Genomic DNA, 55,331 nt, shown 5'->3' on the forward strand with positions numbered 1-55,331 from the left:
CCACTGCCGCTCGCCCGGATGGCCCGCCCGGCCCGCGTGCAGGGTGTGCAGCGACGCCACGGTCTCGGCGAGCGGCGAGATCACGAACCGCCCGCCCGCGAGCGTGTCCGCCCCCAGCCGCCACCACCCCATGCCCGTACCGTCCCCTCGCCGTCGTACCGATGCCCCCGCGGGCCCGTGTTCCCGCGGGCCCGTGCCCCGCGGGCCGGGGGCTCCCTCGCCGGTGAGCCTGGCCGTCCGGCCCGCCCGCCGCACGGCTTTCGCGGTCCCGCGAAACATTACCGACGCCCGTCCGGGGCTCCCCAGAATGCCCGGCATGCCGCTCTCCGCTCCCGAGGCGCCCGCCGGGCCCCGCTACCGCGACCTGTTCCGCACCCCCGAGTTCACGCCCCTCTTCCTCGCCGGCTCCGCCCAGACCGCCGCCCAGACCGTCGCCGGGCTGGGGCTCGCGACGCTCGTGTTCCGGGCCACCGGCTCCCCGCTGCTGACCGCGCTCGCGATGTTCGGGCCGTCGCTCGCCCAGCTGCTCGGCGCCACCACCCTGCTCTCCGCCGCCGACCGGCTGCCGCCGCGCACCGCGCTCACCGTCGTCGCCGTCGTCTTCGCGGCGGGGACCGCCGTCCAGGCCGTGCCCGGCGTGCCGCTCGGCGCCGCCTTCGGGCTCCTCGCCGTCCTCGGGGTCGTCGGGTCGCTCGGTGGGGGAGTGCGGTACGGGCTCCTCGGCGAGATCCTGCCGCGCGAGCGCTACCTGCTCGGCCGCTCGGTGCTGAACATGGCGGTCGGCGTCTGCCAGATCGCCGGGTTCGCCACCGGCGGCGTCCTCCTCGCCGTGCTCTCCCCGCGCGGCACCCTCCTCGCCGGCGCGGCCCTCTACCTCCTCGCCGGCCTCCTCTGCCGCTTCGGGCTCACCGCCCGCGCGCCCCGCGCCACCGGGCGGGTCTCCGCCGCCACGACCTGGCGGACCAACGCGCTGCTGCTCGCCGACCGGCCCCGCCGTCTGCTCTATCTGGCGCTGTGGGTGCCCAACGGGCTGATCGTCGGCTGCGAGGCCCTCTTCGTGTCCTACGCCCCCGACCGCGCGGGCCTGCTCTTCGCCTGCGCCGCCGTCGGCATGCTCGCCGGCGACACCGTCGTGGGACGGTTCGTGCCGGCCCGGCTGCGCGCACGGCTCGCCGGGCCCCTCCAGGCGCTGCTGGCGGCCCCGTACCTGCTCTTCGCGCTCGGTACGGGGCTGCCCGCGACGGCGGCCGGCGCGGCCGTCGCGGTCTCCGCGGTCGGCTACGGCGCGAGCCTGCTGTACCAGGAGCGGCTGCTCGCGCTCGTCCCCGAGGAGTCGAGCGGGCACGCGCTGGGCCTGCACGGCTCCGGGATGCTCGCCTGCCAGGGGATCGCCGCAGCCCTGGCGGGGGGGCTCGCGCAGCTCACCTCACCGGCGACGGCGATGGCGCTCCTCGCGGTGGGCTCGCTCGCCGTCACCGGCGCCCTCACCGCGGGGCTGTCGAGCGCTGCACGACGGTCTCCTCGCACGGCCCGTCGGCGAACAGCTTGAGCGCCTCCATCTCGTCCTTGTCCACCGTGAGCCCCCAGCGCAGCTTGGTGCCGACCCACTCGCCGACGTAGCGGCAGTAGGCGGCGTTCCCGTCGGGCACCCACGCGGCCGGGTCCTGCCCGGCCTTGGCCTTCTGGCTGCGGGCGGTGACGGCGACCAGGCCGGCGGCGGCGCCCTGGTCGTTGGCGAACGCCGCCCGCCGGGCCGCCGTCCAGCCGGACGCGCCCGAGGCCCACGCCTCCGCCAGGGGGACGAGGTGGTCGACGCGGAGCAGCGTCGGGTCGGTGACGCTCTGGCCGTCGTAGTACGAGGTCCACCGGCCACCGGTCAGCGCGCAGCCGGCGCCGACGGAGGGCGCCTCGACGGCCTCCGCGAGCAGCACCTCTCCGAGGGTGTCGCAGTCGTCGGTGGTGTCGAGGCCCTTGTCCCAGTGCGGGAAGGCCGACTCCTCGTACCCCTGCGGCTCCTCGGTGGCCTCGGTCAGTTCGGCGAGGGCGTCCGGGAAGAGCTGGACGCCGGCGGAGGCGGCGGGGACGGGGGCGGCGAGCGGGGACAGGACGAGGGCGAGCGGGACGAGCCCGCGCATCAGGTTCTTGATCACGTACCGGTGGATAGCGCCGGTCACGGGGCGCGCGGGGGCCGAATCGCGGTGCGCTCCGCCGAGCGGGTGCGGATGTTCACCGCAGAAACGATGCGGTGCCCGGCGTACCGGACGGGTGACGGGACGACGAGAAGAGCGCGGAACCAGGGACCGTAAACCTGGTTCCGCGCTCTCGTCTGGTGACCGCCCGACGGCGCGAGGCTGGCGCGACAGGACGTTCGCACCGCCGGGCGGAGTCTGAGCTCCCCTGTGCGGGGAGGGCGTTGGGACCGCGGTGGCTCCGGCGGACGCTTCGGCCGTCCCTTCCTTCAGGTCTGGAAGGGGGGCCTGGCGTCCTGGCCACCGCACTGGCTCGGAGCCACCGCGGTCCTCACGCTGTCCATGAACACCGGCCACCCCTCATCCGGGCCGGTGTTCCGGACGGCGTACGGCATTGACCTCCCGTCAGATGCCGTACGCGGTCTGGGAATCCGAGACGACTAGTCCTCGCGCAGGGCGCGGACCGCCTCCTCGACGCGCTTGCCGTACTCGGCGTCGGCCGCGGCGAAGTGGGCGAGGTTCTTCTCGATGACGTCCTCGCGGGACACCTGGGAGAGACCGCCGGCGATGTTGGCGATCAGACGGCTCTTCTCCTCCTCCGACATCAGGCGGTAGAGCTCGCCGGCCTGGAAGAAGTCGTCGTCCTTGGTGTGCTGCGGGGCCGCGTGGGTGCCGGTCCAGCCGTGGATCGCGAGCGGCGCGGAGAGCGGCGTCTCGGTCTGGGCGGGGCCCTGGTACGAGTTGGGCTCGTAGTTCTTGTCGTACCGCGAGCCGTTCCGGGTGGCCATGGCGCCGTCCCGGCCGTAGTTCTCGGCGACGGTCGCCTTGGGGGCGTTCACCGCGAGCTGGGTGTGGTTGACGCCGAGGCGGTAGCGGTGGGCGTCCGCGTAGGCGAAGAGACGGCCCTGGAGCATCTTGTCCGGCGACGGGCCGATGCCCGGGACGAAGTTGTTCGGGGAGAACGCGGCCTGCTCGACCTCGGCGAAGACGTTGTCCGGGTTGCGGTCGAGGACCATCCGGCCGACGCGCTGGAGCGGGTAGTCGGCGTGCGGCCACACCTTGGTGAGGTCGAACGGGTTGAAGCGGTACTCCGCGGCCTCGGCGGCCGGCATGACCTGCACGTACAGGGTCCAGGACGGGCTCACGCCGCGCTCGATGGCCTGGAGCAGGTCCGTCTGGTGCGAGTTGGCGTCCTTGCCGACGAGCTCGGCGGCCTGGTCGGCGGAGAGGGAGCGGATGCCCTGGTTCGTCTTGAAGTGGTACTTGACGAAGAAGGCTTCGCCCGCCTCGTTGGTCCACTGGTAGGTGTGGGAGCCGTAGCCGTTCATGTGACGGTACGAGGCCGGGATGCCGCGGTCGCCCATGAGCCAGGTGATCTGGTGGGTGGCCTCGGGGGCGTGGGCCCAGAAGTCCCAGACGTTGTCCGCCTCCTGCTTGCCCGTGAAGGGGTCGCGCTTCTGGGAGTGGATGAAGTCGGGGAACTTGATCGGGTCCTTGATGAAGAACACCGGGGTGTTGTTGCCGACGAGGTCGTAGTTGCCCTCTTCGGTGTAGAACTTCACCGCGAAGCCGCGCGGGTCGCGGACCGCGTCCGCGCCGCCGAGCGAGTCGGCCACGGTGGAGAAGCGGATGAAGAGCTCCGTCCTCCGGCCCACCTCGGAGAGGAAGTCGGCCTTGGTGAAGCCGGTGACGTCGTCGGTCACCTCGAAGTAGCCGTACGCGCCGGAGCCGCGGGCGTGCACCACGCGCTCCGGGATCCGCTCACGGTTGAAGCGCGCGAGCTTCTCCAGCAGGTGCTGGTCCTGGAGGAGGAGGGGGCCACCGACGCCGGCGGTGGCGGAGTTCTGGTTGTCGGCGACGGGGGCGCCGGACTCGGTCGTAAGCACGCGCTTCGACATGGTGGCCTTTCCGTACGGATGCTGCTGACTGCGGTGGAGCGTAAGTTCGCTCGAAACACGGCGTCAACAGTTTGTTGAAAATGACGTGTGGTGTTCCGGTCGGCGGCGGCGCCTGGGCGCGACAGGACAGGTGTCAGCACCGCCGCCGACCGGAAATCTGGGGCCCCGCCGAGACGGGGCGCCGGGTCAGACCTGCGCGCCGGAGAGACGCTCGACGGCGCGGAGCAGGGCCGAGTGGTCCAGGCCGCCGTCACCCTGCGCGCGCAGCGAGGCGACGAGCTGGGCGACCACGGCGCCGACCGGGAGGGCCGCGCCGACGTTGCGGGCGGCGTCGGTCACGATGCCCATGTCCTTGTGGTGCAGGTCGATCCGGAAGCCGGGCTTGAAGTCCCGGTTCAGGAAGTTGTCCTTCTTGCGGGTCAGCACGGTCGAGCCGGCCAGACCGCCGTTGAGGACGTCGAGGGCGGCCTGGAGGTTCACGCCGGACTTCTCCAGGAAGACCACGGCCTCGGCACACGCCTGGATGTTCACGGCGACGATGAGCTGGTTGGCCGCCTTGACCGTCTGGCCGGAGCCGTGCGGGCCGCAGAGCACGATGGTCTTGCCGAGGGCCTCCAGGATCGGGAGGGCCTCGTCGAAGTCGGCCTGCTCGCCGCCGACCATGATGGAGAGCACGGCCTCGATGGCGCCGGCCTCGCCGCCGGAGACGGGGGCGTCGATGACGCGGATGCCCTTCTCCTTGGCGTTCTTCGCCAGGTCCACGGAGGTCTGCGGGGTGATCGAGGACATGTCCACGATCAGCGCGCCCTGCCTGGCGTTCTCCAGGATGCCCTCGGGGCCGTAGGAGATGGCCTCGACCTGCGGGGAGGCCGGCACCATCGTGATGATGACGTCGGCGTCCTTCACGGCCTCGGCGATCGAGGAGGCGGCGCTGCCGCCGGCCTTCGCGAGCCGGTCCAGCTTGTCCTGCTCCAGCGTGAAGCCGGTGACCGAGTAGCCGGCCTTGAGGAGGTTCTCGGACATGGGGGAGCCCATGATGCCGAGACCGATCCACGCGATCTTGGGGAGATTGCTCATGGTGAGGGTGCCTCTCAAAACAAGGTGGTACGGGGAGGTGGCCTGCGTCAGCGGGCCGGGCGGGCCTCTGCGGGCAGCCACTCGAAGGAGGCGGCGGCGTCGGGGGCCTTGTACTCCAGGCCGACCCAGCCGTCGTAACCGGCCTTCGTCAGCTGGTCGAGCAGCTCGGCGAGGGGGAGCTCGCCGGTGCCCGGGGCGCCGCGGCCCGGCATGTCGGCGATCTGGACGTGACCGGTCCTGTCCGCGTAGTCCGCGATGACCTGGGAGACGTCCTCGCCGTTCATGGCCAGGTGGTAGATGTCGAGGAGGAACTTGGCGTTGCCGAGCCCGGTGGCCTCGTTCACCTTGTCGACGACCTCGATCGCGGAGGGGGCGCTCACCAGCGGGTAGAGCGGCGACTCCGGCTTGTTGAGGGTCTCGATCAGCAGGATCGCGCCGACGCGGTCGGCGGCGCGGGCCGCCAGGACCAGGTTCTCCAGGGCGAGGGCGTCCTGGACCTCCGGGTCGACGCCCTCGGCGCGGTTGCCGTAGAGCGCGTTGAGCGCCTTGCAGCCGACCGAGGCGGCGAAGTCCGCGGCGATGTCGATGTTGGCCCGGAAGCGGTCGGACTCCTCGCCCGGGACCGAGACCGCGCCGCGGTCCGGGCCGGGGAGCTGTCCGGCGTAGAAGTTCAGGCCCACCAGCTGGGTGCCGGCGTCCTCAAGGGCCTTCTTGAGGGCGTCGAGCTCGCTCTGCTCGGGGGTGGCGGTGTCGATCCAGGGCCACCACAGCTCGACCGCGGTGAAGCCGGCCGCGGCGGCGGCCGCGGGGCGCTCCAGGAGCGGGAGTTCCGTGAAGAGGATCGACAGGTTCACATCGAAGCGCTGGTCCGTGTATCCCATGAGGGGCGGCGCTCCTTCCGTATTGCGGAAGTCGTTTTCTGTCTGACGGAATGTTGCAAGTCCGTGGCGGTGCTTGTCAAGGGCCGTCGCCGACTCCGGGGCTCCCCAGCTGCCCGAACGGCCCGTAGCGTGGGGGCATGGTGCGTTTGAGAGTGGAGTTCACGACCGAGCCGTTCGACCTCGACGAGGCGCCGGCGCACGCGGTCGTGGCCCGAGAGGTCATCCAGTCGGCCGAACTGGACGCCGTCGATGTCGGCCCCTTCGGCAACACGGCGGAAGGCGGCGCCGACGCCGTCCTCACCGCCGTCGACGAGCTGCTGCGCAAGGCGCTCGACGCCGGAGCCACCCGGGTCTCGCTCCAGGTCAACGTGATCGGCGAGGGCGGGGAGGACCAGAAGTGAGCGAGCACCCCTTGGCGGCGGCGGTGAAGCCGCTGGTGGACGCGATGGGCGCGGAAGTGCTGGAGCCGGCCCAGGCCGCGGCCGACGACGTCGTCCTCTCCTGGGAGGGCGAGGACGTCCTCGCCGTCCGGCTGCCGCAGCTCTCGGACTCCCTGGACCACATCCTCGCGGCGATGGAACGGCGGCACGGGGTGCCGCTGTCGGAGCTCGACCGCAAGACCAAGCAGGAGGTCGTCCGCGTCCTGGAGGCCCGCGGCGCCTTCTCGGTGCGGCATGGCGTGGAGACGGTGGCGGGTGCACTGGGTGTCAGCCGCTTCACCGTCTACAACTACCTGAACCGGGAGACCGCCCTGAACAGGGAAAAGGGCGCCGGGAACGCCTAGTTGATCAAGAATGACCACAAGCCGTCGTCCGCATGTCGGGACGACGGCTTTTGTGTCACCGAGTTTTCAACAAAGTGTTGACGTCGTGTTGCCGAGGGCGTTAGCTATCCGCAGCCCGTCCGACGCACAGCGAAAAACAGCCACGGAGGCTTCCCGTGACTTCAGGTACGACACCGGGCCTCACCCGGTTCAACACCTCGGCGGACAGCGAGGCTCTCGCCGCGCTCCACGAGGTGTGCTCCAGTTCGGCGTGGGGGAGCGAGCTCCTCGCCCAGCGCCCGTACTCCACCGCCGAAGCCCTCTTCTTCGCCAGTGACGCCGCCATGGCCGAGCTGACCGCGGAGGACCTGGCCGAGGCGATGGCGGGCCACCCGCCGATCGGTCGTCCGAAGGAAGGGGATGCCACCTCCACCCGCGAACAGAGCGGGATGGCCGGCTCCTCCGCCGAGCTCAAGGCCGAGATGCTCGAACTGAACCTGGCCTACCAGGAACGTTTCGGCCATGTCTTCCTCATCTGCGCCACCGGCAGGACCGGCGAGCAGATGCGCGACGCGGTCAAGGACCGGATCGGCAACTCGCCCGAGCAGGAGCGCGAGATCGTCCGCGCCGAACTGGGCAAGATCAACCGCATCCGGCTCACCCGTCTCGTAGAGGAAGAGAGCGCCGCATGAGCACCGACACCACGGCCTCGGTGTCCACCCACATCCTGGACACCAGCATCGGACGCCCCGCGGAGGGCGTGGCGATCACCCTCGCCGCCCGCGCCGGCTCCGACGCCGCCTGGGTCGCGCTCGGCGGCTCGGCCACCGACGCCGACGGACGGTGCAAGGACCTGCCGGCCCTGCCGGTCGGCACCACCCACGTACGCCTCGACTTCGAGACCGAGGCGTACTTCCTGAGCAAGCAGAACCAGCAAGCCGAGGCGCAGCAGGACGCCCCCGCGAATCGGGACAGCGGTCCGGCCGGTGCTTTCTTCCCGGAGGTGGCGATCACGTTCGCCGTCACGCCGGGCGAGCACTACCACGTACCGCTGCTGCTCAACCCGTTCGGCTACTCCGTTTACCGAGGGAGCTAGCAGACATGCCCACGATTCTCGGCCAGAACCAGTACGGCAAAGCAGAGAACCGCGTCGTCAAGATCACGCGGGACGGCGCCACCCACCACATCAAGGACCTGAACGTCTCCGTCGCCCTCTCCGGCGACCTCAGCGACGTCCACCTCACCGGCTCCAACGCCCACTGCCTCCCCACCGACACGACGAAGAACACCGTCTTCGCGTTCGCCAAGGAGTACGGCATCGAGTCCGCCGAGCAGTTCGGCATCCACCTCGCCCGCCACTTCGTGACGAGCCAGGAGCCGATCAAGCGGGCCCGGATCCGGATCGAGGAGTACGCCTGGGAGCGCATCGCCTCCTCCGACGCCAACTCCAAGTTCATCGGCGCCGACGAGGTCAACCACTCCTTCGCCCGCAAGGGCCAGGAGACCCGGGTCACCCAGATCACCTACGACGGCGCGAAGTGGGAGGTCATCTCCGGCCTCAAGGACCTCGTCGTCATGAACTCCACCAACTCGGAGTTCTGGGGCTACATCAAGGACCAGTACACCACCCTCCAGGAGGCGTACGACCGCATCCTGGCCACCCAGGTGTCCGGCCGCTGGCGGTTCAACTGGACCGACGACGACCAGCGCATGCCCAACTGGGAGCGGTCCTACGAGCAGACCAAGAAGCACATGCTCGAAGCCTTCTCGGAGACCTACTCGTACTCCCTCCAGCAGACGCTGTACCAGATGGCCACGCGGATCATCAACCACCGCGCGGAGATCGACGAGGTGCGCTTCTCGCTCCCCAACAAGCACCACTTCCTGGTCGACCTCGAGCCCTTCGGGCTGAAGAACGACAACGAGGTCTACTACGCCGCGGACCGCATGTACGGCCTCATCGAGGCCACGGTCCTGCGTGACGGCGCCGAGGCGCTGATCCCGGTCGACATGACCAATCTCTGAGCGGCACCACATCTCTGAGCGGCACTGAGTGATCCGGTCCCCGCCCGCCCGCAGTCGGGCGGGGACCGGCACCAGACCGGAGGGAACCCAGCATGGCACTGCCCGCAAAGGGGCCGGCGTCCGCCGAAGGCCCGTGTTCCACCCCGTCGTCCACCGCGGCCCCGTCCCAGGCCGCCTGCCATCCGGTGGACGAGAAGCTCCCCGCCTCGCGGCTCGTCCCCGCGGCACTCCAGCACATCGCCGCCATGTACGCCGGCGTCGTCACCCCTCCGCTCATCATCGGCCAGGCCGTCGGCCTGGACGCGGCCGGGATGACCCGGCTCATCGCCGCCGGCCTCCTGATCGCCGGCTGCGCCACGATCCTCCAGACCCTCGGCGTCCGGAAGTTCGCCGGCAACCGGCTCCCGTTCGTCAACGCGGCCTCCTCCGCGGGCATCGCCCCCATGCTGGCCATCGCCGAGACCAGCGCCCCCGGACACCAGCTCCCCGCCATCTACGGCGCGGTCATGGTCGCCGGCGTCTTCTGCCTCGCCGTCGGCCCCTTCTTCGGCCGGCTGCTGCGCTTCTTCCCGCCGCTCGTCACCGGCGTCGTCATCACCCTGATCGGCGTCACCCTGATGCCGGTGCCCGTCAGCTGGGCCCAGGGCGGCGACAGGACGGCCGCCGACTTCGGCGCCATGAAGTACCTCGCGCTCGCCGGGTTCACCCTCGTCGTCGTGCTGATCTTCCAGCGCTTCGGCCGCGGCTTCGTCAAGCAGATCGCCCTGCTCCTCGGCCTGCTCATCGGCACCCTCGCCGCGATCCCGTTCGGGATGGCCGACTTCAGCGCCCTGCGCGAGGCGCCCGTCGCGGCCCTGCCCACCCCCTTCGCCTTCGGCGCCCCCGAGTTCCAGCCCGCCGCGATCCTCTCCCTGTGCATCGTGATGCTGGTCCTCATGACCGAGTCCAGCGCCGGCATGCTCGCCCTCGGCGAGATCTGCGAGCGGCCCAGCGACGGGAGGACGATCACCCGGGGCCTGCGCACCGACGGCATCGCCACCCTGCTCGGCCCCGTCTTCGGCGGCTTCCCGACCTCCGCCTTCGCGCAGAACGTCGGCGTCGTCTCGCTCACCCGGGTCCGCTCCCGCTACGTGGTCGCCGTCGCCGGCGGCGCTCTCCTGGTGCTCGGCGCCTTCCCGGTCCTCGGCGCGGTCGTCTCCATGGTCCCGATGCCCGTCCTCGGCGGCGCCGGCATCGTCCTCTTCGGCTCCATCGCGGTCAGCGGCATCCGGACCCTCTCCGAGGCCGGGCTCGACGACAGCTCCAACATCATCCTGGTGGCCGTCGCACTCGGGGCGGGCATCATCCCGCTCGCCGCGCCCACCTTCTACGCCGGCTTCCCCGCCTGGGCGCAGACCGTGCTCGGCTCCGGCATCAGCGCCGGCGCGCTCGTCGCCGTCCTGCTGAACCTGTTCTTCCATCATCTCGGCACCCGGAGCCGTCAGACGGCCCCGGCACTCAAATCCTCCTAGGGTCCTGCCGTGCCCACCCCACCCATGAGGAATGAAGGAAGCACCGCCATGGCAGCACCTTCGGCAGCCCAGCGCATCGTCATCGAGAACGCGGCGATCGCCACCGTCGACGCGCACGACACCGAGTACGCCTCCGGCCACCTCGTCGTCGCCGACAACAGGATCGAGTCCCTCGGCGCCGGCAAGGCCCCCGAGAACCTGGAGAACGTGGTCCGGCGGATCGACGCCACCGGTCACCTGATCACGCCGGGCCTGGTCAACACCCACCACCACTTCTACCAGTGGATCACCCGGGGTCTCGCCACCGACCACAACCTCTTCAACTGGCTGGTCGCGCTCTACCCGACCTGGGCCCGCATCGACGAGCAGATGGTGCGCGTCGCCGCCCAGGGTTCGCTGGCCATGATGGCCCGCGGCGGTGTCACCACCGCCATGGACCACCACTACGTCTTCCCGCAGGGTTCCGGCGACCTCTCCGGCGCCATCATCGGCGCCGCCTCCGAGATGGGCGTCCGCTTCACCCTGGCCCGCGGCTCCATGGACCGCAGCGAGAAGGACGGCGGCCTGCCGCCGGACTTCGCCGTCGAGACCACCGAGGGCGCGCTCGCCGCGACCGAGGAGACGGTCAAGAAGTTCCACGACGCCTCCTTCGACTCGATGACGCAGGTCGCCGTCGCCCCCTGCTCGCCCTTCTCCATCTCCACCGAGCTGCTCCGCGAGGGCGCCGCCCTCGGCCGCCGCCTCGGTGTGCGCATGCACACCCACGGCTCGGAGACCGTGGAGGAGGAGAAGTTCTGCCACGAGCTCTTCGGCATGGGCCCGACCGACTACTTCGAGTCGACCGGCTTCCTCGGCGAGGACGTGTGGATGGCGCACTGCGTCCACATGAACGACTCCGACATCGCCGCCTTCGCCCGCACGAAGACCGGCGTCGCCCACTGCCCGTCGTCCAACGCGCGCCTCGCCGCCGGCATCGCCCGCGTCCCCGACATGCTGAAGGCCGGCGTCCCGGTCGGCCTCGGCGTCGACGGCACCGCCTCCAACGAGTCCGGCGAGCTCCACACCGAGCTGCGCAACGCGCTGCTCATCAACCGCCTCGGCGCCCACCGCGAGGCCGCGCTCAACGCCCGCCAGGCCCTGCGCCTCGGCACCTACGGAGGCGCGCAGGTCCTGGGCCGCGCCGACAACATCGGCTCCCTGGAGGCGGGCAAGCTCGCCGACTTCGTCCTCTGGAAGATCGACGGCCTCGGCCACTCGTCGATCGCCGACCCGGTCACCGCCATCGTCTTCGGCGCGGCGGCCCCGGTCACCGCCTCCTTCGTCAACGGCAAGCAGATCGTCGAGAACAACCGCCTGCTCACCGTCGACGAGGACACCATCGCGCGCGACGCGCGCACGGAGGCCCAGCGCCTGGCCCGCATCGCGGCCCAGGGCTGACCCTCCCCCCGGAGTCCGGTCGGGGGGGACGGCCCCCGACCGGTCGCCGCGGACCCGAACGGGACCCGCGGCAGCCCGACCGGAGGGCGCCGTACGCAGAAGTCGTACGGCGCCCCCCGGGACGGTGACCCGTGCCCGCACCCCCACACCGGGCACCCCGTCGCCAGCGCCGCACCCCTTCCTCCGGCGCGTCGCACCACCCCGCACCGAGCCGCACCTCCTGCACTTCGCACCGCATCGCACCACCTCCCAGACACCCGCGTCACCGCCGACGTGTAACCGACCGGAGGAACCGCCGTGGCCGACGAGCCCCAGGTTCGCAATGCACAAGACGCAGGCACCGCCCCGGAAGACCGGACCAAGCATCCGGTCGACGAGACCCTGCCCCCACTGAAGATGTTCACCAGCGGCCTCCAGCACGTGGCCGCCATGTACGCGGGCGTGGTGGCCCCGCCGCTGATCGTCGGAGCGGCCGTCGGCCTCTCCGGGACCGAACTCACCTTCCTCACCGGCGCCAGCCTCTTCACGGCCGGCCTCGCCACCTTCCTCCAGACGCTCGGCGTCTGGAAGATCGGCGCCAAGCTCCCCTTCGTCAACGGCGTCACCTTCGCCGGCGTCGCCCCGATGCTCGCCATCGTCGACACGACGGAGGACAAGGCCGACGCGCTGCCGGTCATCTTCGGAGCGATCATCGTCGCCGGACTCCTCGGCTTCCTGGCCGCGCCCTGGTTCTCCCGGCTGGTGCGGTTCTTCCCGCCGGTGGTCACCGGCACCGTCATCACCCTCATCGGCGTCTCGCTGCTGCCGGTCGCCTTCGGCTGGGCCCAGGGGCCCAACCCCGCGGCGGAGGACTACGGTTCGGGCAAGTTCCTCGCCCTGGCCGCGATCACGCTCGCGGTGGTCCTGCTGCTCCGCCGCTTCACCCGCGGCTTCCTGAAGCAGATCGCCGTCCTCGTCGGCCTGGTCCTCGGCACCCTGATCGCCATACCCTTCGGCGTCACCGACTTCACCCCGGTGACCGAGGCGGACCTCGTCGGCTTCCCGAGCCCCTTCCACTTCGGCGCCCCGCAGTTCGCCCTCGCCGCGATCATCTCCATGTGCGTCGTCATGCTGGTCTCGATGACCGAGTCCACCGCCGACATGCTGGCGCTCGGCGAGATCGTCGAGCGGCCCGCCGACGAGAAGACCATCGCGGCCGGCCTGCGCGCCGACACCCTCGGCTCGGCGATCAGCCCGTTCTTCAACGGCTTCATGTGCAGCGCCTTCGCCCAGAACGTCGGCCTGGTCGCCATGACCCGGATCCGCAGCCGCTTCGTCGTCGCCTGCGGCGGCGGCATCCTGGTCCTGATGGGCCTCTCGCCGGTCATGGCCTCGCTGATCTCGGTGGTGCCCCGTCCGGTCCTCGGCGGCGCGGGCGTCGTCCTCTTCGGCTCGGTCGCGGCCAGCGGCATCCAGACCCTGGTGAAGGCCGGCCTGGAGAAGGACAACAACGTCCTCATCGTGGCGGTCTCGCTGGCGGTCGGCATCATCCCGATCACCAAGCCGGACTTCTACCACGCCTTCCCGGAGACCGCGCAGATCATCCTGGACTCCGGCATCTCCACCGGCTGCGTCGCGGCCGTCCTGCTCAACGTGGTCTTCAACCACTTCGGCGGACGCCGGGACGACGACGAGGTGACGGCCCCGATGGAGCCGGGCGAGGACATCTCCGGCACCCGCGGCGCCAAGACGGCCCACGCCCACTAGAGCGCGCCACACCCGCCACACCTGCCACACCCGCCCCACCTGTCCCGCCCGCCCCGGACCCCGCGCACACCGCGGGGCCCGGGGCGGCGGCGTGCCCGGCGGCCTCACGCCGACTCCAGGGCGATCCGCCGGGCGCACTCCCCGGCCAGCGCCGGGTACACGGCGGCGATCGCCTCGTACAGCCTGCGCCGCAGCAGCCGCTCGGCCTCCCGGCGGCCGGTGTCGCCGTAGAGCCCGTCCAGCAGCGTCTCGTACCGGGCGAGGGCCTGCCGCAGATAGCCCACCTGCCACCGGACGAGCGAGCCGGCCGGTGCCGGGCCGCCCCGCCCGGGCCGGCCGCGGGCGGCCAGCAGGTGCCGGTGGCGGACGGCCCGCCGCTCCAGCTCGGCCGCCGGAAGGCGCGGCACCTCGATCGGCTCGGCCCGGATCGCCGCGAGCACGGCGGACCTCCGGGTCCCGGCGAGCACGCCGAGGGTCGCGCTCCGGCGGACCTCGGCGAGGGCCGCGGAGGCCGCCGCGAACTCCGGCGTCCGCTCCACCGCCTCCACCCGCGCCAGCAGGTACAGCCGCACCGGCGCCGGCGCGTACCGGCGCGGGTCGCGCCCCTGCACGTCCGGCAGCCCGAGCAGCTCCCGCACCATCGCGTCGGTCCAGCCGCGCCGCCGCACCCCGGCCGGCGACACGTACAGCGAACGGTCCGTCATGATCCCCCCAAGAATCGGCTACGGAGAGTAACGGTTCCAGTGAAGCGCGCCCCACTGACAACGCCCTCTTGCGAATCCCTCCCTCCGCATGCGATATAGGTCTGGACCTTTCCGACGGACGGAGGCCGGCCCGTGCAACGCCCGCTCGCCGCAAGCCTGTTGACCGCGCTCGCCCTCGGCGCCTGCTCATGCGCGGGCCCCCCGCCGAAGGACACCACGCCGCCCGCGGCCCCCACCGGCCTCACCGCCACCTCCGGCAGCGCCACCACCGTCCACGTCATGTGGCAGGCGGCCGCCGACGACCGCGCCGTCACCGCCTACCAGGTCCTCCAGGACGGCCGCCCGGTCAAGGAACTCCCCGGCACCACCCTCATGACCGACGTCACCGGCCTCGCCCCCGGCACCCGCCACACCTTCGCCGTCATCGCCCGCGACGCCGCCGGCAACACCTCGCCCGCCACCCCCGCCGTCCCCGCCACCACCCTCCGCGCCACCGCCGAGGACCGCGAACCCCCCACCGCCCCCCGCACCCTGCGCGCCACCCCCGACGGCACCGACGCCGCCGTCCTCACCTGGGCCCCCTCCCGCGACGACACCCGCGTCACCGCCTACGACGTCCACCAGGCCGGCGTCCGCATCCACACCGCCCCCGGCACCGCCACCACGGCCCGCGTCACCGGCCTGCGCCCCGGCACCGCCTACTCCTTCACCCTCCGCGCCCGCGACGCCGCCGAGAACTCCTCCCCGGACAGCCCGCCCGCCGACCTCACCACCGCCCCCGCCCCCGGCGCGCCCGCCAACACCTCCCCGCGCGCCCTCGCCGCCACCTCCGCGCGCGGCGAGATCACCCTCACCTGGACCCCGCCGGAGACCGGATCCCCCGTCACCCACCACGAACTCCACATCGACGGCCGCTTCGCCACCACCGTCGTCTGGGGCACCGCCCCGCCCCCGGGCCGCGCCGCCTACACCTTCCCGGCCCAGGCGGCACCCGGCACCACCCTCACCCTCACCCTCCGCGCCCGCCTCCCCGACGGCACCTGGGGCGACTTCTCCGCCCCGCGCACCGTCGTCGTCCGCTGAGCCCGCCGGGGGTGTCCCTCAAGCCGTTCCCGGCACCCCCGAACTACCCTGGAACCGTGGCCGAGACCGTTCTCACCAATACCGGGCTGGACCAGTTCCTGGCGCTCCTCGACGGCAGGCCGGAGCACCGCGACCCCGCCTTCGCACGGGCCGCCGACGCCGTGCTCGGGCTGCTCGCGCTGCGCGGCGCCGACCGCGCCAGCGGGCTGCCCGAGCCCGCCCCCGAACTGGTGCGCCAGCTGCTCGTGGAGGACCTGCCGGCCTTCGTCTACGCCCCGCCCGGCGACCTCGCGGCCTATCCGGCCGTCGTCGGCGTCCTCGCCGAACGCTTCGACGGCGAGCTGCGGCAGCGCGTCGCGGCCGTCGTCGGCGAGGCCGTACCCGACTTCGAGCGGGCCATGAACGACCCCGGCAACCTGACCTGGCACCGCTGGTACGCCTCCCTGCTGCGGACCGTCGGGACCGACCTCGCGGACGCCGACGACGTGCGGCGCCGGATCGGCGCCCTCGACGGGGCACCGCTGCCCGACGGGGTGCTCCGCGCCGACCTCATGGGGCGGACCGCGCTCGCCGACACCGTGCTCGCCGAGGCCGTCGCCCGCGCCTACGTCCGCGACGCCGAGCGGCCGCCCGCCGCCGGACCGGTCCTCACCGACCACGCGGTCGCCGCCGGCGTCGGCCGGGTCGCCGCCGCGCTCCTCGACCGCTGGACCGCCGCCGGCCTCGCCGACCAGCTCACCGGCGCCTACGCCCGCTTCGCGCCCGGCCCCGACGACTTCCCCCACCTCGTCCTCGCCGACGCCCTCCTCGACGAGCACATGGACTACTACGGCGACCCCTCGATCCCCGTCCCGCCGCCCGCCGCGCTGGACGGGGCCGCCGAGGCCGAACGGCACGCGGACGCCCTGCTCACCGCCGTCGAGGAACTCGCCGAGGAGGAGTACGAGCCCTACGGCGGCGAGGCCCCGCACCTGCTGTACGCGCTCTACCAGCGCGGCTGCGCCGCCGACTCGGTCGCCCGCCGCGCCGCCGAGTACGAGGACTGGACCGTCGACCCGGCCCTGGAGGACGTCCCGGTGACCGTCCCGGAGGGCGTCACCGGCCCGTACGCCACCCCGCCCGTCCCCGAACTCGTCCGGCTGCTCGGCTCCGCCGGGATCGGCGAGGACGACCGGGCCCGCCTGGAGGGACCGGCCCGCGAACTCGCCGTCGTCGCCGACCGGCTCGCCGCCACCGGCCTCGTCCTCCGTTCGGGCGACGCCTTCGGGCTGACCCCGCGCGGCGCCGCCACCGTCCGCTACCTCCTCCGGGTGCGCCGGATCGCCGCCCCCACCGCCACCGAGGCCGCCGCCTGGCCCGCGCGGCGGCTGGTGGCCGCCGCCGCCCAGTGGCCCCACGCGCCCGCCGCGCGCGTGCTCGAAGACTGGCTGCACGCGCGCGGGGACACCGCCGAAGCCTGGTCGGAGCTGCTGGCCGCGCTCGGCTCCGTCCACGCCCACACCTCCGAAGGGGCCGACGTACGGGCCCTGTTCGGGCTCCTCGACACGGCGGCCGCCCCGCCCGGCGCCCTGCGCGGGGCGCTGCGCGACCCGGTGATCGGCGCCCGCGCCCTGGACGCGCTCCGGAACCGGGGCGAGGAGGCCGACGCGATCCAGGTGCCGGTGTCGGCCCGCGCCCTGAGCGTCCTCGACGGGCTGCCCGGCAAGAAGGGACCCCTCGAGTCCCGGCGGGCCGCCTTCGACGCGGCCGCCGCCGACTGGCCGGGCGGCTCGGCCGCCCTGGTCCGGGCGATGGCCGAGGCCGACCGGCACGGGGCCGAACGGGTCCTCGGCCCGCTCGGCGTCAGCCTGCCGTGAGGTACATCCCCGAGGGCCCCGCGCCGGCCGTGTTCCGGCAGGCGCGGTGGCCCGACGGGACGGCGTGGATCAGCGCCAGGCAGCGCCCGAGGGCCTGCTGACCGTACGCGTTCGGGTGCATCGACTCCTGGACGAGGCCCTGGGTGCTCCGGCTGTCGATCCACCGCGCCCATTCGCTCGCCGCGCCCGACGGCGGCAGCGCGGCCGTGGCCTGGCGGCTCGCCTTCGCGCACACCTCACGGCCCTGGAGCGCGTCCCGGAGGTCCAGGAACTGCGCGCCCTTCGCCACCGCCACCTGCCGCAGCCGGTTCGCGAGCTGCGGGACGAGGGAGTCCCGCGCCCAGTCGGCGTCCTTGTTCCAGAAGGGGCAGCCGCCGGTGTTGGTCCGGGACCAGCCGCTCTCGGAGTAGCGGTTCTCGGCGGCGCGCGGGATCGGGGAGGGGTAGGACTGGAGCACGATCCGGTAGTCGGAGGCGCCGTAGCCCGCGCCGGCCATGACGGCCCGGATCTCGTCGACGGCCTTGCCGACGGCGGCCATGGCGGTGTCGATCCGGGCGTCCACCTCGGCCTGCTGGTCGTCGTGGCAGTACGAGTACCAGACGATGTAGTCGGTGGCGCAGGCCGTGATGACGTCGGCGAAGCCGAGGTCGTTGCCGCCGACGGAGAGGGCGATCAGCTCCACGTCGTGCGAGGCGGCGACCGCCGCCAGCTGGTCGGCCTGCGGGGACTCGCCCTTGTAGGACGTACCGCCCTGGGAGGCGCGGAAGACGTTCTGCGTGGTGGCACCGGAGCAGGCGAGGTTGACGAGGGCGGCGGCGACCGGGCCCGCGCTGCGCACCTCGGAGGTGTCGGAGCGGTGGCAGCCGCCGGCGGTGGGGCCGTACACCCGTGAGGGGTCGTAGCCGCTGCCCGTCCAGGCGCGGTCGGTGCCGTCGCGGCTGCCGGAGTTCGTCAGGCCGTTGCCGAGCCAGCGGCCGGCCTCTCCGGAGATGTAGCTGTCGCCCATGGCGACGACGGCGGTCGGTCCGGTGCCGGGGGCGGCCTGGGCGGGCGGAGCGGCGACGGAGGCCAGTCCGGCGGCGGTACACAGTGCCAGGAGAGCGCGCAGCGCGCGGTGGGGGGTCGAGGGCATGGCTGTGCTCCTGCGGGACGCAGTGATGTGGGGGACAGCCGCCGGCCGGTGGCATGGCGGAATCTCGCACGGCGCGTCTTATTACCGCTAGGTAGCTGCGTATCTCGGTTGCGTCACGTCGCCTGTGACGCGTCAGGGCCCGGACCCCGGATCTGTGCGTTTCCCGGGGGCCGGGCCCTGACGTGGTGGTGCGGGAGGTCAGCCGACGAGCTGCTCGTACGCGGGGAGGGTGAGGAAGTCCGCGTAGTCCGCGTCGAGGGAGACGTGGAGGAGGAGGTCGTGGGCCTGCTGCCACTTGCCGGCCGCGAAGGCGTCCTCGCCGATCTCGGCGCGGATGGCGGCGAGCTCCTCGGCGGCGACCTTGCGGGCCAGCTCGGGGGTGGCGGTCTCGCCGTTCTCGAAGACGACGCCCGCGTTGATCCACTGCCAGATCTGGGAGCGGGAGATCTCGGCGGTGGCCGCGTCCTCCATCAGGTTGAAGATGGCGACGGCGCCGAGGCCGCGGAGCCACGCCTCGATGTAGCGGATGCCGACCTGGGCGGCGTTGCGCAGCCCGTCGTAGGTGGGCCTGGCGTCGAGCGAGTCGATGGCGATGAGGTCGCCGGGCGCCACGGAGACGTCCTCGCGCAGGCGGTCCTTCTGGTTCGGCCGGTCGCCGAGGACGGCGTCGAAGGATGCCATGGCGATCGGGACCAGGTCGGGGTGGGCGACCCAGGAGCCGTCGAAGCCGTCGCCGGCCTCGCGGTCCTTGTCGGCCTTGACCTTCTCGAAGGCGACCTTGTTGACCTCGGCGTCCTTGCGGGACGGGATGAAGGCCGCCATGCCGCCGATCGCGTGCGCGCCGCGCTTGTGGCAGGTGCGGACGAGGAGTTCGGTGTACGCGCGCATGAACGGGGCCGTCATCGTGACCGCGTTGCGGTCCGGGAGGACGAACTTCTGCCCGCCGTCACGGAAGTTCTTGACGATGGAGAAGAGGTAGTCCCAGCGGCCGGCGTTGAGGCCGGCGGCGTGGTCGCGGAGCTCGTAGAGGATCTCCTCCATCTCGTACGCGGCCGTGATCGTCTCGATGAGGACGGTGGCGCGGACGGCGCCCTGCGGGATGCCGACGTAGTCCTGGGCGAAGACGAAGATGTCGTTCCAGAGGCGGGCCTCCAGGTGCGACTCGGTCTTCGGCAGGTAGAAGTACGGGCCCTTGCCGAGGTCGATCAGGCGCTGCGCGTTGTGGAAGAAGTACAGGCCGAAGTCGACGAGCGCGCCGGGCACCGCGCGTCCCTCGAAGGCGAGGTGACGCTCCTCCAGGTGCCAGCCGCGGGGGCGCATGACGACCGTCGCCAGCTCGTCGGCGGGCTTGAGGGCGTACGACTTGCCGGTGCGGGCGTCGGTGAAGTCGATGTTCCGGGTGTAGGCGTCGATCAGGTTGACCTGGCCGAGGACGACGTTCTCCCAGGTGGGGGCCGAGGCGTCCTCGAAGTCCGCGAGCCACACCTTCGCGCCGGAGTTGAGCGCGTTGATGGTCATCTTGCGGTCGGTCGGGCCGGTGATCTCGACGCGGCGGTCGGTCAGGGCCGCCGGGGCCGGCGCGACCTTCCAGGAGTCGTCGGCGCGGATCGCGGCGGTCTCCGGCAGGAAGTCGAGGGTCGAGGTGCGGGCGATCTCGGCGCGGCGCTCGGCGCGGCGGGCGAGGAGCTCGTCCCGGCGCGGGGTGAACCGGCGGTGGAGCTCGGCGACGAAGGCGAGGGCCGCCTCCGTCAGCACCTCCTCCTGGCGCGGCAGGGGCTCGGCGTCGACGACGACCAGGGGGGACGGCGCTGGTGCGGACATGACCTGTCACTTCCTTCAGCGGACTACACGTGCGGTACCTGGCGGCCGCCGGGCGTCACGGACGGCACGGAGTGCCGCGGGTGCCGAGATACGGCCGCGAGCGCCGTCGCAAGGGCTCAGGCGCTTCTATGCAGTGGATATTAGTTTCCTCATGGTGGAAGTTCAATCGTTTGTTGATGTCGAGATTCTTCGGGTCGACAGAACGTGGCTCCGGGTGCCAGCGCCTTCACTCCAGGTGCCCGCACCCGGACCGTCTCACCCCTCCAGCCGGTACAGATCCGCCTCCGTGTCGATGTCGAAGGGCTCGGCCACGTCCGAACACTCCACCAGCGCGATCGCCTCACGGTGCGCCGCCAGGTAGTCCCGCGCCCCCCGGTCGCCCTCCGCGCCCGCCGCGATCCCCGCCCACCGGTCCGCGCCGAACAGCACCGGATGCCCCCGCCTCCCGTCGTACGAGGCCGCCGCCAGCGCGTCCCGCGCCCCGTACGCCCCCCGCACCCGGGCCACCGCGGCCGCCCCGATCCCCGGCTGGTCCACCAGCGAGACCAGGGCCGCGTCCACCCCGCGCGGATCCGCCGCCAGCGAGGCCAGCCCCACCCGCAGCGACGAGCCCATCCCGTCCGCCCACCCCGGGTTCTCCACCACCACGCACCCCGGCAGCTCCGCCCGCTCCCGCACGAGCTCCGCCGACGCGCCCAGCACCACGTGCACCACCGCGCAGCCGCCCTCGCGCAGCACCCGCACCGCGTGCTCGACCAGCGGACGGCCCCGGTACGGCAGCAGGGCCTTCGGGCGCCCGCCGAGCCGGCGGCCGCCGCCGGCGGCGAGCAGCACCCCGGCCACCAGGGGCGTCGCGGGTGTCACGGGATGCGGAGGAGTCAGAGGAGTCATGGAGAACTGCTTACCGCATGACACGGAATGACACGGTCGCATGAATGCGCGGCACGGCCTCTTCCCCGCCGGGCGGCCGGGGAGTTAACTGACCCGCGACTCCGGGCGCCCGACCACCGCCCGGGTGCGTCAGGGACGGACGTCTCGGAGCGGGGGACCGTGTTGCGGAGCGTGGGGCAGAGGCGAGTGACCGGCGAGACAGTGGACCCGAGGGTGGCAGGACTGCGGTCCGCCGTGGCCCGCCTCCGGCGCGAACTCGCCGGACACCGGGTGGAGTTCGCCGACCGGGAGATCGCCGAGGACGAACTGGCGGCGCTCGACGCGATGGCGGTCAGCGGCGCCCCCGAGGTGTGGCGGCTGCGCCGCAGCCTGCTCCTCGTGGCAGGCTCGCTCGGCTCCGTCAGCGTCCTCACCGACGCCCTGGCCGCCGTCCGCCACGCCGTGGAGCTCTTCGGCCCGCCCGGTCCGCCGCAGCCGCCCGCGTAGGGCCCGCCCGGTCCGGCCCGGCGTACCCGCTACCGCCGGATCAGCCGTCGCTCACGGGCCGCCGCCACCGCCGCCGTCCGGGAGTCCACGCCCAGCTTGGCGAAGACGTGCACCAGGTGGGACTTGACCGTGGCCTGGCTCAGGAAGAGGACCTTGCTGATCTGCTGGTTCGACAGGCCCTCGCCGACCAGCTGGAGCACCTCCAGCTCCCGCTTGGTCAGCGCCTCCGCCGGGGTCCGCATCCGGTCCATCAGCCGGTGCGCCACCGCCGGCGCGAGCGCCGACTGGCCGGCCGCCGCCGTCCGCACCGCCGCCGCCAGCTCCTCCGGCGGCGCGTCCTTCAGCAGATAGCCCGAGGCGCCGGCCTCCACCGCCGCCAGGATGTCCGCGTCGGTGTCGTACGTCGTCAGCACCAGCACCCGCGGCCCGCCCGGCACGGCGGTGATCGCCGCCGTCGCCTCCGAACCGTGCATCCCCGCGCCGAACTGGAGGTCCATCAGCACCACGTCCACGCCCCCGGCCGCCGCCAGCTCCACCGCGCGCTCCGCCGTCGCCGCCTCGCCGACCACGGTGAAGCCGGGCTCGGTGTCCAGGACCGCGCGCAGCCCCGCCCGTACCACCGGGTGGTCGTCGGCGAGCAGCAGCCGGACCGGCGCGGGAGCCGTCACAGGGCACCTCCCGAGGGCAGCGGGAGGGTGACCGCCACGGCCGTGCCCTGCCCGGGCGCCGACTCGACGGTGAACGTGCCGCCCAGCGACTCGGCCCGCGACCGCATCGCCGGCAGCCCGAAACCACTGCCGTCGGCCGAGGCCCGCACCCGCTCCGGCTCGAAGCCCTTGCCGTCGTCCACCACGTCCAGCGCCACCGCGTCCTCCATGAACGACAGGGTGATCTCCGCCCGCTCCGCCCCCGCGTGCCGCACCGTGTTCCCGAGCGCCGACTGCGCGATCCGCAGCAGCGCCACCTCGTACGGGGTCGGCAGCTCCACCGGCGTCCCGCTCACCGAGAACCGGGCCCGCGGCCCCGCGCCCGGCTCGCACAGCCGCTCCAGCGCCGCCGCCAGCGAACCGTGCTCCAGATCCGGCGGCGACAGCGCCCGGACGAACCGCCGCGCCTCCGCCAGATTGTCCTGCGCGGCCTGCCGCGCCCGGTCGATGTGCCCGGCCGCCGGCGAACCCGCCGGCAGCGCCCGCTCGGCCGCCCGCAGCAGCAGCTGGATCGACGAGAGCCCCTGCGCGAGCGTGTCGTGGATCTCCCGCGCCAGCCGCTCCCGCTCGGCCAGCGTCCCCGCGTGCCGCTCCGCCGCCGCCAGCTCCGCCCGGGTGGTGATCAGCTCCTCGATCAGCCGCTGCCGCCGCTCGCTCTCCCGGTACAGCGCCTGGTAGCCGAGGACGGTCGCCACGGCCACGGCGGCCCCCAGCAGCGGGCCGATGAAGACGCCCGGATTGGGCGCGGCGCCGTGCCCGACGTACGAGAGGATCGCCGCGACCGCCGTCAGCGCGACCGCCGGCAGCGACCAGCGCGTCGGCAGCAGGTGCAGCTGGAGGAAGTACAGCGGGAAGGCGAGCCACAGGGCCTCCGGCGTCACCCACAGCAGCGCCAGCCAGGAGAGCGCCAGGACCGCGAGCCAGCAGGCCGCGGCCCGCTGCGAGCGCCGTACGGACGGGAGACACGCCCCGGCCGTGTAGACCGCGCCGGTCACGACCGCCAGGACGGTGCCCTCCGTGGAACGGGCGCGGACCGCGGCCAGCACCAGCAGCCCCGCCATGAGGAGGTGGAGGCAGAGGCGCAGGGCGCGGCGCACGGGGGTGAGGGTGAGCCGGCCGGGTGGCGGGGAGGAGAGCGGATCCATGACCCCACCAGCGTAGACAGAGGGCGGCCCGGCCGGGTCAATCGAAAGTTTGAATACGGAGCCATCCGTGGCGCGATGCCCGGAGGGGGCCGGGAACAGCAGGCTTGGCTCCATGTTCGTGGCATGGAGAGACCTGAGATTCGCCAAGGGGCGGTTCGCCCTCATGGGCACGGTGATCGTGCTGATCACCCTGCTCGTGGGGCTCCTTTCCGGGCTGACGGCCGGACTCGCGCGGGAGAACATCTCCGCGATCACCGGCCTGCCCGCAGATCGCGTGGCCTTCGCCGTCCCGCCGGCCGGTCAGTCGGTCTCGTTCACCAACTCCACGGTGACGGAGCGGCAGTGGACGGCCTGGGCGGAGCGGCCCGGGGTGACCGAGGCGGCGCCGCTCGGCATCCGCACCCTCAACGCCGTCGCGGGCGAGCGGACCGCCGCCGTCTCCGCCTTCGGCACGGAGCCGGGCGACGGACTCGCCCCGGCGCCCGTCGCCCCGGGCAAGGCGGTCCTGTCCGAGTCGGCCGCCGAGGAGCTGGACGCGCGCGCCGGGGACACGGTCCGGCTCGGCCCGCTCGACGTCACCGTCACGGCGGTCGCCGGGGACGCCTCGTACAGCCACACGCCCGTCGTCTGGACCTCGCTCGACGACTGGCAGCGCCTCGGGCACAGCGGCACCACCACCGAGGAGCAGGCCACCGTCATCGCGCTGCGCGGCGACGGCGCCGACTGGGCCGCCGGGGACGCCGCCGCCGGCACCGAGGCGCGGACCGTCGGCGACGCGCTCACCGCCATAGGGTCCTACCAGGCCGAGAACGGCTCCCTCCAGCTCATGCGCGGCTTCCTCTTCGTGATCTCCGCGCTCGTCATAGGAGCCTTCTTCACCGTCTGGACCATCCAGCGCAGCGGTGACGTCGCCGTCCTCAAGGCGCTCGGCGCCTCCACCCCCTACCTGCTGCGCGACGCGCTCGGGCAGGCGGTGCTGATGCTGGTGGCCGGGACACTGCTGGGCACGGGCCTCGCCCTCGGCATCGGCGCGCTCGTCAGCGGCGGGAACGTGCCCTTCGTCCTCTCGCCGCTCACCGTCCTCGGCCCCGCCGGCGTCATCATCGTGCTCGGCGCCGTCGGCTCCGCCCTGTCCATCCGGCGGATCACCGCCGTCGATCCCCTCACCGCGCTCGGGAGCGTCCGATGAGCCTCGCACTCGATGCCGTCACCCTCACCTACCCGGACGGCGACGGGCGGCTCACCGCCCTCGACGAGGTCTCCCTCACCGTCCCGGCCGGCCGTCTGGCGGCCGTCGTCGGCCCCTCCGGCTCCGGCAAGTCCAGCCTGCTCGCCGTCGCCGCGACGCTGGTGACCCCCGACCGGGGCCGGGTCGTCGTCGCCGGCACCGACACGGCGGGGCTCGACGCTGCGGGCCGGGCGGCGCTGCGGCGGACCTCGATCGGAATCGTCTTCCAGCAGCCGAACCTGCTGCCGTCGCTGACGGCGGCCGAACAGCTCCAGGTCATGGCGCACCTGTCGGGCCGCCCGCCGAAGGCGGTACGGGACAGGGCCATGGAGCTGCTCGACGCGGTCGGCCTCGCGGACCGGGCCGCCCGCCGCCCGCACCAGCTCTCCGGCGGCCAGCGCCAGCGCGTCAACATCGCGCGGGCCCTGATGAACGAGCCGTCCGTCCTCCTCGTCGACGAGCCCACCAGCGCCCTGGACCACGAGCGGGGCGCCGCGGTGGTCGACCTCCTCGCCACGCTGACCCGCGACCGGGGCACGGCGACGGTCCTCGTCACCCACGACCGCTCCCACCTGGCGGCGGCGGACCACGTGGCGACGGTCGAGGACGGGCGCCTGACGGGCGCGCCGGCGGCGCTCGCCTGACCGGCGGAGACATGCGTGAGGGGACGGATCCCGGGATCCGTCCCCTCACGCACGTCCCCCGGGGTCAGCCCTGGCCGTTGCCGGTGGTGTTGGCGAGCGCCGTGGAGAGCTCGCGGGCCACCTGCTGGAGGATGGGGACGATCCTCTCCGTCGCCGCCTCCGTGACACGGCCCGCCGGGCCCGAGATGGAGATGGCCGCCGCGGTGGGGGAGTCGGGGACCGAGACCGCGAGGCAGCGGACCCCTATCTCCTGCTCGTTGTCGTCGACGGCGTACCCGGTCTCGCGGACCGCGGCGAGCGCCGCGAGGAAGCCGTCCGCCGTGGTGATGGTCTTCTCCGTGGCGGCCGGCATGCCGGTGCGGGAGAGCAGGGCGCGCACCTCGTCGTCCGGGGTGTGCGCGAGCAGCGCCTTGCCGACGCCGGTGGAGTGCGGCAGCACTCGGCGGCCGACCTCGGTGAACATGCGCATGGAGTGCTTGGACGGCACCTGCGCGACGTACACGATCTCGTCGCCGTCGAGGAGCGCCATGTTCGCCGTCTCGCCGGTCTCCTCGACGAGCCGCGCGAGGTACGGGCGGGCCCAGGTGCCGAGGAGGCGGGAGGCGGACTCGCCGAGGCGGATCAGGCGGGGGCCGAGCGCGTACCGCCGGTTGGGCTGCTGGCGTACGTAGCCGCAGGCGACCAGCGTGCGCATGAGGCGGTGGATGGTGGGCAGCGGGAGCCCGCTGCTGGCGGAGAGCTCGCTCAGCCCGACCTCGCCCCCCGCGTCGGCCATCCGTTCCAGGAGGTCGAAGGCGCGCTCGAGGGACTGGACGCCACCGCTCGCGGCGGGCTTGGCGGCGTCGGTGGTGCTGGCGCTGGACGTCGGCACGTCAACGGTCCTTTCGGGGCAGGCGGGCAAGGCAGCAGCCTACCGGGCCGCCGCGCCGGGCACAGTGTGCGGGGCTCGGCGTCCGGGCCGGTCAGCGGGGTGTTTGTCCGTTGTCGGCGGCTGCGTGGCGGGGGTCGGGTCCGCCCCTCCTGTGCGGAGCTACCTTCTACTGTACGAAATTCACATTCCACTTTGTGGAAACGTCTAGGTAGACTTCCTCGGGTGCCGCCGGGTGGGGTCCACCCTTGACGGGGCCCCGTCCCGGCCGCAGACTCCTTCAACAGTTCGTTGAAATTCTGCTTCGTGGAAGCGGAACGGGAAGGGGCATGGTGGACGTCAACCTGGTACTGCGCTCGACACGGGTCATCACCCCGGAGGGCACGCGGCCGGCGGCCATCGCCGTCTCGGGCGGGACGATCGCGGCGGTCCTGCCGTACGACGCCGAGGTGCCGGCCGGGGCGGTGCTGGAGGACGTCGGGGACGACGTCGTCCTTCCGGGTCTGGTCGACTCCCACGTCCACGTGAACGACCCCGGCCGGACGGAGTGGGAGGGCTTCTGGACCGCGACCCGCGCCGCGGCCGCCGGTGGCATCACGACGATCGTCGACATGCCGCTGAACTCGCTGCCGCCGACCACGACGGTGGAGAACCTGCGGACCAAGCAGGAGGTCGCCCGGGCGAAGGCGCACGTGGACGTCGGCTTCTGGGGCGGTGCCCTGCCGGACAACGTCAAGGACCTGCGTCCGCTGCACGACGCCGGCGTCTACGGCTTCAAGTGCTTCCTGTCGCCGTCGGGCGTGGAGGAGTTCCCGGAGCTGGACCAGGAGCAGCTGGCGCGGTCGCTGGCCGAGATCGCCGGCTTCGACGGCCTGATGATCGTCCACGCCGAGGACCCGCACCATCTGGCCGCCGCCCCGCAGAAGTCGTCCGCCCAGTACGCGGACTTCCTGGCCTCGCGGCCCCGTGACGCCGAGAACACCGCCATCGGGAACCTGATCGACCAGGCCCGCAGGCTCGACGCCCGGGTCCACGTCCTGCACCTGTCGTCGTCGGACGCCCTGCCGCTGATCGCCGCCGCGAAGGCCGAGGGCGTGAAGGTGTCCGTGGAGTCGTGTCCGCACTTCCTCACCCTGACCGCGGAGGAGATCCCGGACGGGGCCACCGAGTTCAAGTGCTGCCCCCCGATCCGCGAGGCCGTCAACCAGGACGCGCTGTGGCAGGGACTGGCCGACGGAGTGATCGACTGCATCGTCTCCGACCACTCGCCGTCGACCGCCGACCTGAAGACCCCGGACTTCTCCTCGGCCTGGGGCGGCATCTCCTCCCTCCAGCTCGGCCTGCCCGCCATCTGGACCGAGGCCCGCCGCCGCGGCTTCGACCTCACCGACGTCGTGCGCTGGATGTCCGAAGGCCCCGCCCGCCTCGCCGGTCTCGACCGCAAGGGCGCCATCGAGGCCGGCCGCGACGCCGACTTCGCCGTCCTCGACCCCGACGCCACCTTCACCGTCGACCCGGCCGGACTCCAGCACCGCAACCGCATCACCGCCTACGCGGGCAAGACCCTCCACGGCGTGGTCACCTCCACCTGGCTGCGCGGCGAGAGGATCAACGACCGCGGCACCCTGGCCGAGCCCTCCGGCCGCCTCCTCGAAAGGAACAACTGACCCGTGACCGGCATACCCTCCTTCACCGGCGACGCCAGCCCCTACGGCGGCGGCGACCCGTACGCCGACTACCGCACGGCCGAGTTCCCCTTCACCCAGTACGCGGACCTGGCCGACCGCCGCCTCGGCGCCGGCGTCATCGCCGCCAACGACGAGTTCTTCGCCGAGCGCGAGAACCTCCTGAAGCCCGAGGCCGCCGAGTTCGACCCCGAGCACTTCGGCCACAAGGGCAAGATCATGGACGGCTGGGAGACCCGCCGCCGCCGCGGCGTCTCCGCCGCCGAGCCGCACCCGACCGCCGAGGACCACGACTGGGCCCTCGTCCGGCTCGGCGCCCCCGGCGTCGTCCGCGGCATCGTCGTCGACACCGCCCACTTCCGCGGCAACTACCCCCAGGCCGTCTCCGTCGAGGCCACCTCCGTACCCGGCTCGCCGTCGCCCGAGGACCTCCTCGCCGACGACGTGAAGTGGACGACCCTCGTCCCGCGCACCGCCATCGGCGGCCACGCCGCCAACGGCTTCGCCGTCGACGCCGAACAGCGCTTCACCCACCTCCGCGTCAACCAGCACCCGGACGGCGGCATCGCCCGCCTCCGCGTGTACGGCGAGGTCGCCCCCGACCCGGCGTGGCTCGACGTCCTCGGCACCTTCGACCTCGCCGCCCTGGAGAACGGCGGCCAGGTCGAGGACGCCTCCGACCGCTTCTACTCGCCGGCCACCAACACCATCCAGCCCGGCCGCTCCCGCAAGATGGACGACGGCTGGGAGACCCGCCGCCGCCGCGACAAGGGCAACGACTGGATCCGCTACTCCCTCGTCGCCGAGTCCGCGATCCGCGCCGTCGAGATCGACACCGCGTACCTCAAGGGCAACAGCGCCGGCTGGGCCGCGCTCTCCGTCGCCGCCGAAGGCTCCGACGACTGGACCGAGATCCTGCCCCGGACCCGGCTCCAGCCCGACACCAACCACCGCTTCGTGCTCGACACGCCGGCGGTCGGCTCCCGGGTCCGGATCGACATCTACCCGGACGGCGGCATCTCCCGCCTCCGCCTCTTCGGCTCCCTGACCGAAGCGGGCGCGGCCCGGCTCACCGCCCGCCACCAGGAACTCGGCGGCTGAGCGGAGCCCGTACGACTCCGGGGGCCCGCCGTCCGACACCGGCGAGGTCCCCGGCGGCCCGGAGCCCGCTCCGGGCCCCTGGGCGGGGACGACACCCCGCCCGGCCAGAGGGCGCACCGACCCGACAGCACCGGTGCGCCCTCTGCTCTCACGCCCCCCTTTTTTCGGGCTCGGTTCGCCTCCGGGGCGCTTCAGCCGGGCTCACGGCCCCGATCGTGCTCGCCCCGCTCGTTCCTCACGGGGCTCCGCGCGCTCGGGGCCGTTCCCCCGGCGCGCCCCTTCGGCTCACTCGCCGGGCCCTCGGAGTGCCGCCCGGAGACGGGCACCGGCGCACCCGCCTCCGGGGGAGACGCTCGGCCTTACGCCGCGTGGCCGCCGTCCACCGAGAGTTCCGCGCCCGTCACGTACCGGCCCTCCGGGCCCGCCAGGTAGGCGACGGCCGCCGCCACCTCGTCCGGGGTGCCGAAGCGGCCCAGGGCCGTCAGCCCGATCTGTCCCTCCGCCATCGGCCCGTCCGCCGGGTTGAGGTCCGTGTCGACCGGGCCCGGGTGGACGATGTTGGCGGTGATCCGCCGGGCGCCCAGCTCCCGGGCCAGCGCCCGCGTCAGGCCCACCAGCGCGGACTTGCTGAGCGCGTACAGCGTGCCGCCGGGGCCCGGCACCCGCTGCGTCATGCAGGTGCCGATCGTGACGATCCTGCCGCCGTCGGGCAGCCGCTCCGCCGCCGCCTGGGAGGCGAGGAAGGCCGCGCGGACGTTCACCGCGAGCACCCGGTCCACGTCCGCCAGGGTCAGCCCGGCCAGCGGGCCGAGGACGCCGATGCCGACGTTGTTGACCAGGACGTCGAGCCGCCCCAGGTCGTCCGCCGCCCGGTGCACCGCGCCCGCCGCGTCGCCGGGGTCCGCGGCGTCGGCGCGCAGCGGCAGCGCGCGCCGGCCGGCCGCCTCGACGAGGGCCGCGACCTCCTGGGCCGCCGCCTCGTCCCGTACGTAGGTGAAGGCCACGTCCGCGCCCTCCCGGGCGAGCCTGACCGCCGTCGCCGCGCCGATGCCGCGGCTGCCGCCCGTCACCAGCACCGCCGTCCCGTTCATCGTGGACATCGCTCCCTGCCTCCTCGGATCACACAACTGGTTGCGGATTCAAGGAAACCCGGGGCGGGGAGCCGGCGCTGGCGGGCATCGGACACCGCGTTCGGCGCGCACCGATGAGTTGCGGGGCCGGGCCCGGTCGACAGAGATGGGGACACGACGTCCCGACCGACCGAAAGGCATCCGCCATGGCCACCCTCAGCCTCACCCAGTTCCTCACCCTCGACGGCGTGTACCAGGCCCCCGGCGGCCCCGACGAGGACCGCAGCGGCGGCTTCGAGCACGGCGGCTGGTCCGTGCCCTACGGCGACGAGGACTTCCTCCGCCGCATCGAGGAGATCTTCGCCCGGCCCACCGCCTTCCTCCTCGGCCGGCGCACCTACGACATCTTCGCCGGGTACTGGCCGCGGCACACCGACCCCGCCGACCCCGTCGCGAGCAAGCTCAACGCCCTGCCCAAGTACGTCGCCACCACCACCCTCGACTCCGCCGACTGGGCCGGCACGACCCTGCTCCGCGGGGACGCCGTCCAGGAGGTGACCGCGCTGAAGGAGCGCCTCGACGGCGAGATCCAGATGCACGGCAGCGGCGGCCTGGCCCGCACCCTCCTCGCCCACGACCTCATCGACACCCTCCACCTGCACGTCTTCCCGGTCGTCCTCGGCACCGGCCGGCGGCTCTTCGCCGAGGGGGACCGGCCGACCGCCTTCCGGCTCGCCGAGGCGTCCGTCACCGGCACGGGCGTCGCCCTCCACACGTACGAGCGCGCCGGACGCCCCACGTACGGCAGCTACGCCTGAGAAAAGGGTGTCGTCACCACCGGAATCGGCGGGTACGGTGATCGCTCCGTGTGCGAGCCGCCGAAGTCTCCACCCCATCAGCAGAGTTGGAGACCCGGACCGACATGGCCGCTTCGTCCGCTTCGGCACCCGCCGCATCCCTGTCCCTCGGCACCCGGCGCCGCGCCTGGCTCACCGACCTGCCCCTGCTGCTCGTCGCCGTCTTCTGGGGCGGCAGCTACCTCGCGGCCAAGGGCATCACCACCGGCCACACCGTCGTCGCCGTCCTCGTGCTGCGCTTCGCGCTCGTGGTGCCCGTCCTGGTCGCCGCCGGGTGGAAGGGACTGCGGGCGCTGACCGGCGCGCAGTGGCGGGGAGCCGCCCTGCTCGGCGCGATCCTCGCCGGGATCTTCCTCCTGGAGACCTACGGGGTCGTCCACACCTCCGCCACCAACGCGGGCCTGATCATCAGCCTCACCATGATCCTCACCCCGCTCGCCGAGGCCGCCGTCACCCGGACCAGACCGTCGCGCGGCTTCCTCGGCGCCGCGGCGCTCTCCGTCACCGGCGTCGTCCTGCTCACCCAGGGCGCGGGCTTCACCGCCCCCTCCACCGGCGACCTGCTGATCCTCCTCGCTGCGGTGGCCCGGACCGTGCACGTCCTCGCCATGGCCCGGATCAAGGCCGTCCGGTCGGCCGACTCGCTCTCCCTGACCACCGTCCAGCTCGGCACGGCCGTGCTCGTCTTCGCCGCCCTCGCCGCCGCCGGCGGCGGCACGACCCCCTGGGCGGCCGCGCTGGACTTCGGCCCCCGCGAGTGGGCCGGACTGGTCTTCCTCTCCGTCTTCTGCACGCTCTTCGCCTTCTTCGTGCAGATGTGGGCCGTCCGCCGCTCCTCGCCCTCCCGGGTCAGCCTGCTGCTCGGCACGGAGCCGCTGTGGGCCGCCCTCGCCGGCATCGCCCTGGCCGGCGACCGCCCCGGCGCCCTCGGTCTCGCGGGCGCGGTCCTGGTCCTCACCGGCACGGCCTGGGGCCGCCGGAGCGCCGACACGGACGGCCGATAGGTTCTGTTCATGCCAATCAACCCCGCCCCCGAGTCCCCGGCGCTCGTCCGCGCCCGCCGCACCCAGGCGTGGGGTCTCGGCCTCCTCGCCGTCGCCGGCCTCCTCTGGGCCTGGTTCGCCGTCCTCCTCGTCACCCCCTACGGCGACGACGGCGACGCGTGCCCGGCCCTGATCGCCAGCGAGTACGCCCACGCCGACGACTGCGTCGAGGCACGCGACTGGCCCCTCCTGCTGGCCCTGCTCGGCGGCTCGGTCCCCTTCGCCGCCCTGGGCTCCGGACTCACCGCGAGCGGCGGCGCCCAGCGCCGGCTGGCCGAGCACCTGGACGCCGCGCCCCGCGGCTGAGTCAGCCCTTCTTCTCGACCCGGTCCGAGACGATCATCAGGACCAGGCCGAGGACGGCGATCACGATGTTCGCGAAGACCTCCCGGCCTTCCATGAACCACACGTTCTCCGTCAGGAAACGCGTGACGCCCATGAACGAGAACCAGCCGTCCGTCAGCTCGCGGATCACGCCGCAGACCCCGAACACGGTGAGCAGGAAGCCACTGACCTCAAGAAATTTCCTCATGGGGCGATCATGGAAGCGCCTCCCGGCCCCCCGCGTCCGTCCCCGGTCCACCGCCCCGCGACCGAAGTATCGATCCGCGCGACTTCGGTCGCGGCCGGGCGCCGCAGGCCGGTGCGGCGGGCTCCGGCTCAGTACATTGCCGATATGACGCGAACGGACCGGCAGCGCTGGCTGCTCCCCTCCCACCTGGTCGAACCGGGCGGGAGCGGGGGCCCCCGGCCGCGCCGCACCGTGCGCGACTGGGTCGTCGACACCCTGGTCTTCCTGCTGGCCGCGCTCTTCGGGCTCGTCGCCGCCGACACCAGCGCCCGGTACAACAGCGACGCCGTCAACCTGTTCGACCAGATCGCCGGCGCCCTCGCGTGCTGCGCGCTCTGGCTGCGCCGCCGGTGGCCCGTCGGGCTCGCCGCCGCGCTCGCCGTCGCCGGCGCCCTCGTCCCGGTCGCCGCCGGAGCCATGCTCGCGAGCCTCTTCAGCGTCGCCGTCCGCCGCCCCTTCCGGGACATCGCCTGGATCCTCGGGATCGCCCTCGCCGGCGCCTTCGCCACCGTCTTCGTCCGCCCCGACCCCGACACCGGCATCGTCCTCGGGATCGTCCTCGGCGTCGCCCTCACCCTCCTCGTCACCGCCTGGGGCATGCTCGTACGGGCCCGCCGCCAGCTCGTCGAGGCGCTGCGCGAACGCGCCGAGCGGGCCGAGTCGGAGGCCGAACTGCGCGCCGCCCAGGCCCAGCGGCTCGCCCGCGAGGCCATCGCCCGCGAGATGCACGACGTCCTCGCCCACCGGCTCACCCTGCTCAGCGTCCACGCCGGCGCCCTGGAGTTCCGGCCCGACGCCCCGCCCGAGCAGATCGCCCGCGCCGCCGGGGTCATCCGCGACAGCGCCCACGACGCCCTCCAGGACCTGCGCGAGATCATCGGCGTACTGCGCACCCCGGGCGAGGAGAGCGGCGGCGGCGACCGGCCGCAGCCCACCCTCGCCACCCTCGGCGCGCTCGTCGACGAGTCCCGCGAGGCCGGGATGACGGTCGTCCTGGACTCCACGGTGGACGACCCCGGCTCCGTGCCCGCCGCCACCGGCCGCACCGTCTACCGCATCGCCCAGGAGGGCCTCACCAACGCCCGCAAGCACGCCCCGGGCGCCCGGGTCACCGTCACCCTGCGCGGCCGGCCCGGCGACGGGCTCACCGTCGAGGTCCGCAACCCGTCGCCCGACGGGCCCGTCCCGCACGTGCCCGGCTCCGGCCAGGGCCTCATCGGGCTCTCCGAGCGCGCCGCCCTCGCCGGCGGGCGGCTCGACCACGGTCCCGCCCCCGGCGGCGGCTTCGCCCTCCACGCCTGGCTACCGTGGCCCCCATGACCATCCGGCTGCTCCTCGTCGACGACGACCCCCTGGTCCGCGCGGGCCTCACCCTGATGCTCGGCGGTGACGAGTCCCTGGAGATCGTCGGCGAGGGCTCCGACGGCAGCGAGGTCCCCGACCTCGTCGCCCGGCTCGCCCCCGACGTCGTCCTCATGGACATCCGCATGCCGCACGTCGACGGGCTCACCGCCACCGAGCTGCTGCGCGCCCGCCCCGGCGCCCCCGAGGTGATCGTCCTGACCACCTTCCACGCCGACGAGCAGGTGCTGCGCGCCCTGCGGGCCGGCGCCGCCGGGTTCGTCCTCAAGGACACCTCGCCCGCCGAGATCGTCGCCGCCGTCCGCCGCGTCGCCGCCGGCGACCCCGTCCTCTCCCCGGCCGTCACCCGCCAGCTGATGAGCCACGTCGCCGGCCGCCCCGAGGCCCGGCCCCGGCGGGCCGGCGCCGCCGACCGCCTCACCGGCCTCGCCGACCGGGAGCGCGAGGTGGCCGTCGCCGTCGGCCGCGGCGCCTCCAACGCGGAGATCGCCGCCGAGCTGTACATGAGCGTGCCGACCGTGAAGACGTACGTCTCCCGGCTGCTCGCCAAACTCGGCCTCAACAACCGGGTCCAGATCGCGCTCCTCGTCCACGACGCCGGGCTCCTCGATCACGACCCCCGGGAGAGTACCGGCGAGTAGGGTGACGCGGGTGACCGACCCCGACGCCCTCGCCCTGGCACGCGACATCCTGCGGGCCCAGCCCTTCAGCCGCCTCGTCGGCGCCGACGTCCGCGCCTTCGGCGACGGCGGCGCCACCCTGGAGCTGCCGATCCGCGAGGACCTGCGCCAGCAGAACGGCTTCGTCCACGGCGGAGTCCTCTCGTACGCCGCCGACAACGCGATCACCTTCGCCGCCGGCACCGTCCTCGGCGCGGCCGTCCTCACCGCCGGCTACTCCATCGACTACGTCCGCCCCGCCGTCGGCGTCACCCTCCGCGCCCGCGCCGAGGTCCTCCACGCCGGCCGACGCCAGGCCGTCGTCCGCTGCGAACTCCTCACCGTCGACGAGGGGGGCGACGAGACCCTCTGCGCCCTCGCCCAGGGCACGGTCCGCGCCGTCGGCTGACGCCGGTCACCCCACCCGGACCGGCCGGTGCTCGCGCCGGGACCGCTCGCAGGCGTCGGCGATCCGCAGCGCCGCCAGGGCCTCGCGCCCGTCGCACGGGTTGGCCGCCTCGCCGCGCACCAGCCGGACGAAGGCGTCCAGCTCCGCCTCGTACGCCGGGGCGAAGCGCTCCAGGAAACCGGGCCAGGGCTTCGGCGGGGCAGCGGGGGAGTGGGGCTCCAGCGAGGTGAGCGGGGTCCGCTCGTCCAGGCCCACCGCGAGCTGGTCGCGGTCGCCGGCCAGTTCCATCCGCACGTCGTAGCCGGCGCCGTTGCAGCGGGTCGCCGTCGCCGTCACCAGCGTGCCGTCGTCCAGGGTGAGCAGGGCGGCCGCCGTGTCCACGTCCCCCGCCTCCCGGAACATCGCCGGGCCCGCGTCCGAGCCGCGCGCGTACACCTCCACGACCTCACGGCCGGTCACCCACCGCACGATGTCCACGTCGTGCACCATGCAGTCCCGGAAGAGACCGCCGGAGAGCGGCAGATACGCGGCGGGCGGCGGCTCCGGGTCCGAGGTCGCCGTCCGGATCGTGTGCAGCCTCCCCAGCCGCCCCGCGCGGACCGCCTCCTTGGCCGCCCGGTAGCCGGCGTCGAAGCGCCGCATGAAGCCCAGCTGGAGCTCGGTGCCCGCCTCCGCCACCGCCGCCAGGGCGGCCAGCGTGCCCGGCACGTCCAGCGCGATCGGCTTCTCGCAGAAGGCCGGCAGCCCCGCCCGCGCGGCCCGGGCGATCAGCTCCGCGTGCGCGGCCGTCGCCGAGGAGATCACCACCGCGTCCAGGCCCCCGCCGAGCAGCGCCTCCACGTCCGGCGCGGTCCCGGCGCCCACCGCCACCGCCACCGCCTCGGCCCGCGCCGGGTCGGCGTCGGCGACCACCAGCGAGCCGACCTCCGGATGCCGGGCGAGCACCCCCGCGTGAAAACTCCCGATCCGGCCCGTACCGATGAGTCCGATGCGCATGGCCCCACCGTGGGGCGCCCGCCGGACGGTGTCAAGGTTTGTCAGGACAAGCGCCGGCGGGGCGCCGGCGGACCCGGTGCGACGCCTTCCCGCCGTACCGGGCCGGGGCTACGCTCCCACCCGTGGCCAAGCAGTCCGGATCCCCCCTGCCGCCGTTCTCCGTGGACCGCGCCAGCCCGGTCCCGCTCTACTTCCAGCTGGCCCGGCAGCTGGAACAGGCCGTCGCCGACGGGACGCTGCCGCCCGGCACCCTCCTCGGCAACGAGATCGACCTCGCCGCCCGCCTCGGCCTCTCCCGGCCCACCGTCCGCCAGGCCATCCGCACCCTCGTCGACCAGGGCCTCCTCGTCCGCCGCCGCGGCGTCGGCACCCAGGTCGTCCACTCCCGGGTCCGCCGCCCCCTGGAGCTCAGCAGCCTCTACGACGACCTGGAGGCCGCCGGACACCGCCCCGCCACCCGGCTCCTCGTCGACCGCCTCGAACCCGCCGGCCCGGCGGTCGCCGCCGCCCTCGGCGTCCCCGAGGGCACCGGCGTCCACTACCTGGAGCGGCTGCGCACCGCGCACGGCGAACCCATGGCGTACCTCCGCAACCACCTCCCCGCCGGGCTCGTCGACACCGCCGCCCTGGAGACCACCGGCCTCTACCGGCTGCTCCGCACCGCCCCGCTCAGCCTGCACACCGCCCGCCAGTCGATCGGGGCCCGCGCCGCCGCGCCCGAGGAGGCCGCGCTCCTGGAGGAGGAGCCCGGCGCGCCGCTGCTCACCATGGAGCGCACCACCTTCGACGCGACCGGCCGGCCCGTCGAGTTCGGCTCCCACCTCTACCGGGCCGGCCGCTACTCCTTCGAGTTCCAGCTGATGGTCCGTACGTAGGGGCGCCGGAGCGGGGGAAGGGCCCCCTGACGAGCGCCGTGACCCGCATGACCGATACTGCAATGCACGCAGAAGGACACAAAGGAGGGCACGGCCTCGTGACCAGGCTTCGGACAGGAGGGGTACGCGCCGCGATCGGCGCCGTGCTCGCACTCGCGCTCACGGGAGCGCTCGCCGGGTGCAGCAGCACGGGCGGAAAGCGGGCGGAGGACGCCCGCAAGGCGGCCGCGGCCCAGGGCCGGGCGGCCGTGGACACCCCCCGCTGGACCTTCGCGATGGTGACCCACTCGGGCGACGGGGACACCTTCTGGGACATCGTCCAGAACGGCGCCGAGCAGGCCGCCGCCAAGGACAGCATCAACTTCCTCTACGCCCACAGCGACGAGTCCCAGCAGCAGGCGCAGCTGATCGACTCGTACGTCGCCAAGGGCGTCGACGGGCTCATCGTCACCCTCGCCAAACCCGACGCCATGAAGGCCGCCGTCGAGAAGGCCGTCAGGGCCGGCATCCCGGTGATCACGGTGAACTCCGGCGCCGAGCAGTCCGAGGCGTTCGGCGCCCTCACCCACATCGGCCAGGACGAGGCCGTCGCCGGCCAGGCCGTCGGCGAGGAGCTGACGAAGCGCGGGAAGAAGAAGGCCCTCTGCGTCCTGCACGAGCAGGGCAACGTCGGCCACGAGCAGCGCTGCGCCGGCACGAAGGAGACCTTCGGCGGCGAACTGGTCAACCTCTACGTCGACGGCACCAACATGCCCGACGTGAAGGCGTCCATCGAGGCCAAGCTCCAGTCCGACAAGGACGTCGACGCCGTCGTCACCCTCGGCGCCCCCTTCGCCGACGCCGCCGTCCAGGCCGCGAAGAGCGCCGGCAGCCAGGCCGAGATCGACACCTTCGACCTCAACGCCAAGGTCGCCGCCGCCCTGGAGGCCGGCACCCTCGGCTTCGCCGTCGACCAGCAGCCCTACCTCCAGGGGTACGAGGCCGTCGACCTGCTCTGGCTCTACCGCTACAACGCCAACGTGCTCGGCGGCGGCAAGCCCGTCCTCACCGGACCGCAGATCGTCACCGAGGACCAGGCCGGGGCGCTGAAGCAGTACGCGGAGCGGGGGACCCGATGAGCGCCACCGCCCCCGCGCCGGCCGCCCCGCCGCCGGACGGCGTCGACCACGTCGACGAACGCCTGCTCCGCACCACTCCGCTGAAGAAGCTGCTCGCCCGCCCCGAGCTGGGCTCGATCGTCGGCGCGATCGCCGTCTTCGCCTTCTTCGCCGTCACGGCCGACAGCTTCCTGCGCCCCTCCAGCCTCGGCACCGTCCTCTACGCGGCCTCCACCCTCGGCATCATGGCCGTGCCGGTCGCGCTGCTGATGATCGGCGGCGAGTTCGACCTCTCGGCCGGCGTCCTGGTGACCAGCTCCGCGCTGGTGTCGTCGATGTTCAGCTACCAGATGACCGCGAACGTCTGGGTCGGCGTCGGCGTCTCGCTGCTCGTCACCCTGGCCATCGGCGCCTTCAACGGCTTCATGCTGACGCGTACGAAACTGCCCAGCTTCATCATCACGCTCGGCACCTTCCTCATGCTGACCGGCCTGAACCTGGGCCTCACCAAGCTGATCACCGGCACCGTCTCCACCAAGTCGATCGCCGACATGGAGGGCTTCCCCTCCGCCCACGACGTCTTCGCCTCCACCCTCACCGTCGGGAGCGTGGAGCTGAAGGTCACCATCCTGTGGTGGCTCGGCCTGGTCGCCGCGGCCACCTGGATCCTGCTCCGCACCCGCTTCGGCAACTGGATCTTCGCCGTCGGCGGCGGCGCCGACGCGGCCCGCGCGGTCGGCGTCCCGGTCCACCGCACCAAGATCGGCCTCTACATGGGGGTCGCCTTCTGCGCCTGGATCGCCGGCCAGCACCTGCTCTTCTCCTTCGACGTCGTCCAGTCCGGCGAAGGCGTCGGCAACGAGCTGATCTACATCATCGCGGCCGTCATCGGCGGCTGCCTGATCACCGGCGGATACGGTTCGGCCATCGGCTCGGCCGTCGGCGCCCTCATCTTCGGCATGACCAGCAAGGGCATCGTCTACGCCGAGTGGAACCCCGACTGGTTCAAGTTCTTCCTGGGCGCGATGCTGCTGCTCGCCACGCTCCTGAACGCCTGGATCCGCAAGCGCGTGGAGGCCACCAAGTGACGACCGACTCCGCTCCGCTGGTCCGGCTCGACGACGTCAGCAAGTACTACGGCAACATCCGCGCCCTCGAAGGGGTCTCCCTGGAGGTCCGGGCCGGGGAGATCACCTGCGTCCTCGGCGACAACGGCGCCGGCAAGTCCACCCTCATCAAGATCGTCGCCGGGCTGCACCGGCACGACGCCGGCACCTTCCGCATCGAGGGCGACGAGGTCACCCTCGCCAACCCGCGCGACGCCCTCGACCGGGGCATCGCCACCGTCTACCAGGACCTCGCCGTCGTCCCCCTGATGCCCGTCTGGCGGAACTTCTTCCTCGGCTCCGAGCCCACGAAGGGCAAGGGCCCCTTCCGGCGGCTCGACGCCGAGCGCATGCGGACCACCACCCGCGAGGCGCTGCTCCGCATGGGCATCGACCTCCGGGACGTCGACCAGCCCATCGGCACCCTCTCCGGCGGCGAACGCCAGTGCGTGGCCATCGCCCGCGCCGTCCACTTCGGCGCCAAGGTCCTCGTCCTCGACGAGCCGACCGCCGCCCTCGGCGTCAAGCAGTCCGGCGTCGTCCTGAAGTACGTGGCCGCCGCCCGCGACGCGGGCCTCGGCGTGGTCCTCATCACCCACAACCCGCACCATGCCTACCTGGTCGGCGACCGGTTCGTGCTGCTCAAGCGCGGGGTGATGGCCGCGAGCCACACCAAGGCGTCCGTGACGCTCGACGAGTTGACCCGCCAGATGGCGGGCGGCAGCGAGCTGGACGACCTCCGCCACGAGCTGGAGCGCCCCTCCGCCCCGTGACGCGGCGGCCCCGCCGTTCCGCTTCATCACGCGGACCCGACGTCCCTCCTGGCAGAATCGAGCCGATGAACACCAACCGTGACCCCGCCGCCCGGGGTGGTGTCCTGCGGACCGTCGGGACCCGCGAGCGGCGCTCCCACCTCTCGGCGCCCCGGGTGCCGACGGTGGGCATCGACATCGGCGGGACCAAGGTGATGGCGGGCGTCGTCGACGCCGACGGCACCATCCTGGAGAAGATCCGCACCGAGACGCCCGACAAGTCCAAGAGCCCCAAGGTCGTCGAGGACACCATCGTCGAGCTGGTCCTGGACCTCTCCGACCGCCACGACGTGCACGCCGTCGGCATCGGCGCGGCCGGCTGGGTCGACGCCGACCGGGCCCGCGTCCTCTTCGCCCCCCACCTCGCCTGGCGCAACGAGCCCCTCCGGGACGCCCTCCAGGACCGGCTCGCCGTCCCCGTCATGGTGGACAACGACGCCAACACCGCCGCCTGGGCCGAGTGGCGCTTCGGAGCCGGACGCGGCGAGGACCACCTCGTCATGATCACCCTCGGCACCGGCATCGGCGGCGCCATCCTGGAGGACGGCCGGGTCAAGCGCGGGAAGTACGGCGTCGCCGGCGAGTTCGGGCACATGCAGGTCGTGCCCGGCGGCCACCGCTGCCCCTGCGGCAACCGCGGCTGCTGGGAGCAGTACAGCTCCGGCAACGCCCTGGTCCGCGAGGCCCGCGAGCTGGCCGCCGCCGACTCCCCGGTGGCGTACAACATCATCGACCGGGTGAAGGGCAACGTCCCCGAGATCACCGGCCCCCTCATCACCGAGCTCGCCCGCGAGGGCGACGCCATGTGCGTCGAGCTGCTCCAGGACATCGGGCAGTGGCTCGGCGTCGGCATCGCCAACCTCGCCGCCGCCCTCGACCCCTCCTGCTTCGTCATCGGCGGCGGCGTCTCCGCCGCCGACGACCTGCTCATCGGCCCGGCCCGGGACGCCTTCCGCCGCCACCTCACCGGCCGCGGCTACCGCCCCGAGGCCCGGATCACCCGCGCCCAGCTCGGCCCCGAGGCCGGCATGGTCGGCGCCGCCGACCTGGCCCGGCTCGTCGCCCGCCGCTTCCGCCGCGCCAACCGCCGCCGGGTGGAGCGGTACGAGCGGTACGAGCGCTACGCGCAGGCGTTCCGCCCCGGCACGCACGGCCGCGCCTCCCGCACCCCGGAGGACCCCGGCTCATGACCGTGCACCGTCCGCCCGCCCGTCCGGCGGAGGAGCGCCCGCCGGAGCAGCGGATGCCGGAGGACCGCGGGCGGATGATCCGCCGCCGCTGGCTGACGGCGGTCATCATCGTCCTCCTCGTCGGCATCCCGGCCGGCTATCTGGTGATCTCCGCCGGGCAGAGCCGGGAGAGCGGCATCGACAAGGAGCGCGAGTCCTCCGCCGCCGGCCTCCAGGACAACTGGCCCTCGCTGATGAAGCGCCGGGTCTTCGAGGTCCCCGTCCCCGCGGGCGCGTCCGGGGTGGCCTACTACGAGACCAGCAACTGGCGGACCAGCCGGCTGTACGTGCAGTTCACCACCACGGCGACGGGCCTCGACACCTTCCTCGCCGAGTCGGGCACCAGCCGCTCCGCGCTCGCCCCGGGCCGCGTCAGCGTCTCGGACCGGGACGCGGACATCGTCGGCTGGACCTTCGACCCCGGCCTGACCTGGGCGGGCACCACCGTCACCCGCGAGGAGCCCCGGCCGGCCACCGACATCACCGTGGACCTGACGGACCCGGCCTTCCCCCGCGTCTTCGCCGTCTCCACCACCAGCCCCTGACGGCTCCCGCCCCGCTCCGGCCGCCGAGGTGCGGCCGGCCCCCGCGCCGGGCACGCTGGACCTCGGCCCTCCTCCCCGGAGAGGCCCGCGCCCCGGACGAAGGCCGATGCGATGGATCCGGTGACGGACTCCCTGGACGAGGTCCACCGACGTCTGAGCGGTCTGCGCGACGGCGCGGTCGCGGACTACATCCCCGAGCTGGCGGGGGCCGACCCGGACGACTTCGGCATCGCGCTCGTCAGCATGGCCGGGCACTCCTACCGGGCCGGGACGACGGACAAGCCGTTCACCCTCCAGTCGGTCTCCAAGCCCTTCGTCTACGCCCTCGCGCTGAGCGACCTCGGCGTGGACGAGGTGCTGCGGCGGGTCGGCGTCGAGCCGAGCGGCGACGCGTTCAACGCCATCAGCCTGGAGTCCGGCACCGGCCGCCCGGCCAACCCGATGATCAACGCCGGCGCGATCGCCACCACCGCGCTCGTCCGCGCCGGCAGCGCCGAGGAGCGCTTCCGCCGCATCCTCGACCGCCTGTCGGCCTTCGCCGGCCGGACCCTCGACGTCGACGAGGCCGTCCACGCCAGCGAGGCCGCGACCGGCGACCGGAACCGGGCCCTCGCCTACCTCATGCGCTCGGCGGGCTCGCTGCGCGCCGACCCGGAGGAGACGGCCGACACCTACTTCCGCCAGTGCGCGGTCCGCGTCACCGCCGCCGACCTCGCGGTGATGGCCGCGACCCTCGCCGACGGCGGCCGCAACCCCGTCACCGGAGTCCAGGTCGTCGCCGAGCCCGACGCGGTCCGCACCCTGGCGGTCATGGCCACCTGCGGCATGTACGACGCCGCCGGACGATGGATGCTCGACGTCGGCCTGCCCGCGAAGAGCGGCGTCTCCGGCGGGCTCATCGCGGCCGGCCCGGCCCGCTTCGGCGTCGCCGTGTACAGCCCGCCGCTGGACGCGTCCGGCAACCCGGTCCGCGGGGTGGCGGCCCTCGGCGTGCTGTCGGAGCGCTTCGGCCTGCACATCATGCACCGGCCGGGGCTGCGCGCCGCGACCGTGACCGGCGCCGAGCGGCTGGCGTACGACGGCCGGGACATCGGACTGGTCACCGCCCAGGGGGTCCTGGAGTTCACCGAGTTCGAGGCGCTCGTGCACGCCGTGCGCGAGGTGACGCCGACCGTCCCCGGCCGGGTGGTCCTGGACCTGACGGCGGTCACCGAGGTGCTGCCCGGCCCGGCGGCCGGCATGGCCGCGGTCCTGGACGACCTCGCCGAGCGCGGCCACCGGGCGGCCGTCGCCGCCCAGGAGCCCTTCGTACGCGCCGACGCGGGGCGCCCCCGCACCTGGGAGGTGTTCCGCACCCGGCAGGAGGCCCTCGCCTGGTGCGCGAGCGGCTGAACCGCCCGCTCCCGCGCGCCGCCGCCGGGACCCCGCGGCGGCGGAATAGGGGGCGCTTGAGCCCGGCGGCGGGCGGGGCCGGGCCGCTCCGTCCGTCCCGCGCGGATCCGGTGCGGCTCCGGTGACCCACAATGGAACCCATGAACAGTTCAGCCCACCCGGACCCCAGCCCCCGCCCCGCCGTCTCCAAGGACGACTTCGCGCAGCCGGCCAGCCACACCCCCGCCCTGCCGGCCGTCGCCTCCTTCGACGAGCTCGGGCTGCCCGCCGAGGTACGCGAACTGCTCACCGCGCAGGGCGTCACCACCCCCTTCCCGATCCAGGCCGCCACCCTGCCGAACGCCCTCGCCGGGCGCGACGTGCTGGGCCGGGGCCGGACCGGGTCCGGCAAGACGCTCGCCTTCGGGCTGCCGCTCCTCGCGCGCACCGCCGGCCTGCGGGCCGAGGCGCGCAAGCCGCGGGCGCTCGTCCTCGTCCCCACCCGCGAGCTGGCCCAGCAGGTCACCGACGCGCTCGCCCCCTACGCGGCGGCGCTGCGCCTGCGGACGGCCACCGTGGTCGGCGGCATGTCGATCGGACGGCAGGCCGCCGCGCTGCGCGAGGGCGCCGAGGTCGTGGTCGCGACCCCCGGCCGCCTCATGGACCTCGTCGAGCGCAAGGACGTCCGCCTCGACCGGGTCGGCATCACCGTCCTCGACGAGGCCGACCAGATGGCCGACATGGGCTTCATGGACCAGGTCACCGGGCTGCTCGACCTGGTCCGCGAGGGAGGCCAGCGGATGCTCTTCTCCGCCACCCTCGACCGGAACGTCGACCTCCTGGTCCAGCGCTACCTCCACGATCCGGTGGTCCACTCCGTCGATCCCTCGGCGGCCGCCGTCACCACCATGGAGCACCACGTCCTCCAGGTGCACGGCGCCGACAAGTTCGCCACCGCCACGGAGATCGCCGCCCGCGACGGGCGCGTGATCATGTTCCTGTCGACCAAGGCGGCCGTCGACCGCTTCACCGCGCACCTGCGCGGCAGCGGCGTACGGGCCGCCGCCCTGCACGGCGACAAGTCGCAGCCGCTGCGGACCCGCACCCTGGAGCGGTTCCGCACCGGCGAGGTGCCCGTCCTCGTGGCCACCAACGTCGCCGCGCGCGGCATCCACGTCGACGACATCGACCTCGTCGTGAACGTCGACCCGCCGGCCGACCACAAGGACTACCTGCACCGCGGCGGGCGCACCGCCCGCGCCGGCGGCTCCGGCACCGTGGTCACGCTGGTCCTGCCCGACCAGCGGCGCGACGTGCTCCGCCTGATGGCGGACGCCGGTCTGCGGCCCCAGGTCACCCAGGTCCGCTCCGGCGAGGCGGAGCTCAGCCGCATCACCGGCGCCCAGGCGCCCTCCGGCGTCCCCGTCGACGGCAGCGCGCCCAGCGCCGAGCGCCCCAAGCGCGGCGGCGCGCAGTTCCGCGGCATCGGCACCGTCCCCGGCAAGCCCGGCCGGGCCAAGAACGAGTCCCGCCGCTCGGCCGAGGACCGCAAGATGGCCGAGGCCCGCAAGGCCGCCCGCGTCCGCCGGGGCCGCTGACACGGAGCCGCCCCGGAGGCGAGGGGGCCGCCGGCAGAGCCCCCGTCCGGGGCGGCGCGGCCCCCGGCCGGCGGCCGGCCCGGGGCGGTCGGGCACGCCGGGACGCCCCCGGCCGCGATCTCCGTCACACCGCGATTTCCGCCCCGGCGCCGCGCGGGACGCGGCGGGATGAGAGGGTCGGGCGAGTGAGTGAGACACCGACGAACACCCTGCAATACCGAGTCGACGGGCCCGACGACGCTCCCGTCCTGGTCCTGGGCCCCTCGTTGGGCACCACCTTCCACATGTGGGACCGCCAGATCCCCGAGCTGACCAGGGACCGGCGCGTCGTCCGTTTCGACCTGCCCGGCCACGGCGGCGCCCCCGCCCAGCCCTTCACCTCCGTCGCGGAGCTCGGCGACCGCCTCCTCGCCACCCTCGACGCGATCGGCGTCCAGCGCTTCGGATACGCCGGCTGTTCCCTCGGCGGAGCCGTCGGCCTCGACCTCGCCCTGCGCGCCCCGCACCGGGTCGCCTCGCTGGCACTGGTCGCCACCGCGCCCCGCTTCGGCACCGCCGACGAGTTCCGCCAGCGCGGGGTCGTGGTCCGCACCAACGGCCTGGAGCCGATGGCCCGCACCGCGCCCGAGCAGTGGTTCACCCCGCACTTCGCCGCCAACCAGCCCGCCATCGTCGACTGGGCCGTCCAGATGGTGCGGACCACCGACGCCGGCTGCTACGTCGCCGCCTGCGAGGCCCTCGCGGTCTTCGACGTCCGGGCCGCCCTCGGCAGCATCGGCGTGCCCGCGCTGGTCCTGGTCGGCTCCGAGGACCGGGTCACCGGCCCCGCGGAGGCCCGTACCCTCGTCGCCGGCATCGCCGACGCCAAGCTGGCCGTCGTGCCGGGCGCCTCCCACCTCGCCCCCGTCGAGCAGCCGGCCGCCGTCACCGACCTGCTCCTGGAGCACTTCTCGGCGACCGGCCACGACACCAGCGGCACCCTCGCCGTACCGCCGCCCGTCCCCGCGGCGCCCCCGGCCCCGCCCGAGTCCGTCCCCGCCCCGGACGCCGCCGGGGACGGCGAGGAGGCCCCGGAGGTCCGCACCGACCCGTACGAGAAGGGGCTCGGGCTCCGCCGCGAGATCCTCGGCGACGCCCATGTCGACCGGGCGCTCGCGGACGAGGACGCCGCCGGACTCCAGGAGCTCCTCACCCGGTACGCCTGGGGCGAGGTCTGGTCCCGGGAGGGGCTCGACCGCCGCACCCGCAGCGTGGTCACCCTGACCGCGCTCGTCGCCGGCGGGCACCGGGAGGCGCTGGCCGACCACACCCGCGCCGCCCTGCGCAACGGACTCTCGCCCGCCGAGATCCGAGAGATCGTGCTGCACACCGCCGTCTACTGCGGATTCCCGGCCGCGGAGGCCGCCCTCGGCACGGTCGGCCGGGTCATCACCGAGGAGACGACGCCCCCGGCGTAGCCGGGTCCGCGCACACCCGAGCCGGGTCCGCACGCCCGGCGTAGGGTGAGGCCGTGAAGCTGACGAAGAAGTCCCACGCCTGCGTACGGCTGGAGAAGGACGGGCGGACGCTCGTCCTGGACCCCGGGATGTTCACGGAGGAGGACGCGGTGCTCGGCGCCGACGCCCTCCTCGTCACCCACGAGCACCCCGACCACTTCGACGAGGGCCGGCTCCGCGCCGCCCTCGACGCCAACCCGGCCGCCGAGATCTGGACCCTGCGGAGCGTCGCCGACCTGCTCGCGCCCGCGTTCCCGGGCCGGGTGCACACCGTCGGGCACGGCGACGCCTTCACGGCCGCCGGTTTCGACGTCGAGGTCCACGGCGAACTGCACGCCGTGATCCACCCGGACATCCCCCGCATCACCAACGTCGGCTTCCTCGTCGACGGCGCGGTCTTCCACCCCGGCGACGCCCTCACCGTCCCCGGCCGCCCGGTGGACACCCTGCTGCTGCCCGTCATGGCCCCGTGGAACAAGATCTCCGAGGTGATCGACTACGTCCGCGAGGTGCGGCCGCGCCGGGCGTACGACATCCACGACGCCCTCCTGACCGACCTGGCCCGGCCGATCTACGACCGGCAGATCGGCGCGCTCGGCGGCACCGACCACCAGCGGCTCGCCTCCGGCGCCTCCGCCGAGCTGTGAGCGGGGTCCCGGCCGCTGTCGGTGCCCGCCAGTAGGCTGGGCGCCATGCGCATCGCCACCTGGAACGTCAATTCGATCACCGCCCGGCTGCCCCGGCTGCTGGCCTGGCTGGAGAGCAGCGGCACCGACGTGCTGTGCATCCAGGAGACCAAGTGCACCGCCGAGCAGTTCCCCACCGAGGAGCTGCGCGCGCTGGGGTACGAGTCGGCGGTCAGCGCCACCGGCAGGTGGAACGGCGTGGCCCTGCTCTCCCGCGTCGGCTTCGAGGACGTCGTCGCCGGTCTGCCCGGCGCGCCCGAGTACGACGGGGTGCGGGAGCCCCGGGCCATCTCCGCCACCTGCGGCCCGGTCCGCGTCTGGTCGGTCTACGTGCCGAACGGCCGCGAGGTCGCCCACGAGCACTACGCGTACAAGCTGCGCTGGCTGGAGGCGCTGAAGGCGGCCGTCGGCGAGGACGCGGCGGGCGGGCGCCCCTTCGCCGTCCTCGGCGACTACAACATCGCCCCGACCGACGCCGACGTCTGGGACATCTCCCTCTTCGAGGGCGCCACCCACGTCACCGAGCCCGAGCGGGCGGCCCTCGCCGGCCTGCGCGAGACCGGCCTCACGGACGTCGTCCCGCGCCCCCTCAAGTACGACCACCCGTACACGTACTGGGACTACCGCCAGCTCGCCTTCCCCAAGAACAAGGGCATGCGCATCGACCTCGTGTACGGCAACAAGACCTTCGCCGAGGCCGTCCAGGACAGTTACGTGGACCGCGAGGAGCGCAAGGGCAAGGGCGCCTCCGACCACGCCCCGGTCGTGGTCGACCTCGACCTCTGACCCCGGCCGCCGGCCACGGTGACCTGCGCGGGCGGTCCATAACGATCTCAGCGTGCCGGGTGGTGGACCGGTGGGTGACGGTGCGACGCTGTTCCGATGAACATCCCGTTTCTCGACCATTGGCGCAAGCGGCGCGAGCCGGACCCGTCCCCGCTGGCCGCGGCCTTCGACCGTGACCCGGAGGGCATGGGGGAGCTGCTCGCCGAGTGCGAGCTGCTCCGCGCCCGGGTCGAGGCGGCGGGCGTGGCGCTCGACGACACTCCGCGCTCGCTCCAGGAGCTGGACCAGCTCCCGCCGCGCTGGCGCGACGACGCCGAGGAACTGCCCTGGTTCGGCAACGACGCGGGGCTGTACCTCGGCACCGTGATCGTGCGGAACGTGCCGGGTGCCCACTGGCAGGTGTGGCCGAACGGCGGTCCGGTCGTCGTCCTGGAGTCCGGCCGTGAGGTCCCCGTCGTCGAGTACGGCGTCGAGTGGGCGATGTCCGGGGCGCCCGAGCTCTCCCAGGTGTACGCGGAGGCCGCCGAGGAGTGACCTTTCGTCACGGCGCGCCCGACACCACCCGATTGCCGTAAATACGGCTAATCCCGGCTTGCTCCCCTTCGGGCGTGTCGGGCGTGAAGTCCCTTTTCCCGGCGGATAGTTTGCGCTGTCTCGACACACCGCATCGGCACACCGCTGAGAAATGGGGCAGGGCAGCGCATGACCGTCGATCCGCTGATCGAACTGCGTGGCGTCAACAAGCACTACGGCACGCTGCACGTCCTCCAGGGAATCGACCTCACCGTCGGCCGCGGTGAGGTCGTCGTCGTCATCGGCCCCTCGGGCTCCGGCAAGTCCACCCTCTGCCGGGCGATGAACCGGCTGGAGACCATCGAGTCCGGCGAGATCCGCGTCGACGGCAGGCCGCTCCCCGAGGAGGGCAAGGACCTCGCCCGGCTCCGCGCCGAAGTCGGCATGGTCTTCCAGTCCTTCAACCTCTTCGCCCACAAGACCGTCCTCGCCAACGTCTCCCTGGCGCAGATCAAGGTCCGCCGGCGGAAGAGGGAGGACGCCGACCGGCGTTCGCGCGAACTCCTCGACCGGGTCGGCCTCGCCGCCCACGCCGAGAAGTACCCGGCCCAGCTCTCCGGCGGCCAGCAGCAGCGCGTCGCCATCGCCCGCGCCCTCGCCATGGACCCCAAGGCGCTCCTCTTCGACGAGCCCACCTCCGCCCTCGACCCCGAGATGATCAACGAGGTCCTGGAGGTGATGCAGCAGCTCGCCAGAGAGGGCATGACCATGGTCGTCGTCACCCACGAGATGGGCTTCGCCCGTTCCGCCGCCAACCGGGTCGTCTTCATGGCCGACGGCCGGATCCTGGAGGACCGCGCCCCCGAGGAGTTCTTCACCGCCCCGCGCAGCGAACGCGCCAAGGACTTCCTCTCCAAGATCCTCTCGCACTGACCGGGGTGGGAACCATGCAGCGCACGCACCGACGCCTGGGCGCCCTCGCCCTGCTGCTCGCCGCCGCGGGCTCCCTGCTGGCCGGCTGCGGCCGCCCCGGCAGCCCGCCCGTCAAGGGTCCGCAGCCCGACCAACTCCCCTCGTACCGGATCGAGTCCGGCTTCCGGCTGCCGGATTCCTCCACCTGGAACCGGGCGAGGAAGCGCGGCCGCCTCGTCGTCGGCGCCAAGGAGGACCAGCCGTACCTCGGCGAGAAGGACCCCGCCACCGGCGCCTATTCGGGCTTCGACATCGAGATCGCCAAGATGATGGCCGCCTCCCTCGGCTTCGACCCGGCGACCGGCGTCGAGTTCCGCACCATCGCCTCCGCCAACCGCGAGACCGCCCTGCAGAACGGGCAGATCGACTACTACGTCGGCACCTACACCATCAACGACAAGCGCAAGGAGCTCGTCGGCTTCGCGGGCCCGTACTACGAGGCCGGCCAGTCGCTCCTCGTCCGCACCGACGAGGACGACATCCACGGCCCGCGGGACCTCGACGGCAAGCGCGTCTGCTCGGCCGCGGGCTCCACCCCCTACCAGCGCATCCAGCAGGACTACCCGAAGGCCGACCTCGTCGCCTACGACACGTACTCGATCTGCGTCGACAACCTCCTCACCTACCAGGTCGACGCCGTCACCACCGACGACACCATCCTCATGGGCTACGCCGCCAAGGTCCCCGACGAACTCAAGCTCGCCGGGAAGCCGTTCTCGAAAGAGCCGTACGGGATCGGCGTGCCGCGCGACGACACCGCGCTGCGCCTCGCCCTCGACGACGCCATCGCCGCGCACGAGAAGAACGGCGACTGGAAGAAGGCGTACGACGCGACCCTCGGCCTCTCCGGAGTCCCCGCCCCGACGCCGCCGCCCATCGACCGCTACCCGGCCAACTGAGGACTCCCACCGCTGACATGGACGTACTGACAGAGAACTTCTCGCTCTACGGCGAGGGTTTCCTCGGCACTCTCGAACTCACCGTCTACGCCTCGGCGCTCGCCCTCGTCCTGGGCTTCGTCATGGCGGCCTTCCGGGTCGCGCCCGTCGGCTCCTTCCGGGTCTTCGGCACGGTCTGGGTGACGGTCCTGCGCAACACCCCGCTCACCCTGCTCTTCTTCGCGGTGATGCTGGGCCTGCCCCGCTTCGGACTGGTGCTGCCCTTCGAGGTCTTCGCCGTCCTCGCCCTCGGCTGCTACACCTCCGCCTTCATCTGCGAGGCGCTCCGCTCCGGCATCAACACCGTCCCCGTCGGGCAGGGCGAGGCCGCCCGCAGCCTCGGCATGAGCTTCACCCAGACCCTGGGGGCGGTCGTCCTGCCGCAGGCGTTCCGCTCGGTGATCCCGCCGATCGGCTCCACCCTGATCGCCCTCGCCAAGAACTCCGCCATCGCCGGCGCCTTCAGCGTCACCGAACTCCTGGGCACCTACAAGACCTTGAGCGAACTCGGCTACAACATCGTCTGGACCTTCGTCTGGATCGCCGTCGGCTACCTGATCATCACCCTCGCCATCAGCGCCGTCTTCAACGTCATGGAGAAGCGCTGGGGGGTGGCCCGATGAGCCGCACGCCGCACGCCAGCGCCCTCTACGACCTCCCCGGACCGCAGGCCCGCCGCCGCCACCTCCTGTACGGCCTGGCGTCCACCGCGGTGATCCTCGGCATCGCCGCCTGGATCCTCTATCTGCTCTTCGACACCGACCAGTTCACCGCGGTGAAGTGGCGCCCCTTCCTCTACGAGGGCATCCAGGAACTGCTCCTCGAAGGGCTCGCCAACACCCTCAAGGCGTTCGCGCTCGCCGCCGTGTTCTCCCTGGCGCTCGGCGGGGTCCTCGCCACCGGGCGGCTCTCCGACCACCGGCCGGTGCGCTGGATCGCCACCCTGCTCGTGGAGTTCTTCCGCGCCATGCCGGTGCTGGTGATGATCTTCTTCATCTTCGTGGCGCTCAAGGTGCAGCCGCTGCCCGCGCTGGTCGCCGGACTCACCCTCTACAACGGCTCGGTGCTCGCCGAGGTCTTCCGCACCGGCGTGCACGCCGTGCCGCGCGGGCAGGGGGAGGCCGCGTACGCCCTGGGCATGCGCAAGACCCAGGTCATGACCTGGGTCCTGGTCCCGCAGGCGGTCCGGGCGATGCTGCCGGCCATCATCAGCCAGCTCGTGGTGGCGCTGAAGGACACCTCGCTGGGCTACCTCATCACCTACGAGGAGTTCCTCCACGCGGGCAAGCTGATCGCCTCCAACCTCGACTACGACCTGCCGTTCATCCCGGTCGTCCTGGTGATCTCACCGATCTACATCGGCATGTGCATGCTGCTCTCCTGGTTCGCGACCTGGGTCGCGCGACGGGAGCGCCGCGACCCCCGCACCAAGGGGGTGGACGTCGCTCCCGCCGCACCGGTGACCACGCTGCCGGGCCGCGAGTGACCCCCGTACGGGCCCCCGCACGGGCCTGAAACCGGCCCGGCAGCAGCCGTGATCACTCCTCCCGCATCGGCACCGACAGGTACGAGGGATCGGACGCGGGGGAGGAGAAGGTCAGCTGCGCGCCGGCCGGGTTGTGCTCGATGTACAGCGGGTCGACGGTGTCGACGACCAGCGCCAGCCGGTGGCCGGCCGGGACGTCGTAGGCCGTGGAGAAGAGCTCCAGGTCCACGGCGAACGGCTTGCCCGGCGCCTTGTCGTGGAAGGTGTACGGGGCGTTGCTCACCAGCTTCCCGACACCGAGCGGGCCCACGTCGTAGAGGTAGGCGACGAAGGTGCCGCTGGACTTCGTCGGCGTGACCGTGGTGTGCAGCACCGGCGTGCCGCGCACCACCGCGCCGGAGTCGTACCGCCCGGACTGCCAGACCGCCGCGAAGGAGCGGGGGAGGAGCGGGACGGAGACGGCCGGCGGGGTCTGCGCCAGCTGGTCGAGGAGGTTGCTGAGGAGCACGATGCCGCCGTTGGCGCCGGAGTCCACGTTGGCCCACACGTGCTCGGAGTCGTTCAGCGCGAGCCGCTCGCGGTGCGCGTTGACGGCCTTCCAGTCGGCGTACCCCTCGTAGCCGCCGTCCGAGCGCGGCTTGAGCTGGACCGGCTGCTCGCGGTCGATGCCGTTGTCGGCGCCCTTGAGGTACCGGTCGAACCAGCGGTGGGCGCTCGTCCAGGTGTCGTTGGGCAGGCCGAGGATGCCGGTGGCCTCGGCGGTGGCGTGGTCGCCGGGGCGGAACTCCAGCCGCTTGGGGCCCTTCAGCTTCTCGTAGAAGCTCGCGTACTGGTTGGGCGGGAAGATGGTGTCGCCCCAGGCGTTGCCGAGCATGACGGCGGTGCCGTTGGCGTTGATCCGGTCCAGGTAGGTGGCGGCCGACCGCTGCCGGCCCCAGGCGATCATCTCGTCCTCCTGGTCCAGGTTCGACGAGAGGAAGTCGCCCAGGATCTTCTCCAGTTCGGGGCCCGGCCGGCCGGTGAGGTAGCCGGCGCCGCCGAGCAGAGCGGCGGCCTGGAGGTGCTGGGTGCGGCCGCTGTAGATGGACTCGATGAGGTCCGCCCAGCCGCTCAGTGCGGCGACGGCCTTGATCCGGGAGTCGTGCGCGGCGGCGAGCAGACTGATGCCGGCGCCGTAACTCACCCCGGCCATACCGATCTTGGCGGGGTCGGCCGGGGTGTGGGCGAGTGTCCAGTCGATCACCCGGGAGGCGTCGGCGACGTCCTTGGGCCCGGCGGTCTCGATCTCGCCGCCGGACTGCCAGAACCCGCGTGAGTTGTAACTCACCACGACATAGCCGGAGTCGGCGAGCTTCTGCGCCTGCGCCAGGTACTCGATCTGCGGCATCGCCCAGCTGGTGGGCAGCACGACCACCGGGTAGCGGACGGAGCCGTCGGCCCCGGCGGGCGTGACGACGTTGGCCTTGAGGACGGTGCCGCCGTCGCCGGCGATGTCCACGAACCGGATCGACGTGCCGCTCTCGGCGGCCTGGACGGCGGGAGCCACGGACAGGGCCGTCCCGGCCACCAGAACGGCCGAGACGGCGAGGGCCAGGGATGTGCGCACGGGCCACTCCTCGATGGGGGGTCACTGATGGGGGGCAGTGAAGTGGCCCGACGGTATCCATGGCGTGCTACCCGTGGTAACTGGTCGGTAAGTTACGTGCGGGTAACGATTGGGGAAGCCGTGCCGGGGCGATCCGGTACGCCCCCCGGGGCCGGGGCCCGGCCCTCCCGCCGGGCCCCGCCGCCTGCGTGTACCGCCTCCCCGCACCGCGTACGCGCCCCCGCTGCCCCGCCGGGCCCTACTGCCCCGCTGCCGCCGGCCCCGTGGCCTCGCCCCTCGTGGAGCGGCGTGACGCCCCCTGCCGCGCGGGCGCTAGTCCCGCTCCAGCGCCGCCAGTTCCTCGCCCAGCACCAGGCCCTCGTCCCGCCGCCCCAGCGCGAACAGCTCCCGCTGGTGCCTGGCGAGCGCCCGGCGCAGCGTCTCGGTCCGCCGCGGGTGGTCCCTCCGCACCAGCCGGGCCACCTCGACCGCCTCCCCGGCCAGCTCTTCGCACCGCTCCGGCGTCGCCCCCATCTGGATCAGCGCGGACCCCAGCCACTCCGTCAGCTTCGGCGCGTACGCGTCCGGGCTCACCCGCGCCAGCACCCGGTACGCCTCCACCCGCTCGGGGACGGACAGCCGCCACGAAGCCAGCAGCAACACCCGTGCCCTCAGCACCTCGTCATGGTTCACGCCCCGCACCTTCCCCGCTTCACCCCTGTGTGTCATGGCGGAGATTCTGGGTGTCCGCAGACAGCCCGGACAAGGCGCGCGAACTGTGCGTTCCGTCCTACGAAAACCGGCTCTGACCTGTCATGATGGACACGTCTTCACCCCTCCTCCAGGCTGGACCCGTGAAGCCGACGAACCTTCCCGACGTCTTCGATCCCCGGGTCCACGCCGCCGGGCCGCCGCACGACGCCTTCCGGGAGCTGCGGGACCGGGCGCCCGTCGCCCGGCAGGACGAGCCCGCGATCCTGGGATGGCCCGCCGGGACGGGCTTCTGGGCCGTGACCCGCCACGCCGACGTCGTGCGGGTGCTCAAGGACGCGGAGACGTACTCCTCCTGGCTCGGCGCCACCCAGATCCGGGACCCCGACCCCGCCGACCTGCCGTTCATCCGGCGCATGATGCTCAATCAGGACCCGCCGGAACACGGCAGGCTGAGGCGGCTCGCCAGCCGCGCCTTCACCCCGGGCCGGATCGCGCGGTTCGAGGAGACCGCCCGCACGCGGGCCCGGAGACTGCTCGCGGAGGCCCGGGAGGCGGGCGGCGAGGTCGACCTCGTCCGGGCCGTCACCGACGACTACGCGCTGCTCAACCTCACCGACCTGCTCGGCGTGCCGGCGGGCGACCGGGGGCTCCTGCACGCCTGGACCGAGCGGGTCATCGCCTACCAGGACCCGGACGAACCGCCCGTGCTCGACACCGCCGGGAGGCCGGTCGACCCCCGGTCACCGGCGATGCTCGCCGAGATGTTCGCGTACGCGCAGGAGCTGGCCGCGCACAAGCGGAAGCACCCGGCCGACGACCTCATCACCGCCCTCGCGACCACCGAACTCGCCGCCGCCGAACTGGAGATGTTCTTCTTCCTGCTCACCGTCGCCGGCAACGACACCGTCCGGTCGGCCGCGCCCGGCGGGGTGCTCGCCCTGGCCGGCGACCCCGGCGAGCAGGGCAGGCTCTGGCGGGGCGAGGTCGGCATGGACACGGCCGTGGACGAACTCCTGCGCGTCCACCCGCCGGTGCTCTCCTTCCGCCGCACCGCCGTCCGGGACATCCGGCTCGCCGGTGTGCGGATCGCCGAGGGCGACAAGGTCGTCGTCTTCCATGTCTCCGCCAACCACGACGAACGCGCCTTCCCCGACCCGCACCGCCTCGACCTCGCCCGCCGTCCGAACCCGCACGTCTCCTTCGGCGACGGGCCCCACGTCTGCCTGGGTGCCCACTTCGCCCGGCTGCAGCTACGCGTTTTCTACGAGGAGTTGCGGGACGCCTGTGGCGGGGTCGAGACCGCCGGGCCGCCCCGGAGACTCGTCTCCAACTTCATCAACGGAATCAAGTCGCTGCCGGTACGGCTGCGGGAGCCCTGAGGGCCGCCCGCGTCACGTCGGCCACCAGCTCGACCACGTCGGGGCCGTACGCCTGGGAGTTGACCACCTTCAGGAGCAGGACGAAGGACCCGCCCCGGTGGGTCCGGGCGAGCCGCTCGTGATGGCGGGCCAGATAGCGGGTCGCCGCCTGGTTGGTGATGGCCCGCTGCCCGCAGAAGAGGAAGACCGGCCGGCCGCCGTCGCCCGCGGTGATCCGCGCGAGCACCACGTACTCGACGGTGCCCGGGTCCATCCGGTACCGCTCGCCGCCGACCTCGATCGCGCCCCGCTCCTCGAC

Annotated in this window: 57 protein-coding genes (2 of these 57 running past the window's edge); 39 read left to right on the forward strand and 18 right to left on the reverse strand. The window is 73.3% G+C overall.

From position 1 onward, the window contains the following. Positions 1–132, reverse strand: partial view of an ArsR family transcriptional regulator gene (locus tag ACFVU3_RS22200; RefSeq protein WP_390068580.1) — the 5' portion only. 852 nt of this gene lie to the left of the window's left edge; 132 of the gene's 984 nt are visible here — the first part of the coding sequence; the start codon lies at positions 130–132; its stop codon lies off the left edge, out of view. A gap of 184 nt (positions 133–316) precedes the next feature. Between ACFVU3_RS22200 and ACFVU3_RS22205 the strand changes: the two genes are divergently transcribed. After that, positions 317–1,549: an MFS transporter gene (locus ACFVU3_RS22205; RefSeq protein ID WP_390068581.1), complete on the forward strand. Its 1,233-nt coding sequence runs from the start codon at positions 317–319 to the stop codon at positions 1,547–1,549. Here the strand turns inward: ACFVU3_RS22205 and ACFVU3_RS22210 are convergent. From ACFVU3_RS22210 to ACFVU3_RS22225, 4 genes are all read right to left on the reverse strand, one after another. After that, positions 1,485–2,150, reverse strand: coding sequence for an HNH endonuclease (locus ACFVU3_RS22210; RefSeq protein ID WP_390068583.1), 666 nt, complete (start codon positions 2,148–2,150; stop codon positions 1,485–1,487). The genes ACFVU3_RS22205 and ACFVU3_RS22210 overlap by 65 nt on opposite strands. A 479-nt stretch (positions 2,151–2,629) precedes the next feature. Then, a complete protein-coding gene (locus tag ACFVU3_RS22215; RefSeq protein ID WP_390068585.1) occupies positions 2,630–4,087 on the reverse strand; it encodes a catalase in 1,458 nt (485 codons plus the stop codon). A 186-nt stretch (positions 4,088–4,273) separates the two neighbouring features. Then, complete coding sequence (locus ACFVU3_RS22220) at positions 4,274–5,164, reverse strand: 2-hydroxy-3-oxopropionate reductase (protein WP_390068587.1); 891 nt, start codon at positions 5,162–5,164, stop codon at positions 4,274–4,276. Positions 5,165–5,211: 47 nt separating this feature from the next. Beyond that, positions 5,212–6,045 (reverse strand): TIM barrel protein, encoded by an 834-nt coding sequence (locus tag ACFVU3_RS22225; RefSeq protein WP_390068589.1) that lies wholly within the window; start codon positions 6,043–6,045, stop codon positions 5,212–5,214. Positions 6,046–6,185: 140 nt separating this feature from the next. Here ACFVU3_RS22225 and ACFVU3_RS22230 point away from each other — a divergent pair, with 140 nt between their 5' ends. The 8 genes from ACFVU3_RS22230 (at position 6,186) to ACFVU3_RS22265 (ending at position 13,527) form a co-directional block, all read left to right on the forward strand. Then, positions 6,186–6,446 (forward strand): hypothetical protein, encoded by a 261-nt coding sequence (locus ACFVU3_RS22230; protein WP_390068790.1) that lies wholly within the window; start codon positions 6,186–6,188, stop codon positions 6,444–6,446. A gap of 44 nt (positions 6,447–6,490) precedes the next feature. Next, the gene (locus ACFVU3_RS22235; protein WP_390068792.1) at positions 6,491–6,829 is read left to right on the forward strand and encodes a helix-turn-helix domain-containing protein; all 339 of its coding nucleotides are present in this window, start codon (positions 6,491–6,493) and stop codon (positions 6,827–6,829) included. Positions 6,830–6,984: 155 nt separating this feature from the next. Beyond that, entirely contained in the window at positions 6,985–7,500 is a 516-nt protein-coding gene (gene uraD, locus ACFVU3_RS22240) for a 2-oxo-4-hydroxy-4-carboxy-5-ureidoimidazoline decarboxylase (protein ID WP_390068591.1), read from the forward strand. Further along, positions 7,497–7,904 (forward strand): hydroxyisourate hydrolase, encoded by a 408-nt coding sequence (gene uraH / locus ACFVU3_RS22245; protein WP_169089502.1) that lies wholly within the window; start codon positions 7,497–7,499, stop codon positions 7,902–7,904. Before uraD ends, uraH begins: the two co-directional genes overlap by 4 nt. 5 nt (positions 7,905–7,909) lie before the next feature. Continuing rightward, a complete protein-coding gene (gene pucL / locus ACFVU3_RS22250; RefSeq protein ID WP_390068593.1) occupies positions 7,910–8,833 on the forward strand; it encodes a factor-independent urate hydroxylase in 924 nt (307 codons plus the stop codon). Positions 8,834–8,925: 92 nt separating this feature from the next. Next, entirely contained in the window at positions 8,926–10,344 is a 1,419-nt protein-coding gene (locus ACFVU3_RS22255) for a nucleobase:cation symporter-2 family protein (RefSeq protein ID WP_390068595.1), read from the forward strand. Positions 10,345–10,392: 48 nt separating this feature from the next. Then, positions 10,393–11,781 (forward strand): 8-oxoguanine deaminase, encoded by a 1,389-nt coding sequence (locus ACFVU3_RS22260; protein ID WP_390068597.1) that lies wholly within the window; start codon positions 10,393–10,395, stop codon positions 11,779–11,781. Positions 11,782–12,177: 396 nt separating this feature from the next. After that, a complete protein-coding gene (locus tag ACFVU3_RS22265) occupies positions 12,178–13,527 on the forward strand; it encodes a nucleobase:cation symporter-2 family protein (protein ID WP_390068793.1) in 1,350 nt (449 codons plus the stop codon). 104 nt (positions 13,528–13,631) lie between these two features. Here the strand turns inward: ACFVU3_RS22265 and ACFVU3_RS22270 are convergent, their stop codons facing one another. Further along, entirely contained in the window at positions 13,632–14,231 is a 600-nt protein-coding gene (locus ACFVU3_RS22270; RefSeq protein ID WP_390068599.1) for a hypothetical protein, read from the reverse strand. 132 nt (positions 14,232–14,363) lie between these two features. On the opposite strand from ACFVU3_RS22270, the gene ACFVU3_RS22275 reads away from it, so the two are divergent. Both ACFVU3_RS22275 and ACFVU3_RS22280 read left to right on the forward strand, forming a co-directional pair. Beyond that, positions 14,364–15,314 carry a fibronectin type III domain-containing protein gene (locus ACFVU3_RS22275; protein WP_390068600.1) on the forward strand — a complete coding sequence of 317 codons (951 nt, stop codon included), beginning with the start codon at positions 14,364–14,366 and terminating at the stop codon, positions 15,312–15,314. Positions 15,315–15,370: 56 nt separating this feature from the next. Then, entirely contained in the window at positions 15,371–17,170 is a 1,800-nt protein-coding gene (locus tag ACFVU3_RS22280; protein WP_390068602.1) for a hypothetical protein, read from the forward strand. On the opposite strand, the gene ACFVU3_RS22285 is transcribed toward ACFVU3_RS22280, so the two are convergent. From ACFVU3_RS22285 to ACFVU3_RS22295, 3 genes are all read right to left on the reverse strand, one after another. Next, positions 17,157–18,302 carry a GDSL-type esterase/lipase family protein gene (locus tag ACFVU3_RS22285; protein WP_390068604.1) on the reverse strand — a complete coding sequence of 382 codons (1,146 nt, stop codon included), beginning with the start codon at positions 18,300–18,302 and terminating at the stop codon, positions 17,157–17,159. The genes ACFVU3_RS22280 and ACFVU3_RS22285 overlap by 14 nt on opposite strands. 198 nt (positions 18,303–18,500) lie before the next feature. Then, the gene (aceB, locus tag ACFVU3_RS22290; protein WP_390068606.1) at positions 18,501–20,123 is read right to left on the reverse strand and encodes a malate synthase A; all 1,623 of its coding nucleotides are present in this window, start codon (positions 20,121–20,123) and stop codon (positions 18,501–18,503) included. 255 nt (positions 20,124–20,378) lie between these two features. Beyond that, positions 20,379–21,014 (reverse strand): NTP transferase domain-containing protein, encoded by a 636-nt coding sequence (locus tag ACFVU3_RS22295; protein WP_390068608.1) that lies wholly within the window; start codon positions 21,012–21,014, stop codon positions 20,379–20,381. 159 nt (positions 21,015–21,173) lie between these two features. On the opposite strand from ACFVU3_RS22295, the gene ACFVU3_RS22300 reads away from it, so the two are divergent. Further along, a complete protein-coding gene (locus tag ACFVU3_RS22300) occupies positions 21,174–21,500 on the forward strand; it encodes a DUF5955 family protein (RefSeq protein WP_390068610.1) in 327 nt (108 codons plus the stop codon). A 29-nt stretch (positions 21,501–21,529) separates the two neighbouring features. Here ACFVU3_RS22300 and ACFVU3_RS22305 read toward each other — a convergent pair whose 3' ends face one another. Next, positions 21,530–22,168: a response regulator gene (locus tag ACFVU3_RS22305; protein WP_390068612.1), complete on the reverse strand. Its 639-nt coding sequence runs from the start codon at positions 22,166–22,168 to the stop codon at positions 21,530–21,532. Then, complete coding sequence (locus tag ACFVU3_RS22310) at positions 22,165–23,352, reverse strand: sensor histidine kinase (RefSeq protein WP_390068614.1); 1,188 nt, start codon at positions 23,350–23,352, stop codon at positions 22,165–22,167. Before ACFVU3_RS22310 ends, ACFVU3_RS22305 begins: the two co-directional genes overlap by 4 nt. Positions 23,353–23,464: 112 nt before the next feature. Here ACFVU3_RS22310 and ACFVU3_RS22315 point away from each other — a divergent pair, with 112 nt between their 5' ends. Then, entirely contained in the window at positions 23,465–24,541 is a 1,077-nt protein-coding gene (locus ACFVU3_RS22315) for an ABC transporter permease (RefSeq protein ID WP_390068615.1), read from the forward strand. After that, positions 24,538–25,224: an ABC transporter ATP-binding protein gene (locus ACFVU3_RS22320; RefSeq protein WP_390068617.1), complete on the forward strand. Its 687-nt coding sequence runs from the start codon at positions 24,538–24,540 to the stop codon at positions 25,222–25,224. The genes ACFVU3_RS22315 and ACFVU3_RS22320 overlap by 4 nt, the downstream gene beginning before the upstream one ends. Positions 25,225–25,288: 64 nt before the next feature. Here the strand turns inward: ACFVU3_RS22320 and ACFVU3_RS22325 are convergent, their stop codons facing one another. Continuing rightward, positions 25,289–26,095 (reverse strand): IclR family transcriptional regulator, encoded by an 807-nt coding sequence (locus ACFVU3_RS22325; protein WP_390068619.1) that lies wholly within the window; start codon positions 26,093–26,095, stop codon positions 25,289–25,291. Positions 26,096–26,421: 326 nt separating this feature from the next. Here ACFVU3_RS22325 and allB point away from each other — a divergent pair, with 326 nt between their 5' ends. Next, the gene (allB, locus tag ACFVU3_RS22330; protein WP_390068620.1) at positions 26,422–27,759 is read left to right on the forward strand and encodes an allantoinase AllB; all 1,338 of its coding nucleotides are present in this window, start codon (positions 26,422–26,424) and stop codon (positions 27,757–27,759) included. 3 nt (positions 27,760–27,762) lie between these two features. Further along, entirely contained in the window at positions 27,763–28,878 is a 1,116-nt protein-coding gene (alc, locus tag ACFVU3_RS22335) for an allantoicase (RefSeq protein WP_390068622.1), read from the forward strand. 359 nt (positions 28,879–29,237) lie between these two features. Here alc and ACFVU3_RS22340 read toward each other — a convergent pair whose 3' ends face one another. Continuing rightward, complete coding sequence (locus tag ACFVU3_RS22340; RefSeq protein ID WP_390068624.1) at positions 29,238–29,978, reverse strand: SDR family NAD(P)-dependent oxidoreductase; 741 nt, start codon at positions 29,976–29,978, stop codon at positions 29,238–29,240. 176 nt (positions 29,979–30,154) lie between these two features. On the opposite strand from ACFVU3_RS22340, the gene ACFVU3_RS22345 reads away from it, so the two are divergent. From ACFVU3_RS22345 to ACFVU3_RS22355, 3 genes are all read left to right on the forward strand, one after another. Continuing rightward, positions 30,155–30,766 (forward strand): dihydrofolate reductase family protein, encoded by a 612-nt coding sequence (locus tag ACFVU3_RS22345; protein ID WP_390068626.1) that lies wholly within the window; start codon positions 30,155–30,157, stop codon positions 30,764–30,766. Between the two features lie 104 nt (positions 30,767–30,870). Then, complete coding sequence (locus ACFVU3_RS22350) at positions 30,871–31,809, forward strand: DMT family transporter (RefSeq protein WP_390068628.1); 939 nt, start codon at positions 30,871–30,873, stop codon at positions 31,807–31,809. 9 nt (positions 31,810–31,818) lie between these two features. Beyond that, positions 31,819–32,154, forward strand: coding sequence for a hypothetical protein (locus ACFVU3_RS22355; protein WP_390068630.1), 336 nt, complete (start codon positions 31,819–31,821; stop codon positions 32,152–32,154). Position 32,155: 1 nt separating this feature from the next. Here the strand turns inward: ACFVU3_RS22355 and ACFVU3_RS22360 are convergent, their stop codons facing one another. Continuing rightward, complete coding sequence (locus ACFVU3_RS22360) at positions 32,156–32,380, reverse strand: hypothetical protein (protein ID WP_390068632.1); 225 nt, start codon at positions 32,378–32,380, stop codon at positions 32,156–32,158. Positions 32,381–32,524: 144 nt separating this feature from the next. Between ACFVU3_RS22360 and ACFVU3_RS22365 the strand changes: the two genes are divergently transcribed. From ACFVU3_RS22365 to ACFVU3_RS22375, 3 genes are read left to right on the forward strand one after another with little or no spacing between them, the layout of a single operon-like run. Continuing rightward, positions 32,525–33,739 carry a sensor histidine kinase gene (locus ACFVU3_RS22365; RefSeq protein ID WP_390068634.1) on the forward strand — a complete coding sequence of 405 codons (1,215 nt, stop codon included), beginning with the start codon at positions 32,525–32,527 and terminating at the stop codon, positions 33,737–33,739. Then, the gene (locus ACFVU3_RS22370) at positions 33,736–34,422 is read left to right on the forward strand and encodes a response regulator (protein WP_390068636.1); all 687 of its coding nucleotides are present in this window, start codon (positions 33,736–33,738) and stop codon (positions 34,420–34,422) included. Before ACFVU3_RS22365 ends, ACFVU3_RS22370 begins: the two co-directional genes overlap by 4 nt. Before the next feature lie 10 nt (positions 34,423–34,432). Beyond that, positions 34,433–34,849, forward strand: coding sequence for a PaaI family thioesterase (locus tag ACFVU3_RS22375; protein WP_390068638.1), 417 nt, complete (start codon positions 34,433–34,435; stop codon positions 34,847–34,849). A 6-nt stretch (positions 34,850–34,855) separates the two neighbouring features. On the opposite strand, the gene ACFVU3_RS22380 is transcribed toward ACFVU3_RS22375, so the two are convergent. After that, entirely contained in the window at positions 34,856–35,845 is a 990-nt protein-coding gene (locus ACFVU3_RS22380; protein ID WP_390068640.1) for a Gfo/Idh/MocA family oxidoreductase, read from the reverse strand. Positions 35,846–36,006: 161 nt separating this feature from the next. On the opposite strand from ACFVU3_RS22380, the gene ACFVU3_RS22385 reads away from it, so the two are divergent. From ACFVU3_RS22385 to ACFVU3_RS22460, 16 genes are all read left to right on the forward strand, one after another. Next, positions 36,007–36,720, forward strand: a complete 714-nt coding sequence (locus ACFVU3_RS22385; RefSeq protein WP_390068795.1) for a GntR family transcriptional regulator — start codon at positions 36,007–36,009, stop codon at positions 36,718–36,720. A gap of 98 nt (positions 36,721–36,818) precedes the next feature. Beyond that, positions 36,819–37,838: a sugar ABC transporter substrate-binding protein gene (locus ACFVU3_RS22390; RefSeq protein ID WP_390068642.1), complete on the forward strand. Its 1,020-nt coding sequence runs from the start codon at positions 36,819–36,821 to the stop codon at positions 37,836–37,838. Further along, on the forward strand, positions 37,835–38,905 hold the full coding sequence (locus tag ACFVU3_RS22395) for an ABC transporter permease (protein WP_390068644.1): 1,071 nt from the start codon (positions 37,835–37,837) through the stop codon (positions 38,903–38,905). Before ACFVU3_RS22390 ends, ACFVU3_RS22395 begins: the two co-directional genes overlap by 4 nt. After that, positions 38,902–39,696: an ATP-binding cassette domain-containing protein gene (locus tag ACFVU3_RS22400; protein WP_390068645.1), complete on the forward strand. Its 795-nt coding sequence runs from the start codon at positions 38,902–38,904 to the stop codon at positions 39,694–39,696. The genes ACFVU3_RS22395 and ACFVU3_RS22400 overlap by 4 nt, the downstream gene beginning before the upstream one ends. Positions 39,697–39,761: 65 nt before the next feature. Then, positions 39,762–40,925, forward strand: coding sequence for an ROK family glucokinase (locus tag ACFVU3_RS22405; RefSeq protein WP_390068647.1), 1,164 nt, complete (start codon positions 39,762–39,764; stop codon positions 40,923–40,925). Next, complete coding sequence (locus tag ACFVU3_RS22410; RefSeq protein ID WP_390068649.1) at positions 40,922–41,509, forward strand: hypothetical protein; 588 nt, start codon at positions 40,922–40,924, stop codon at positions 41,507–41,509. Before ACFVU3_RS22405 ends, ACFVU3_RS22410 begins: the two co-directional genes overlap by 4 nt. Positions 41,510–41,620: 111 nt before the next feature. Next, positions 41,621–42,901, forward strand: a complete 1,281-nt coding sequence (gene glsA / locus ACFVU3_RS22415; protein WP_390068651.1) for a glutaminase A — start codon at positions 41,621–41,623, stop codon at positions 42,899–42,901. 140 nt (positions 42,902–43,041) lie between these two features. Beyond that, on the forward strand, positions 43,042–44,478 hold the full coding sequence (locus ACFVU3_RS22420; RefSeq protein WP_390068653.1) for a DEAD/DEAH box helicase: 1,437 nt from the start codon (positions 43,042–43,044) through the stop codon (positions 44,476–44,478). 185 nt (positions 44,479–44,663) lie between these two features. Further along, positions 44,664–45,935 carry an alpha/beta fold hydrolase gene (locus ACFVU3_RS22425; protein ID WP_390068655.1) on the forward strand — a complete coding sequence of 424 codons (1,272 nt, stop codon included), beginning with the start codon at positions 44,664–44,666 and terminating at the stop codon, positions 45,933–45,935. Positions 45,936–45,988: 53 nt separating this feature from the next. Further along, positions 45,989–46,621, forward strand: coding sequence for an MBL fold metallo-hydrolase (locus ACFVU3_RS22430; RefSeq protein ID WP_390068657.1), 633 nt, complete (start codon positions 45,989–45,991; stop codon positions 46,619–46,621). Positions 46,622–46,666: 45 nt separating this feature from the next. Beyond that, the gene (locus ACFVU3_RS22435; RefSeq protein WP_390068658.1) at positions 46,667–47,446 is read left to right on the forward strand and encodes an exodeoxyribonuclease III; all 780 of its coding nucleotides are present in this window, start codon (positions 46,667–46,669) and stop codon (positions 47,444–47,446) included. Between the two features lie 96 nt (positions 47,447–47,542). Beyond that, complete coding sequence (locus tag ACFVU3_RS22440; protein WP_390068660.1) at positions 47,543–47,980, forward strand: DUF6278 family protein; 438 nt, start codon at positions 47,543–47,545, stop codon at positions 47,978–47,980. 168 nt (positions 47,981–48,148) lie between these two features. Further along, positions 48,149–48,892: an amino acid ABC transporter ATP-binding protein gene (locus ACFVU3_RS22445; protein ID WP_390068662.1), complete on the forward strand. Its 744-nt coding sequence runs from the start codon at positions 48,149–48,151 to the stop codon at positions 48,890–48,892. Positions 48,893–48,906: 14 nt separating this feature from the next. Beyond that, positions 48,907–49,830 carry a glutamate ABC transporter substrate-binding protein gene (locus tag ACFVU3_RS22450; protein WP_390068664.1) on the forward strand — a complete coding sequence of 308 codons (924 nt, stop codon included), beginning with the start codon at positions 48,907–48,909 and terminating at the stop codon, positions 49,828–49,830. Positions 49,831–49,847: 17 nt separating this feature from the next. Beyond that, the gene (locus ACFVU3_RS22455; RefSeq protein ID WP_390068666.1) at positions 49,848–50,492 is read left to right on the forward strand and encodes an amino acid ABC transporter permease; all 645 of its coding nucleotides are present in this window, start codon (positions 49,848–49,850) and stop codon (positions 50,490–50,492) included. Further along, positions 50,489–51,355 (forward strand): amino acid ABC transporter permease, encoded by an 867-nt coding sequence (locus ACFVU3_RS22460; RefSeq protein WP_390068667.1) that lies wholly within the window; start codon positions 50,489–50,491, stop codon positions 51,353–51,355. Before ACFVU3_RS22455 ends, ACFVU3_RS22460 begins: the two co-directional genes overlap by 4 nt. Before the next feature lie 52 nt (positions 51,356–51,407). On the opposite strand, the gene ACFVU3_RS22465 is transcribed toward ACFVU3_RS22460, so the two are convergent. Next, positions 51,408–52,961 carry an alpha/beta fold hydrolase gene (locus tag ACFVU3_RS22465; protein ID WP_390068669.1) on the reverse strand — a complete coding sequence of 518 codons (1,554 nt, stop codon included), beginning with the start codon at positions 52,959–52,961 and terminating at the stop codon, positions 51,408–51,410. Between the two features lie 312 nt (positions 52,962–53,273). Then, the gene (locus ACFVU3_RS22470; protein ID WP_390068670.1) at positions 53,274–53,633 is read right to left on the reverse strand and encodes a hypothetical protein; all 360 of its coding nucleotides are present in this window, start codon (positions 53,631–53,633) and stop codon (positions 53,274–53,276) included. Positions 53,634–53,794: 161 nt separating this feature from the next. Here ACFVU3_RS22470 and ACFVU3_RS22475 point away from each other — a divergent pair, with 161 nt between their 5' ends. Further along, on the forward strand, positions 53,795–55,033 hold the full coding sequence (locus ACFVU3_RS22475) for a cytochrome P450 (RefSeq protein WP_390068672.1): 1,239 nt from the start codon (positions 53,795–53,797) through the stop codon (positions 55,031–55,033). Here ACFVU3_RS22475 and ACFVU3_RS22480 read toward each other — a convergent pair. Then, positions 54,999–55,331 carry the 3' end of a hypothetical protein gene (locus ACFVU3_RS22480; protein WP_390068674.1) on the reverse strand. Its footprint extends 399 nt past the window's final position, so 333 of the gene's 732 nt are visible here — the last part of the coding sequence; its start codon lies off the right edge, out of view — the gene reads right to left on this strand; its stop codon occupies positions 54,999–55,001. The two genes, ACFVU3_RS22475 and ACFVU3_RS22480, sit on opposite strands and share 35 nt — an antisense overlap.

It is taken from the genome of Streptomyces sp. NPDC058052 (assembly GCF_042885515.1).
In the GTDB taxonomy this organism is placed as follows: Bacteria; Actinomycetota; Actinomycetes; order Streptomycetales; family Streptomycetaceae; genus Streptomyces.

Excerpts from the sequence above, each read along its gene's own strand:
- ACFVU3_RS22320 (WP_390068617.1), top strand. The coding sequence starts at position 24,538 with ATGAGCCTCGCACTCGATGCCGTCACCCTCACCTACCCGGACGGCGAC.
- ACFVU3_RS22355 (WP_390068630.1), top strand. The coding sequence starts at position 31,819 with ATGCCAATCAACCCCGCCCCCGAGTCCCCGGCGCTCGTCCGCGCCCGC.
- ACFVU3_RS22410 (WP_390068649.1), top strand. The coding sequence starts at position 40,922 with ATGACCGTGCACCGTCCGCCCGCCCGTCCGGCGGAGGAGCGCCCGCCG.
- pucL (WP_390068593.1), top strand. The coding sequence starts at position 7,910 with ATGCCCACGATTCTCGGCCAGAACCAGTACGGCAAAGCAGAGAACCGC.
- ACFVU3_RS22270 (WP_390068599.1), bottom strand. The coding sequence starts at position 14,231 with ATGACGGACCGTTCGCTGTACGTGTCGCCGGCCGGGGTGCGGCGGCGC.
- ACFVU3_RS22205 (WP_390068581.1), top strand. The coding sequence starts at position 317 with ATGCCGCTCTCCGCTCCCGAGGCGCCCGCCGGGCCCCGCTACCGCGAC.
- ACFVU3_RS22345 (WP_390068626.1), top strand. The coding sequence starts at position 30,155 with ATGGCCACCCTCAGCCTCACCCAGTTCCTCACCCTCGACGGCGTGTAC.
- ACFVU3_RS22435 (WP_390068658.1), top strand. The coding sequence starts at position 46,667 with ATGCGCATCGCCACCTGGAACGTCAATTCGATCACCGCCCGGCTGCCC.
- ACFVU3_RS22265 (WP_390068793.1), top strand. The coding sequence starts at position 12,178 with ATGTTCACCAGCGGCCTCCAGCACGTGGCCGCCATGTACGCGGGCGTG.
- ACFVU3_RS22450 (WP_390068664.1), top strand. The coding sequence starts at position 48,907 with ATGCAGCGCACGCACCGACGCCTGGGCGCCCTCGCCCTGCTGCTCGCC.
- uraH (WP_169089502.1), top strand. The coding sequence starts at position 7,497 with ATGAGCACCGACACCACGGCCTCGGTGTCCACCCACATCCTGGACACC.
- ACFVU3_RS22395 (WP_390068644.1), top strand. The coding sequence starts at position 37,835 with ATGAGCGCCACCGCCCCCGCGCCGGCCGCCCCGCCGCCGGACGGCGTC.
- allB (WP_390068620.1), top strand. The coding sequence starts at position 26,422 with ATGGTGGACGTCAACCTGGTACTGCGCTCGACACGGGTCATCACCCCG.
- ACFVU3_RS22445 (WP_390068662.1), top strand. The coding sequence starts at position 48,149 with ATGACCGTCGATCCGCTGATCGAACTGCGTGGCGTCAACAAGCACTAC.
- ACFVU3_RS22380 (WP_390068640.1), bottom strand. The coding sequence starts at position 35,845 with ATGCGCATCGGACTCATCGGTACGGGCCGGATCGGGAGTTTTCACGCG.
- ACFVU3_RS22260 (WP_390068597.1), top strand. The coding sequence starts at position 10,393 with ATGGCAGCACCTTCGGCAGCCCAGCGCATCGTCATCGAGAACGCGGCG.
- ACFVU3_RS22365 (WP_390068634.1), top strand. The coding sequence starts at position 32,525 with ATGACGCGAACGGACCGGCAGCGCTGGCTGCTCCCCTCCCACCTGGTC.
- ACFVU3_RS22420 (WP_390068653.1), top strand. The coding sequence starts at position 43,042 with ATGAACAGTTCAGCCCACCCGGACCCCAGCCCCCGCCCCGCCGTCTCC.
- ACFVU3_RS22285 (WP_390068604.1), bottom strand. The coding sequence starts at position 18,302 with ATGCCCTCGACCCCCCACCGCGCGCTGCGCGCTCTCCTGGCACTGTGT.
- ACFVU3_RS22360 (WP_390068632.1), bottom strand. The coding sequence starts at position 32,380 with ATGAGGAAATTTCTTGAGGTCAGTGGCTTCCTGCTCACCGTGTTCGGG.
- glsA (WP_390068651.1), top strand. The coding sequence starts at position 41,621 with ATGGATCCGGTGACGGACTCCCTGGACGAGGTCCACCGACGTCTGAGC.
- ACFVU3_RS22310 (WP_390068614.1), bottom strand. The coding sequence starts at position 23,352 with ATGGATCCGCTCTCCTCCCCGCCACCCGGCCGGCTCACCCTCACCCCC.
- ACFVU3_RS22225 (WP_390068589.1), bottom strand. The coding sequence starts at position 6,045 with ATGGGATACACGGACCAGCGCTTCGATGTGAACCTGTCGATCCTCTTC.
- ACFVU3_RS22235 (WP_390068792.1), top strand. The coding sequence starts at position 6,491 with ATGGGCGCGGAAGTGCTGGAGCCGGCCCAGGCCGCGGCCGACGACGTC.
- ACFVU3_RS22255 (WP_390068595.1), top strand. The coding sequence starts at position 8,926 with ATGGCACTGCCCGCAAAGGGGCCGGCGTCCGCCGAAGGCCCGTGTTCC.
- ACFVU3_RS22370 (WP_390068636.1), top strand. The coding sequence starts at position 33,736 with ATGACCATCCGGCTGCTCCTCGTCGACGACGACCCCCTGGTCCGCGCG.
- ACFVU3_RS22405 (WP_390068647.1), top strand. The coding sequence starts at position 39,762 with ATGAACACCAACCGTGACCCCGCCGCCCGGGGTGGTGTCCTGCGGACC.
- ACFVU3_RS22295 (WP_390068608.1), bottom strand. The coding sequence starts at position 21,014 with ATGACTCCTCTGACTCCTCCGCATCCCGTGACACCCGCGACGCCCCTG.
- ACFVU3_RS22350 (WP_390068628.1), top strand. The coding sequence starts at position 30,871 with ATGGCCGCTTCGTCCGCTTCGGCACCCGCCGCATCCCTGTCCCTCGGC.
- ACFVU3_RS22455 (WP_390068666.1), top strand. The coding sequence starts at position 49,848 with ATGGACGTACTGACAGAGAACTTCTCGCTCTACGGCGAGGGTTTCCTC.
- aceB (WP_390068606.1), bottom strand. The coding sequence starts at position 20,123 with ATGTCCGCACCAGCGCCGTCCCCCCTGGTCGTCGTCGACGCCGAGCCC.
- ACFVU3_RS22220 (WP_390068587.1), bottom strand. The coding sequence starts at position 5,164 with ATGAGCAATCTCCCCAAGATCGCGTGGATCGGTCTCGGCATCATGGGC.
- ACFVU3_RS22440 (WP_390068660.1), top strand. The coding sequence starts at position 47,543 with ATGAACATCCCGTTTCTCGACCATTGGCGCAAGCGGCGCGAGCCGGAC.
- ACFVU3_RS22340 (WP_390068624.1), bottom strand. The coding sequence starts at position 29,978 with ATGTCCACGATGAACGGGACGGCGGTGCTGGTGACGGGCGGCAGCCGC.
- ACFVU3_RS22460 (WP_390068667.1), top strand. The coding sequence starts at position 50,489 with ATGAGCCGCACGCCGCACGCCAGCGCCCTCTACGACCTCCCCGGACCG.
- ACFVU3_RS22215 (WP_390068585.1), bottom strand. The coding sequence starts at position 4,087 with ATGTCGAAGCGCGTGCTTACGACCGAGTCCGGCGCCCCCGTCGCCGAC.
- ACFVU3_RS22315 (WP_390068615.1), top strand. The coding sequence starts at position 23,465 with ATGTTCGTGGCATGGAGAGACCTGAGATTCGCCAAGGGGCGGTTCGCC.